This is a genomic window from Flavobacteriales bacterium (assembly GCA_016124845.1).
Lineage (GTDB): Bacteria > Bacteroidota > Bacteroidia > UBA10329 > UBA10329 > UBA10329.
Window position 1 is genome coordinate 1 of sequence record WGMW01000032.1, and the last position, 46,189, is coordinate 46,189.

Genomic DNA, 46,189 nt, shown 5'->3' on the forward strand with positions numbered 1-46,189 from the left:
GTATTTCTTCCAGTAATTGAATACACTTTTTCTGTGTATTGTATTTTCTATGTATCGCTATCAAATTCATGCTACAATCCTTTATTTGTAAGGGTTTCAATTATCTTGCCATCCGTTATAGGGAGACGCGCGTTTTATTTTATCAAAGATAAGTTGTGTTACTCCCAAACTAAAGTTGCGTTTTAATATTCCCCGCAAGTGTTCCAACGGATAACGTGTGTGGCTACAAAAACGGTCAGTTATTAACTGATCTCATACAAAGCATTCCATTCTAATTCTCCTTATCTCCTTATCTCTTTTCTCTTTGTCTCTGTATCTCTGTGTGAAACAGATCAGCGAGCACGCGAGCCAATTTGCACCTTGGCGCCTTTGCGAGAAACCAATCCCAGCGAGCGCAGCGAGCTCCTCCGTGCAAAAATCCATCACTCTTTTCTCTGCGTCTCCGACCCTCTGCGTGAAAAAACATGAGCGAAGCGAATCATTCTCCGTGCAAAAATCCCTTTCCCTCTTCGCGCCTTCGCGCCTTTGCGAGAAACCAATCCCAGCGAGCCAAGCGAGCTCCTCCGTGCAAAAATCCCTTACTCTTTTCTCTGCGTCTCCGCCCCTCTGCGTGAAAAAACATGAGCGAAGCGAATCATTCTCCGTGCAAAAATCCCTGATTCCCCTTCCCTACATCTACTACTCTCTGTGTGAAAAAATATAATCACGGAAAACACCCGACAAAACTGCCATATAGTCCTTTCTTCATGTCATAAAGTCCTTCTAAAGCCCCATAACCCCTTTCTAAAAGCCCATAAGTTGTTTCTAAAGGCCCATAGGCCCTTTCTAAAATAAAATACCCTGTTTATCAACATAGATAAACATTTTTCTTACTATCCATACAATAATCTGAAAACACAAAAGTTATGTTCATCAGGTAATAGCAGCAATCTGAAACGGGTAACAGCAAAAACCTAAAAGGCACATACACACAATAAAAGACCTTGCGCATGTAAATACACGGTACTTGGACAAACAGCCTGCAAAGGCATTTTATGAACAACTAAAATTTCAAAGTCATGTCAGATCCAAGACCACAGGCGTTGTATAACTGTTCGCAAAGCGAACTCTACGCCATCTGCTCCATCGGTTGGACCAGCTACAATGAGAACCAGGCCGATTTCGAAGCATTCAAAACCATTTACACCGCCACTTATGGCACAGATGCCATGGCCGAAGTAGAGGCCGCGGCCAACCTTCCCGGCTTTCAAGAACGGAACGAGGCCGCTGAGACCGCATACATTCAAATGGTCTCCGCCCATGCCGAGTGCCTCACAAAATGGAAAACCCTGCGCAGCTACATCAAAAGCTCCTTCCCTCCCGCACTTCAAAAACCCAAGATCGAATCGGCCGGGTACGATCATTACACCAAGGCCGCAAACCGAAACTGGGATCAGACCTTTGCCCTGCTCACTGCCGGTCAGCACTTCATCGACAACAACACGGCCGACCTCACCGCTGGTGGCATGCCCGCCACATTTGCAGCCGACTACGCCTTGGCCAAAGACAACTTCGGCACCCTGTACGGTCAGTTCACAGATTTCGAGCAGGATGAGGAAGAGGCAACCGATACCAAGGTCATGGCAAACAATGCCATCTACCGTAAACTCAGTGCCATGTTCGAAGATGCCCAGATCATCTACGAGCACAATGCCGCCAAGCGCAATCGCTTCGTCTTTGCACAGGTAAAGGCCATGATCACAACAAAACCCGGCCCAGATACAGTTCCCTCAGATAGCATCATCATTTTCGGAAAAGTGCTGGATGCGGCCACCTCCACCGCATTGGCAAATGCATCCGTTAACACAACACCCGATGGCAGCACGCAGACCTTCAGCGCGGTTACCGGAGAAGACGGCAAGTACGAAATGACTGTATCAGGATTGCAAACCACATCTGCAGGCACACTCATGATCAATGCCGAGGCCCTGGACCACGAACCCAAATCCCAACCCCTCAATTACGAGACGGGAAACAGATACGAATTGAGCTTCGAGCTATTGGAGTTCACCCCACCTCCAGAACCAGCTCCCTGACTCCAGCAGGCAGTACAGCCTGAATGGAGTATTCACCTGATACAGACCGAGGCGGCCCTGGCCGCCTCGGTTCGCTTATAGAATCTACCCTCCATATCTCAGCCCCTCCCATCTCAGTATGAAACAAAATCCCAACGAGTGTAGCAAATCCCTTTCTCTCTTTGCACCTTGGCACCTTTGCGAGAAAACAATCCAATCGAGCGTAGCGAGCCCCTCCGTGCATCTCCCCAACTCCAATACCCTCCGTGCAAAAACCCCTCACTGTTTTCTCTGCGTCTCTGCCCCTCTGCGTGAAAAAACATGAGCGAAGCGAGTCATTCTCCGTGCAATAATCCCTTTCCCTCTTTGCGCCTTAGCGCCTTTGCGAGAACCAACCCCAGCGAGCCAAGCGAGCCTCTCCGTGCATCTCTCTCACTCAATCATTCTCTGTGCAAAAATCACTTATCTCTTTTCTCTGCATCTCCGCCCCTCTGCGTGAAAGAACATGAGCGAAGCGAATCATTCTCCATGCAACAATCCCTTTCCCTCTTCGCGTCTTAGCGCCCTTGCGAGAAACCAATTCCAGCGAGCGTAGCGAGCACCTCCGTGCAACTCTCCTACTCAATAAACCTCTGTGAAAGAATCTAACCGCAGTCTCTCCAGATTAACCTCACTCAACCTCCTTGCTCAAGAACAACAACAGATCATCCCGAAGCCTCATCTCTTTGAAATCCTTCTTCGACATCGGTACCGAGGTCCATTCCTTATTGGTCACCAGCACACGCTTCTGCCCCTCCGAAGGCGTTTCATAGATCAACGGCATTCGGAAACCTTCCGCATCCGCTTTCCAACGTAGTTCAAGGTTCTTCTTGTCCCAGCGGTATTCCAACACCGGAACATCCGAAAACTTCAGATACTGTTCGAACAGAGGCATGTAATTGTACTTCGCGCGGCCGTTGATGTAATTCACGATCTCCTCGCCATCCACCGTTCGGTACGCGAACTCCTGCGCAATGCCTTTCAGAATACTTCGGAAAAGCGAATCGTTGTTCAACACATTTCGGAACGTATGGATCATCCAAGCGCCCTTGTAATACATATCGCCACTGTTGCCCTCGTGGTTCAATCCGTAAACCCCATAAATGGGCGTACGGTTGTTGATCATGTATTTCTGATTCTTAAGATATTCCAACATGCTATCATAACCATACCTGCACTCCACATACACCGATTCAGAATACGTGCAGAAACTCTCGTGGATCCACATATCGGCCGCATCCTTCATGCTCACGCTGTTGCCCCACCATTCGTGTCCCGTTTCGTGGATGATGATGTAGTCGAAATCCATGTCTTTCGGATAGCGCCCCCAATAGCCCTTCATATACTTGTTTCCGTAGGCAATGGCCCCCTGATGTTCCATGCCTGCATAAGGCGTTTCCACCAAGGCATAGCCATCATTGTAGAAAGGATAAGGGCCGAATGCCTCTTCAAAGCAATCCATCATCTTTGGCACCTGCTTGAACTGCTCTTTCGCCTTGTCCAAGTTCTCCTTCAGCACGTAATAGTCCAATTTCAGTGAATCGCCCTGCGCGTTCGCATAAACACCACCAAAATGCGCGTAATCGGCAATGTTCAAGGTCACATTGTAGTTGTTGATGGGATAGCTGATCTTCCAAACCCATTCCATTCCATCCGACTGCAAATTCCTCGACTCCAACTCTCCGTTCGAAACACACATCAGCCCGTTCGGAACCGTGCATCTCACCCGCATGCTGTCCGGTTCATCCGAAAGATGGTCCTTGTTCGGCCACCAAAGACTTGCTCCGGTTCCTTCGCATGCCACTCCGACCCATGGTTTACCAGACCCGTCCTTTGTCCACACAAAACCACCATCCCAAGGCGCGCGTTTGGCTATGGTCGGTTGCCCGTGATAGTAAACGGAAACAACCCCATCTTCCCCCGCCTTCATCGTCTCTGGGAAACGCACAAAAAACGCATCGAACAAACGCGAAAAACCCAATTGCTTCCCATGGTAGAGAACGCTGTCAATGGTCATGTTCGCGAACAGATCCAATTGCAGACTGTCAAAATCCGTCATGGTCTGAAAATGAATCTCATTCACACCCGAAATAGACTTCCCTTCAATGTCAACCTTCAATTGAAGGTCATAATACGTTACATCGAAACACGCACGTATCGGAGAAAGCGTTCCGCGCAGCGTATCCGCCAACGTAAATTCCTGGGCATTTGCCGCAAACGGAAGAATCAGAACAAGTAGTAAGAGATTTCTCATGGTCTCAAAGAAAGTAAATCATCAGCCTCAGAATATTGAATAGTTTTTCACTCTTCCGCTCCCAAAAAAAACGTCCTGAAAATGAAGGTTGCAGAACAGATGCCGACCCTCATGTAAACCTCAAAAGGACACTCTTTGGCTACAGAAACACAGATTTCACAGAGGTCTTAAAATCTCTCTGTGAAATCTGTGAAAATCTGTGTCTCTGTGGCTATTTCATGTGGAGCATAAAAAACAAAAACGCTGCCACCAGAATCATACTGATGGCAGCGTTTGAATAGCTTAAAATCTGTTTTTACAAGAAGCCTTTCTCCTTTGCATTCTTCAATGCAGCCTCAATGCCATTTTTGTTGATGGTTCTCAACCCGTTGGCAGAAACCTTCAATGTTACAGTCTCACCTGTCGATGGAACGAAGAACTTCTTCTTGAAAAGGTTTGGAAGGAATTTCCGCTTCGTTTTCGCATTCGAGTGAGAAACATTGTTCCCAACCATCACTTTCTTTCCTGTTATCTGACAAACCTTAGACATGGCTTCTGTGCTTAATAGTTCAAAATTTCGGGCTGCAAATGTAGAAGTATTTTATCAGAACACAAACACTATTTATTTGTCAATCCTTCACACATCGACAGGAAAATCCGCTTTGCTTGTAAATGTATGTGCGGAAAGCATCTTCACTATTGTAAGTGAGTGTAAGGAAGTACGCCAACGATTCGCTTTCTCTTCTGGCAGACCAGAACAACCCGTTCCTTCCTTCTTGATCGAACTGTCCTTCGCGATAACGCATGCCACCGGGCAATCCTGTCCAGCCACTGGTGTTGGAACCGCCCGTGTTCGGGTCTTCCCAATGGGTTGTTCCGTCTTCTTTCAAACGGCCTCCAGCCACACCATCTGAAGCACCCAAGTAATCGACCAAGGTTTTGAACTCGCTGTCCTGCGGCACGTGCCATCCATCTGGACAAATTCCACTACTATCATTGATCGCATACCAGTTGTAGAGCTTTCCATAAGTAGCCTCAAAGGAATTATCGTTCTTATAGAAGCAATAGGCTCCAGTCTGCAGATATTTCCATTGGGTACTGTCAGAAACCTCTGCAATGGCACTTCCATCGCGGTAATGAGAAGTCTTCAAGTTCTCGCCCATCCAGCATTGCGTGCCAATGGTAACAACCGAGTAAACGTTTCCGTCAATATCCGTGACCGTGGTCAGATCACCGCAACCACCATCTGGAACCGTCACTACGATATAACCGGTTTTCGTCTCGGTAGACTTTCCCGCATCGGTGGTAATGGTCAGCGTTACATCGTAGGTCCCTGCTTCGGTATAAAGAATCCCATCAGGGTCTTTGACCGATGCCGTGCTTGGTGTTCCTCCATCAAATGACCATTCCCAAGCCGTTACTGCTCCAATGGAATTGTCTTCGAAATTCACGGCCTGACCAACGCCAATATTGGTCATGCTCGCTTCAAAATCAGCGGCATAGTTCTTCGTTTCCTGCTTACAGCCCGAAGCAAATGCCATAATTGTCACTATAAAAGCAACACTTGTAAACTGTCTGATCATCTAATTGGTTTTAGGGTTGAACCCAAATGTAGAAATGTTATGCAATAGTTAACCGATTTCAGATCAACTGTTTGCGCAACATGTTCAGAGCCGTGTTCGCGCTCATCTCAATATTCCGCTCGCGGTTATGCCCAAAAAGATATTTCTTGGCAATGGTCTCCGATGGAGTTGCAACTGCAAGCCAAACGGTTCCAACAGGTTTTTCGGCCGTTCCGCCATCTGGGCCTGCAATTCCTGAAGTTGCAATACTGTAATCGGTTTTCATCTTTTCGCGCACACCTTCCGCCATTTGGCGCACCACTTCCTCGCTCACCGCCCCGAAGTTTTTCAGGTTTTCCTCCGAAACCCCCAATTCATCCATTTTCACCTCATTGGCATACGAAACCACCGATCCCAAATAATAATCGGACGAACCTGATACAGACGTGATCTTATGAGCAATGAGACCTCCCGTACAGCTCTCAGCGGTGCTCACGGTCTTTCCAAGTTTCCGCAAATGATCCCCAACCACCGACTCAATGGTGTCATCATCAAAACCATAAACAAGTTCTGGGATCAGCGTCAGCAGCTTCAATACTTCTGCTTCAAGTGTCTCAGAAACCGAATGTTCGTCATTTCCAATAGCGGTAAGTCGCAACCTTACCCTTCCGGGTGAAGGCAGATACGCAAGTTTGATTCCTTTCGGCAAAGCATCTTCCCAATTGGCAATGCGCTCTGAAAGCCAGCTTTCACCCATTCCCATCGTTAGTACCGTTCGGTGCAGAATGGTCGGCATGCTGTATTTTTCCTTCAACCGAGGCAACACATGCTCGCGCATGATGCCTTTCATTTCGTAAGGAACGCCAGGCATGCTTACGAACACCGTTCGGTCTTTCCCAAACCACATTCCAGGAGCCGTTCCTTGATTGTTCTGCAAGGGTTCGCATGCCGTTGGAAGCTCTGCCTGCAATCGGTTCAACTCGCTCATTTCCCTCCCGAACCGTGCAAACAATTCTGCTATGTGGTCAGCTATTTCTGGATAAAATGTGAATCCGCAGTTGAAATACTTCGCCAAAGCTTTCTTGGTCACATCATCTTTTGTCGGCCCCAAACCTCCGGTTATCAGCACCACATCGGCTCGGTCCTGCGCATCTTTCAATGCGTCCAGAATATCATCCAATCCATCCGAAATGGTGGTGATGCGCTCCACTTTCGCACCAATGTCATTGAGCTTCTGCGCCATCCAAGCAGAGTTCGTGTCCACGATCTGACCGATCAGAATCTCATCTCCTATCGTAATTATTTCAACCCTCATTGCTCCGCAAAGAAACCACATTCCTGCAGCAATTGTTTACTTTGAGGAACATGCGGAAAGCGACCTTCATACTGCTCATATTAGGAAGTGCGCTACTGCTGTTTTTTGGCATCTGGTTCGCCAAACTGGTTTGGTTCAAACCGATCAATATCGACCACTTTTTTGAACGTGTTTACATCGAATTCCTTTGGGATGACCCCGAAGCGCTTACTCAAACAGGCGTTCTGAAACCATTTTGGATAAGCGGCTACAAAAGCGAGCTGACCGATATTTCGCCAAAGGCCACGGAACGCTTGGCCGAGGTTGGACGAAAGAACCTCAACCTGTTAGAGGAATATGACCGTTCTAAACTCAACGAAAGTCAAAAAGTGTCTTACGATGTGCTGCATTGGTTTCTGAAAACGGGCGTGGCTGCCGAGCCATTTCTGTTTCATGATTACCCGATCACACACATTTCCGGGGCGCATATCGAAGTGCCGCAGTTCATGAACAGTCTTCCACTTCAATCACGAAATGATATTGAAAATTACCTGAGTCGACTGGAAAAGATCGATGAGAAATTCGGTTCGGTGATCGATGCGTTGGAAGAACGCAAGAAGCGAGGAATCGTTCCTCCCACCCATATTCTAAAGGAGGCCATCCTTTTCTGTGACCATTTCTACCAAACGCCAGTTGAGGAAAATGTACTGTTCACCTCCTTCCAAAAGAAACTGAATGCCATTGGGTTGCTGGAACCGACCAAACGCGACCGCTACATTGCGCAATGCCGCGAAACCATTCAAGGAGAGGTCATTCCTGCCTACCGCAGACTTTCCCAGTATTTGCTTCAACTGGAACGTAGCTCGCTGAACATAGCGGGTGTTTGGCAATTGCCCAATGGCGATGCCTATTACCGAAGTTGCCTCCTGCAACAGACCACGCTGAAACTCGACCCTGATAGTCTTTATGAATGGGGAAAGACCGAGATGGAACGGTTGAATGCCGAACTCTCCAAACTTCAGGTTTTCACAAAAGGTGCTGTGGTTGACAGCTTTCGCACTGACTCTTTGGGCAGATTGCAGACCATTCAATATTTCAGTGAAGTTTCGGATGCGATGAAACCGTTGCTTCCCTCCTATTTCAATCGGCTGCCATCAACCGAATTGGAAATCTTGGAATTGCCAGCGTATAGAGCAAACAACAGCACGTTTGCGTTTTACATTCCACCACGTGGCGAACCAAGACGCAACGGAAAGGTGTATGTGAACACGTGGAAAGCGGAGCAATTCCCAAAGTATCTGGCCAAAACGTTCGCGTATCACGAAGGGATTCCTGGTCATCATATCCAAAAGGGAATTCAGGCCGATCTGACGGAATTGCCCACGTTTCGAAGATTCATTCCTTTTTCTGCTTACACCGAAGGCTGGGGCATGTATGCCGAACAACTTGGTCATGAAATGACAGGAACGTTGGACGCTTTTGACCAGATGGGACAGGTACAGTCGGAACTTTTCCGAACGGCACGAATGATGGCCGACATTGGCATTCACCACAAAAAATGGCTGCGCGAACAGGCCATTACATTCATGATGGAAAATGCGAGCCTTTCGGAATCAGAAGCTGCGGATGAAGTGGACCGCTACATCGTTTGGCCTGGACAAGGTTGTGCGTATAAGGTCGGTTTGATGAAATTCCGAGAGCTGCGCCAACGTGCGGAATCACAAATTTCTGATTTTGACATCAAAGAATTCCACGGAGTATTATTGAATGAAGGCGCAATGCCTTTAGAGATCTTGGAGCAACGGGTGGATGCTTACATCAGTTCAAAGCAGGACAAATCAAAACCATCCGCGTCACCCTGAACTTGTTTCAGGGTCTAAACTGTAGATTCCGAAACAAGTTCGGAATGACCTCAACCACGCAGCTTGTCAAGAATCGAGTTCAGGGTTGCCGCTTCCTCTTCGGTGATGGTCACCACTTTCTTGTTGAAGTTCTCCATCTGCACATCAATGGCCTCCAGCAACTTCAAGCCTGCTTTGGTAATAAACACATCCACCAAACGCTTGTCTACCGAACACGTTTTGCGGCTTACCAGACCTTTCTGCACCAATCTGTCCACAATACGCGAAGCGTCTGACATCTTGTCCAACATTCGTCCGCGGATGCATGACGTACTCAGCGGCTTCGGTGTACTTCCGCGCAGAATACGAAGCACATTATATTGCTGATTGGTGAGCTTGTGCGGTTTCAGCAGGTCATTCAACATGCTTCGGATCCAACTGTCGGTAAACATGATATTCACCACGGCTTTATGACGCTCGCTCGAAAAGCCTTTCTCCTGCTTTATTTCCTCTTCTAATTTCATGGACTCCAATGCCTGCATCGTATCACAGACAACCCAAATATAAGATCAATGTTCAAACGTTGAGTTCGCCACCCGCTCAACAACTTATTTATTGAGTGGGACCTGCAGAATATACGGGTTGAAAACCTGTGAGATATAAAGATTCCCGTTATAGATCAGTCCAGTGGAAGCTGCGCTGAGAATGGTTCCCGCGTCCACGTAAAGGGTGTCGATGGCTTCGGTTTCAAGATTTACCGTATAAACCGCGCAGGGCGAAGGTTTATCGGCATGCTTCACGTGCTTCATGAATTTCAGGAAATCCAAGTGTGCGGTGGTCACGATCTCATTTCCGTGAAACGTAATGTTGTCGTTGCCTTTCAAACACGGGATTTCCTTCTTATCCGAATACGAACCATCTGCATTGATCGCATACGAGATGATGTTTTTCTCTTGCGTTCCTGTGATGTACAATCGTCCATCCTTCACGCCAACTCCGTTCGCATATTTCAGTTTATCGCCTACGGCAGACCAAGAATTTCCATCATAATGAATTACGAAGCTGCGCTTGAGTTCGAAGAGTTTTTCCCAGATGCCGTTGCGCTTGCCGCTATCGTTGCTCACGTAAATGCCACCTTGGTGATCCGTGCAGACATCATTCGGTGAAATGATGAGTTCGGAGGTCAACTGCTGTTTGAAAACCACCTTGTCATCCAGCAATTCAAAAACCAGAATGCTCTGTCTTCCTGTCGGAGGAAAATCAGCCTCGTTCTTCTCGTGGTTTACGCTGTAAATGAGTTTTTCTCCGTTCACCACGCCAATATCAATACCATGCGGACGGAACGCAATCGATTCTGGCAGGCCTTCCATTGGCAGTTTCACCAGTTTCCCTGAGGAGATGTTGTAATCGTAAAATCCATTCTTGGAATAATCTTCAGAGCGTCTTTCCGAACATGAAATGATCAACCGTTCGTTGCCACCCATGGTATCTAAGGCAATATCCTCTGGCCCTCGACCGACCTCGATACGTGTGTAATCTCCTGTGAATGTTGGGTACTTCCCGCATGAAACAAGGAGAACCGAAAAAAGAAAAAAGAAAAAACGGATCAGATATGAATTCACAGTATCAAGGTTAAATCAAAGCGTTCTACTTCAGGTCATGCTGAACTTGTTTCAGCATCTATCAACAGACCCTGAAACAAGTTCAGGGTAACTGACACATCAACCCTCTTCCAACATCTCAAACAATTGATCGATGGCCTGCTTGATGTTGTCTCGGATGTCCGAGATAGAAGCTTCCATCATGTAGCATGGCGCGGTGATGATGCGGTTCTCCGTGTCCACGGAAATCTCGTGTACCGTCTTCATTTCGGCCACGGCACCCGTCTTCACCATTCCTGCGCTGATGGCACCGATCTCATAAGGCGAAGCTTCTTGGGTTGTTCCAACCGTGAGATGCTCATTTAATCCTGCTCCTTCCAATGCTTTGGCGATAACGGTCGGCCCCATGCAAAGCCCAACGATCGGTTTATTGGCATTCACCATTTCATTGATGATGCGTTTCACTTCTTCATTAATCTCGCCATCTGGACCGTTGAACGCCCACGTGGTAAGGTTCTTGGCTGCTCCAAAACCGCCTGGAATGACCAACGCATCCATATCGGCTGAACTCATATCGGCCAGATCGGAAATGGCTCCACGGGCAATGCGGGCGGCTTCCACCATGACGTTGCGCTTCTCCTGCATCTCATCTCCAGAAATGTGGTTGATCACGTGATACTGATCCACATTTGGAGCCATGCAGATAGCCTCGCCCCTGTTCTCATCGATGGCCAAAAGCGTGAACACGCTCTCGTGAATTTCCGACCCGTCATACACTCCATTGCCAGAAAGCAACACTCCTATTTTATAACTCATTGTTCTCTGTTTGCCGTGAAATTAGTGATTCGAAAAGTGTACCTGAAAAACCGATGTTTCAAACGGTTGCAAAATCAGATGATCTCTGAGTTTCAACAACAATTTTCAGTTTGAATCGGATTTCACAATGCTTGTAACCTCCGAAGTTGTAGTTGCAATGCCGATGTTCTCATGCTTACCGATCTCATCGAGCAAAGCCGTGTAAATGCGGTCCTTGGTACTTCTTCTGCTCTTGTAATCCACAATATACCGCAAGGTGAAGGTGATCCAATTCTCATCAAAACGAAGCGTGACCGTAGGAAGCACCCGCGCTTCCTCCACTCTGAACTTGTTGGCCAATCGTTTCCAATCCTTCTGACTTTTGAGCGCATAATCCTGGCACACGTCATTCACCACATCGGTAAATATCTTGCGCGCCAGCGCATGGTCGCTTTCCGTCCGAACGGGAACTTGTATCTCATCCCACAGAAAAGGAAATTCTGCAGAGTAGTTGCTTACCAACTGCTTGAAAACGTAGCTGTTTGCCATGGTAATGATGCGCCCGTTGTAGAGGTCGCCATCCACCCAATCTCCGATCTCCATGATGGTGGTTTTCATCACACCAATGTCAATGATGTCGCCTTTCGCCTCACCGATCTTCACGCGCTGTCCTACGCTTGGCGTTCCTGAAAGGATGATGTTCAGCCAACCTGCAAAACTGACGATCACTTCCTGTAGCGCGAAGGTGATCCCTGCGCCTGCCAACCCCAAGGCCACACCCAAATTCCCCAGTTTATCGGCATACACAACCAATGTGATGAGAACGATCAGCAGATAGCCGATAAAGTTCACCGCCTTTCGCACGCGATAGCGATGATCCGTGTTGGTGATGTTGGTATTGACGATCCGCTTGAGAAATGCCGTGAGAATGATGACGACCACAATTCCCAATCCCACATACACCAATCGGTTGAAAGCCGCGTTGTGCAACCAAGTGTCAAGCGTATCGAGGAAACTGTTCATTCGGTGAGATGCATGACGAAGTTACAACCGAAACCCGTCTTTCAAACCAACCGTTTTTCGATATAATCGGAATTGAGCAGTCCGAGCGCGCCCATGTATTTGAGACGGAAAGAGACAATGTCACCCACTTTGTATTCCTTCTCGCTGTTGCTGATATCGATGACCAGCATGTCCGAACTGGCACCGACAACCTCAATATGCTCATCCTCAGGAATGAGGAAATCGGTCGAAATATCCAGCAGACCAATATCAAGAATGGCGCGGTGCATATTCTCACCGAAGTCATTTTCATCCACTTTAAACACTTCGCCCGAAGGGTTCTCCGCCAAATAACCGATCGGCACTTTGGGCTTTTCGGTTATCTCAATGATCTCCGTAAAAAGTTTGATCACATCGGGTTTCATGCCGTCAATGGTTTCCTCGGTAAGCAGGTTATTGCCGAAATAGAGTGTTTCGCCCACGCGGAAATGATTGACGCCATCGGGTACCTGATGCTGCAACAGCAACGGAATAATAACCGAAGTACCGCCCGTTACCCAAGGAATATCGCGATTGAATTTGAACTCAACCAACTGCTGATACAAGCTCAATTGAATGAGTTTATCCTGCGATGGCAGCACTCCATTGAGGCAGTTGAGATTGGTGCCGATACCCGAAATTTCAATGTTCGGTAGTTTGAAGATGCTGTCGTAAAAGTCGATGAGGTGATCGCCCATGATACCTTCGCGCAGGTCTCCCAACTCGATCATGATGATGACCTTGTGCGTCTTGTTCTGCTTCACAGCCTCCTCCGACAGCATTTTGATGGTCGCGAATTCCGTATTGAAACTCACATCGGCATACTTCACCACCTTGTCTATGCTTCGCTTGGCGGGCGGTTTGATGTACACCGTCTGCACACTCGGATCAATTTCCTTCACCACTTTCAGGTTGCTGATGCGCGAATCGCACAGTTCTGTTGCTCCGAGTTTGATGATCTCTTGGATGTACGTTCGGTTGCCGCAAAGCATTTTGGTCACCACCGCCCATTCCTTTCCATACTCCTTGAAGAGTTCATCGAGGAAATGATAGTTGTTTGCCAGTCGGTCTTTGTAAAGTTCAATGTAAGCCATGGTTCATGGGGTTATGATGCGCGGAATGTCGTGCGGCAACCGCGTGAGTAGTTCGTAATTGAGCTGGGCGCTGAGTTCACCGAAGGATGAAACGCTGATGCCCATATCACCCTGTCTGCCTATCAGCACCACTTCATCGCCAATGCTGGTTTCGGGAACGTTGGAAACATCAGCAATAAGCATGTTCATGTTCACCACGCCTATCACGCTTACGCGAGCACCTCTGATAAGAATGCGGCCCGTGTTGCTGAGCGAGCGGCTGTAGCCTTGTGCATAACCGACAGGCACCACGGCCACTTTCATATCCTGTTCGGCCATGTAACTGGTGCCGTAACCGACAAACTCGCCCGCATGCACCAAGTGTGTGGTCATCACACGGCTCTTCCAAGTTATTACCTGCTTTAGCGGATCTTCTTTTTCGCGCTTGCCGCCAATGAAATTGATGTGCGTCTCGCGACTTGGCCAATAGCCGTACTGCATGATGCCGATACGCGCCATGTCCATGCGTGTTTTCGGGTACGAAATGGCAGCTGCAGAACATGCCGTATGCAGGCGTATCGGCTCAATTCCCTTCTCTGAAAGCCATCGTTTGTACTTATTAAAAAGTTTGTATTGCTGACTGACGCGCACGTGGTTGGCAATACTTTCCGCGCCTGCATAGTGCGTGCAAAGACCTTCGACAATGAAGTACTTTGCGTGCTTGGTCAGAAACTCGACAACCGTTCGCAGTTGCTTTTTGGTGTAACCAGTTCGGTTCAGGCCTGTGTCCAATTCAATGTGGATACGAGCAGGGATCTTGATCCGTTTGGCCACTTCCAAGGCGTTTTCCAAACGAGTAATGTCGAACACAAAAAAGGAAATATGGTTGCGGACGGCCCATTCAATGTCAGCCTTATCGATCATTCCCATGATCATCACCTCGCTGTTGCTGCTTAGCACTTCCTTTGCCTGAAATGCTTCCTGTGCGCTGAAAACCGAGAAATGCCGCACTCCGCATTCTTCTGCCAGCGGCACAAACTGACCGATGCCGTGGCCGTAGGCATTTCCCTTCACCACCGAAGAGAGTTCGCAGCCATCGCCAAGCAGATCTTTGATAAAACCAACGTTCGCTTTCAATGCGCTTTGGCTGATCTCTATGGTGGAAGTATGAACCATCTTATTTGCTCAAGATCAGATCGACAATTGTGCTGAACATCTTCACACCCGTTGGTGTGATCTCATCGGGGAAATCGTAATCGGGATTGTGCAGCGCAGGTGTTTTTTCGCCAGCTCCAATACCGAACATGGCTCCCTTGAACTGCTCGGTGAAGAGTCCGAAATCCTCGCCCCAGCGGAAGGGTTCCTGCTTCTCTTCAAATTCGAACCCGTTTGTTTTGGCCGCTTCGCGAACGACCTCCACCATCTCAGCTCCGTTCTGGTTGGCCGAGAAGAACTGCGTCCAGTCGATCTCTACTTTCAGTTTGTATTTCTTACCGATCTTCTGCGCCAGCTTTTCGCAATCAGCCGCAAGTTCTTCCATGGTCTCACTGTCCCACGTGCGGATGGTGAGTTTCACCTCGCCATAACCTGCCGAAATGCCGTAGGCTTCTTCTCCCATTTCTATCTGAATGGGCGTTACCTGCTTAAAACCTTTCTCCTCCTTCGGGACCTGCAACTTGTTCGTTTTCTGAAGAATTTCGGCTATCGCGAGGGCAGGATTTATTCCAAGATCGGGTTCGCCTGCGTGCGAGGTCTTTCCATGTAATTTAATGATGATGCTTTGAACCGAAGCGGTGAAACTACCAGCACAGCAGACGATCTTGTGCATCGGGTAGCCAGGAAGATTATGCAGCGCGAAAACGTAATCGGGTCTGATCTCGTCAAACTTCGGGTCTTCCAGCACCGCTTTGGCACCTTCGCCATTTTCCTCGGCAGGCTGAAAAAGCAACACCACCTTGCCCACCTTCGGACGGTTCTTGCTGAAGTGAACTGCCAACCCCGCCAGAATGCTCATGTGGCCGTCATGTCCGCATTTGTGCGAAACATGTTCATCTTCCGAGCGATGCTCGAACGTGTTGATCTCTTCAATGGGCAGCGCGTCCAACTCGCAACGGATAAGCACCGTTGGCCCCGAACCGAAATACGAGTAAACGGCCGCAACACCATTGCCGCCAATGCCATCAATGAGCTTGGTCGGTTTGTAGGAACTCAGAAAACCAGAAATGCGCTTGGCCGTTTCCGTCTCCTGTCCAGACAGCTCTGGATAACGGTGCAACAGCTTACGCAGCTTGATCAATAGTTTCGTTGGTACATGTGTTTTTGTGGCCATCTATAAGGTGGTTTTAGTTCGGTCTGAAGAGAAGAATTGAACAAGGACGAAACTGGCGGCAGAAACCGAAATCCCGAAGAAATTCTCGTCCAATCCGAATGGAAGCTCCAAATCGGATACGATGAGTACAAGGGTAGTCATTCCTCCCGAGACCATGGCAACAAGTGCCGCCAATGATGATGGCCTCTTCAGCATCAACATGCCCAGAACAGGCACAAAAAGCCCCGAAACCATGAACGCGTACGAGTACAGCATCAAATCCAGCACGTTCTGCATCATGGTGGCAAGAAGAATGGCAATGACACCAATGGCCAGCGTGGTCAGTTGCGACCAACGCAAACTGGTGTTGCTGCCGTGTTTCACCTTGCCGAGAACATCTGTAAGGAAGTTGCCTGATGCTGCCATCAAACAACTGTCTGCCGTGGACATGATGGCCGAGAAATAGGCCGACATCATCAACCCCATCAAACCGATAGGTAGAATATTGCTCAGCAACAGCGGCAGACCGAGTTCGGCATCCAAATGACCTGTTGCGGGATAACCGACCGCTTCGAACATCCCTTGTTCAAACGCCACGCGACCGAAAAGCCCAAGTATCACACCCATAAAGGCCATCACGGGCCATTCGAAAAGTCCTGCCACGCGCCACGCTTTCTTGGCCGTTTGCTCATCGCGGCACGCATATATGCGTTGGTAGAGCGTCATTCCCACAAACCATATCGGTACAATGGTTATCGCCCAATTGAAGAATTGCATGAACGAAAGATTGGAGAGTTGCAGCATTTCGGGTTCCGCAATGGAACTGATCGCTTCCCAGCCGCCCACTTTCACGTAACCGATGGGAATACCGATAAAAACCAGTCCGCACATGAGAATGATCCATTGAATTGTGTCGGTGTAGATGACCGCTTTGATGCCACCAATGACCGTGTATGCCACGGCAATTATGCCCATCATCAGCACCGCTTGCGGAATGGAAATGCTGGGAAAAGTGGCCGCAGCCAACTTCGCGCCAGCCAACACCTGCGAACTTGTAAACCCGACATAACCGATCAGCGAGATGATGCCTGCGATGAACGCCACTTTCGAATCGTAGAAATGTTCCAGCATTTCTGGAAAGCTGAGCAGGTTCTTTTTTCGAGCGATGGGATAAACCTTTGGAATGAGGAAAACCGCGCTGAGCCAAGCACCCAGCAATCCTGTAAAGAGCATCCAACTGCCCGAGATGCCCATCATGAAACCAAGGCCTCCCAACCCGATGGAAAACCCACCACCGACATCGGTGGCAACCACAGAAAGCCCCACATGGCCCGCGCCCATGGTTCTGCCGCCCACATAGTAGTCTTCTTCCGAAGTGTTCTTGTTGAGGAAGTAAACACCCACCCCAAGCATGGCCAGGAGATAGGTGATGAATATGGTCAGATCAACCCAATGTATGCCCATATCGGATCATCGCTTTAGGCGCATCTCCAGATACGGGTTGGTAAAACCGAACTTCTCGTAAAGTTTCTTTGCAGGATTGTTGTGCTCCACATGCAAGGCAATATCGCCTTTGGCGAAACTCAGTGTCTCCTCCATCAGCTTCTTGCCAATGCCCTGCCCTCGGTAGTCTTGATGCGTGGCGATGTAAACCAAAATGTTCTCTGGAATGTAGCCACCCATGCCTGTTCGGTTCACAATCACGGCACCTGTGACCTTGTCCTTATCGTACGAGACAATGACAAACCCACCGAATGATGTGGTTTCCTTCACCGCGAAGTTGAGGCACCTTAGAATCTGCTCCTTCGGGTCTCCGTATTCCTGAAGATGTTCGTGAAGAAAATCAACTATTTCGCGCTTCTGAAGTTCAGACGGACGCTCCAGCGCATCGAACACCCGTGTTTCTATAGAATTTGAAATGATCATCCGCCCATTGTAACATCATTAAGCGGAATTCCAAATTTTCAGGGTTATTTCTTTGATCCATCAAACGGAAACCAGATCGGTTTTGCTTAAATCGGAGAGCATCGCTACCCGACATTTCAAACATTTCCATAATTTCAATGTTTAAACATTGAATGAAACGGAAATCCTTCATAAAAGCGCTGTCCGCAGCTCCAATCGCACTCTCAATGAATCCACTCAATAGTCTTAGATCGTTTACAGCAACCTTTTCTTCTACTGAGAAAATGCCCGTGCTTTTTCTGGGTCATGGAAGCCCAATGAACGCCATTGAGGAAAACGACTTCGTACAGAATTTCCGAAAACTTGGAAGGGAATTGCCGCAACCGAATGCCATTCTGTGTATTTCCGCGCATTGGTACACCAAAGGAACCATGGTCACGGCCATGGAACAACCAAGAACAATTCACGATTTTGGAGGGTTCCTACAAACGTTGTTCGATGTGCAATATCCAGCTCCAGGTTCACCAGAATTGGCCGTTCAAACACAACGTTTATTGGGTAAACATGTCGGGCTCGACCAAGACTGGGGCTTGGATCACGGTACTTGGTCTGTGGTAAAGCATCTTTATCCGAATGCGGATGTACCAGTAATTCAACTCAGCATCGATTATACTAAACCGCCAGAATATCATTTCCAGTTGGCTTCAAAGCTTCAATCGCTACGCGAAAAGGGCGTTCTGATAATTGGCAGCGGAAATATTGTTCACAATCTGCGCATGGTAGATTGGCCGAACATCAACAAGGAAAACCACGGATACGATTGGGCCATGGAAGCGCGCACCAGCATCAATTCTCACATACTGGATGACGATTTCAAACCACTATTGGATTACCGAGATCAAGGAAAAGCCTATCAATTGGCCATTCCAACTCCTGATCACTTTCTTCCGCTTATCTACACACTCGGACTGAAAGGAAAATCTGAAGATCTGGAACTCTTCAACGATAAACTGATGGCAGGCTCGCTGAGCATGACCTCGGTGAAGATCGGTTAGCTTTTATCCACCCGATAGACCTTGTCGCCATACCCTAAGCGGTAGCGGTCGCGGAGTTCATCGCCTACCTCTTCTGCCATATCGATGCGCTGCGCGTTGAAGCCGACCACTTCCAATTTTGAGGGATAGTCCATTCCGTACAGACGCACATGGTCTTTCTGCCAATAGTATTTCACTCGATCTTCCTCAGAAGTGATATTTGGGTCTTCCAGCGTGGTTTCATTCGTATAATCGATCGGAACTTGGAAAATGCCGAATCCGCCTGGTTTCATCACGCGGTAGAGCTCGCTCATGGCTTTGTGGTCATCATCCACATGCTCCAAAACATGGTTACAGAAAATGACATCGAAGGTGTTGTCCTCAAACGGCATGTCCTGAATATCGCACTTCACATCCGCCAAAGGCGAAAAGAGATCGGCCGTGGTCAGATCCAAATGTTTCATCTTCCTAAAACGACCTAAAAAGGGTTGCTCGGGCGCGATGTGCAACATCTTTCGAGGCTTGGTAAAGAAGTCCGTTCGTTCTTTGAGATAAAGCCAAAGCACACGGTGTCTTTCAAGCGTTAAGCACTTAGGGCAAAGCACGTTCTCACGTTTGGCAGCACCATCATAACCATACGGTAAAAACTTACGGAAATGGCCTTCGCAAACGGGACATTCGTACTTGTTCCCACCATAAAAAACAGGCGAAAAGAAACTGAAGATGTAGCTCAGTCTAATGAGGATTGGGCGCGGGATGGTTCTGAGCAGGAAATGAAACAACCTTCGGAATTATTAATTGATAATTATGAGTGAAATTCGTTTGGTCACGGATGCGCAGATTGCCACAGATTTTCACGGAGAGAACTTAAATCATCACTGAAATCAGAGCAAATCTGTGCATCTGTGGCTATTTCATGTTCATCATTTCTCTACTGGAGTTTGATAAAACGATTGTCTGTCTTTGAACGGATCTTCCAAACCAAGTGCATCATACACGTACTTGAACGTGGAAAGAATCTCAGGTTTTCCACCAACGATGGCCACATCATGCTCGAAGTGTGCGGAAGGTTTTCCATCCAATGTAACGATGGTCCAGCCATCTTCCAATTGTGCAACATCGGCTGTTCCAAGATTGATCATCGGCTCAATGGCCAACACCAGACCTTCCTTCATCTTTTTACCATCTCCTCGCTTTCCATAGTTCGGAAGTTCGGGATCTTCGTGCATGCTCTTGCCCAGACCATGACCTACCAATTCCCTCACAACTCCGTAACCATGTTTTTCGGCATGATGCTGCACCGCGTAGCCCACATCTCCAATTCGATTTCCAGATCGGATCTGCTCAATTCCGAGGTAAAGACTTTCTTCTGTCACTTTCAGAAGCTTCTTCACTTCATCCTTGATCTCACCAACGGCAAATGTGAACGCATGATCGCCATAGTAACCGTTCAGAATCGCGCCACAGTCAACAGAAATGATGTCGCCTTCTTCCAGCGCTTTATCGGAAGGAATTCCATGGACCACCTGCTCGTTTACAGAAGTACAAAGCGTATTCGGGAAACCACCGTAACCTAAAAACCCTGGCACGGCACCTTGGTCGCGGATGTATTCTTCGGCCACTTTATCCAATTCCAATGGCGTAACGCCTGGTCTGATGAGTTTGGCCACTTCGCCCAACGTGCGCGAAACCACCAAGGCGCTCTCCCGCATCAATTCAATCTGCTCTTTCGTCTTCAGTACTGCCATTATCCTCCAAACAATTTTCCGAACATTCCTTTACTCTTCTGCTTCGGCTGATGCATCTGTTCGCCAGCCGCTTCTGGATGAATGATTCTGAATATCTCGCCCCAACCGATAAATCCACCTACGTTCCGATCATCAATGAACAGATCGCAATCAATTTTGCGGCTGGCTTCATTCGAATCAAACTGCTCTTCGGGAAAACTTCTGTTCACCGCATAGAACTCAATTCCGTTCTGACGGCAGTATTCCACGGCTTCATCCAAGGTTTTTCCATGGCGGAACGTCCATAGAATTAATCTGTGACCGCGTTTCTGAAGTTCCTTCAGCGTAGCAAACGCAAAGGGCATTTCTTTGCCAATAGCAGGGTATTTGTGCTCCACCACGGTTCCGTCAAAATCGACCGCAATGACCAGCGATTTGCCCATCATCATATCCATGCCGCGAAGTTAGGTATTGTGTTCCTCACGCAAAGGCGCAAAGACGCTAAGTGTACAATTGCTTTGAAAACATGAATTCGCCACGGATGCACAGATTTTCTCGGATTTCTCTGACTCATCTCTGTGAAAATCTGTGGTAATCTGTGCATCAGTGGCTAAATAATGTCTTAGATGTAATCTGTCCGAATTACGTTCAGATCCTTATCGAACTCGTACAGCTTCGGTTTACCTGTTGGCACTTCCGTTTTCAGGATTTCCTCTGGAGACAGTTTTTCGAGATACATGATCAATGCACGAAGGCTGTTTCCATGAGCCGCAATGATAATGGTCTTGCCTGCTTTCAGTTCTGGTTCAATCACCTCTTTGAAATAAGGCAGTACGCGGTCGGCCGTTCCTTTCAGACTTTCACCTCCCGGAGGTGGTGTATCGAAACTTCTTCTCCAAATATGAACCTGCTCTGCACCGAACTGTGCCCGTGCCTCGTCCTTGTTCATGCCTTGCAGGTCGCCATACATGCGCTCGTTCAGGGCTTCATTCTCAACTACTTCAAGATCAGGTTGACCAATCACTTCCAAAATATTCTTCAGCGTATTCTGAGCACGCACCAAGGCTGAGGTGAAACCCTTGTCGAATTTGTAACCTTTCAGTTTCTCGCCAGCTTCCTTTGCTTCCGCAACTCCTTTCGGAGCAAGGTCAACGTTGACCCAACCCGTAAAGCGGTTCTCTGCGTTCCATTGCGATTGTCCGTGGCGGACGATGACCAGTTTTGCGTATGGTTTCATTTAGTATTCAGTTGATTAGTTGACCAGTTAATTAGTTTGTATGGGTAGCGAATAACGAATAAGTACGAATATGCGAATACGTCAAAACCAACAGAATTGCTATTGAATTCAACTTTATAAACTCCGTCAACTCTGTAAACTTATCTCTTGTCACTCGTCCCACTCCAAAGAGTATTTCGTTTCAATTTTGCGTTCCGCGATGCGCTTCAAGTGTCCTTTTACTGAACGCTGCCGATGCGTGTTCAATCGATCGATGAGCGTGATTCCGTTCAGTTGATCGATACCCTGCTGCACCAAACGGGCCGCAAGGTCGGAAAACGTTGCCGTTTGTTCCTTCAGATCCCCATCAAAAAAACAGACCTCTATTTGTTTTGGCCGTTCGATGGAAACCGACAGCCTCGGAAGACTAATATCTTCTTCCAATCCTGAAACCAACGGAGCTTTACTCGAAATCAGCTTCGGATTGATGAAAACAGCCTCAAAATCTTCAGGTTTTGGACGTGCATAATTGAGGTTGATGATAAATGCCTGCAAATTCAGTCCAACGTGCTTGGCCGAAACCAACGGACAGGCCAATTGCTTCTGTAGATTTTGCATTTCAAGAATCAGTTCAGCAGCATTCGTTGCATCACCGATAGGCAAAGCCACCGAACGATAGATCGCGTTTCCGTACGCCTGCACGTTCGCCATTAGGCGTAATTGTTCTTGATGAAATGGTACAACAATCGCACGCCCGTTCCCGTGCCGCCCTTCAACCGATAATCCTTGGTGCTGTCCATGAACGCGGGTCCCGCAATATCCAAGTGGATCCAAGGATAATCCGTGAAATGATGGAGGAATGTTGCAGCCGTGATATTACCACCTGCTGCACCTCCAATATTCTTAATATCAGCCACTTCCGACTTTATCGCATCGTGGAACTCCTTCCACATCGGGAACTCCATCAAACGCTCGTAGACGGTTTCGCCACTCGCTTTCAATTGTTCCTTTTGAGGTGCTTTATCGGCACACATGGAAATTCCGTGATAATCGGTTATTCGAGCCGCAGCGCCTGTCAAGGTCGCCAGGTCGATAACCAGTTCAGGCTTGTATTGCTTGGCGTAATGCAGCGCATCGGCCAGAATCAAACGGCCTTCCGCATCGGTGTTCAAAACCTCCACGGTCGAACCGCTCATCATGGTAATGACATCATCGGCCACCAGCGCTTTTCCATCAATGCGATTGTCCGTTGCGGGAATAAGACCGATCACGTGAACAGGCAACTTATTGGCCGAAATGGCTGCCATCGTTCCGCACACGGCCGCGCCACCGCCCATATCGCATTTCATATTGGCCATCTGAACGGTCTTTACGTTGTAACCACCTGTGTCATAAACAACGCCTTTACCTACCAGAACGATCGGCTTCTTGTTCTTGGCATTCTTCGGTTTCCATTCGAGGATGTTGAAGGTCGGTGGCTCCACCGAACCTTTGTTCACACCCAAAAGACCGCCCATTTTCAGCTTCTCGATCTTCTTCTTGTCGAAGGTGGTTGTGGTAAAACCTGTGGCTTTCCCGAGTTCACCTATGCGTTTGCTCCATTCGGTCGCAGTAAGCGTAATGACGGGTTCATTCACAAAATCGCGCGCAGCGAAAACGGCCGAAAGCAATCCTGAAAGTTCATCCAATTCCTTTTGAGACAGATCGGAAACCACACTCAGTTTCTGAAGCGTGTTCGGTTTCTTTCCATCGCCTGTTTTGTAGGTAAGAAACTGATAGTTTGAAAGTGCAATTCCTTCCAAAACCGCCAACAGCTCATCTTTCTCAAGACCCAAATTCACGATACTGGCCGATTTCGATCTCTCGCGATTGAGAAGCGTCTTCAGCTTGGTTCCGAGCACACGCGCATGCTGCAAACGATAGCTGTTCTCCGCGTCCTTCTTCGGTTTGGCAACTGCCATTCCATCCTGAGATGAAGGAACAAAAAACACCAGTTCATCATCTCCAACCCGTTCTTCCACTTTGGTTTTCAGGTCTCCAAGTGCATCTATCTTTCCAAGATCATCTTTGGACGAAACCAAATAAATGACCGCACCACTTGGCTTGGATGCTTTCTTCAATTCAATCAATCCACTACTCTTCATTCGCTGATTTTTAGGGCGCGCAAGGTAACCAATTGCAACCAAGCCGTTACCAATACCTTACCTATTGTTAAAGTCGTTGCCAATTTGGCTTCTGAAACTGGTTTCATCGCCACAATTTTAGACAAGGCTAAAAATAATATTAGATAAATAAAATTACCTTTGTGTTCCAAATGGCCAATTCATTCACGGAGGAAAATTACCTCAAGCAGATATACAAGCTCTCGAAGAAATCCGACAAGGGTGTGAGCACCAATGCGCTGGCAGAGCGATTGGACACGAAAGCTTCATCGGTTACGGATATGCTTCAGAAATTGGCAGCTAAAAAATTTGTCAACTACCAGAAATATCAGGGCGTTACTCTCACGAAAAAGGGACAGAAGATCGCGGTGAACATCATCCGAAAGCATCGCCTTTGGGAAGTTTTTCTTGTGGATAATCTTGGTTTTGGCTGGGATGAAGTGCATGACGTTGCCGAAGAGTTGGAGCACATCAATTCAGATGTTCTGGTGGAACGGCTGGATAGATTTTTAGGCTTCCCGAAATATGACCCGCATGGCGGACCGATTCCTGACAGCGAAGGGAATTTCCCCGCTCCAGCACGTGTAAAATTGGATGAATTTGAGGTTGGAAAGCAATCGAAAGTGATGGGAATAACGGAGCACTCTGAAAGCTTTCTGGCATACATGAAGAAGATCGGACTGGACCTTGGCGTGGAGTTCAAACTCACAGAACGCCACGACTTCGACCGATCGGTAGAAATTGAACTGAACGGGAAAATCGTTCAACTCAGCCACGAAGTGGCGAAAAACATATTTGTTGCTTATTGAAATGAAGCATACACACGCAGGAAAGTCATTGGAAGAGGTTCATCAGTCGGTGAACACTATGGAGAAAAAAGGCTTTTTCAAGAAGCTTTTGGCCTTTATGGGACCTGCTTACCTGATCAGTGTCGGCTACATGGATCCAGGCAATTGGGCCACAGACATCGCGGGTGGAAGCCAATACGGTTACACACTCATTTGGGTGCTACTGATGTCGAACATCATGGCCCTGCTACTCCAAAGTCTTTCAGCCCGACTTGGCATTGTAAGTGGCCGCGACCTGGCACAGGCATCCAAGGAAACTTACCTGCCGTTTGTCAACTTCATGCTTTACATTCTGGCCGAAGTGGCCATTGCCGCCTGCGATCTGGCCGAAGTGCTGGGAATGGCCATCGGACTTCAATTACTGTTCGGACTGCCATTGATCTGGGGCGTTTGCCTGACGGTGCTGGATACATTCATACTCCTCTTCCTGATCAATAATGGGATGAGACGCATGGAAGCTTTCATATTGGCGTTAGTTGCCATTATCGGTGCGGCCTTTTTGGTGGAAATGGTGCTTGCACAACCATCTTTGGGCGAAATCGCAACGGGGTTTGCCCCTTCCATCCCCGACAATGCAGCCCTTTACATTGCCATCGGGATCATCGGTGCCACGGTAATGCCGCACAATCTTTATCTGCACTCATCTCTTGTTCAAACAAGAAAATATGAGCGAACGGAACGTGGCATGAAAAAAGCCATCCGCTTCAACCTAATTGACACTACCATTGCGCTGAACCTGGCCTTTTTCGTCAATGCCGCCATCCTGATACTTGCGGCCGCCACCTTCTTTAAAAATGGCATGTTCGATGTGGCCGAAATTCAGGACGCACACCAGTTCTTAGAACCCATTCTCGGTTCAAAATTGGCACCGATACTTTTTGCTGTTGCATTAATCGCAGCTGGACAGAGTTCCACACTTACGGGCACTCTTGCGGGGCAAATAGTTATGGAAGGTTATTTGAATCTGCGGATTCAACCATGGATCAGGCGGATCATTACACGTTTGCTCGCCATCATTCCTGCTTTGGTGGCCATCATCCTTTTTGGCGAAAGTTCAACCAACGACCTCCTGATCCTGAGTCAAGTTGTACTCAGCCTTCAACTTGGTTTCGCCATCATTCCACTTATTCATTTTGTGAGCGATAAGAAACGGATGGGGCCGTTCACGATCGGTCGTTTGACACAATTCGGAGCGTGGGTGTGCGCGGTCATTATCGTTGGTCTGAATGTGAAATTGGTATATGAGGAAATTGCCAGTTGGATGGCAAACTCGCAGGACAGCCTGATTCTTTGGTTGACCGTGGTCCCCATCGCCATTGGATTCGGCCTATTGCTGGTCTGGGTGGCGTTCCGACCTTTGATCATCAAATACTTGAACCGACCGATCAAACTACCGCACGGTGTGGCAAAGGAAATGGAACCACGGACACGCCCCGAATACAAGAAGATCGCGCTTGCCATCGACTTTAGCGATACCGATGAGGTCATCCTCGGCCACGCGCTTCCGTTGGGAAATGAAAACACGGAATTCCTACTTCTTCACGTAGTTGAAACCGCAGGAGCACTCTACTTGGGAAGTGAGATCAAGGATTTTGAAACATCAGAGGATACCGAAAATCTGGAACGGTACGCACAACGCCTCCGATCGGAAGGTTATCAAGTAACCACCAAACTCGGTTATGGAAACCCAAAGAAGAGTATTCCCGAATTAGTGAAGGCTTTCGATGCCGACCTTTTGGTCATGGGTGCTCATGGCCACCGCATATTGAAAGACCTGTTGTTCGGAACAACCATTGATGCCGTTCGCCATGAAGTGGGTATTCCCGTGTTGGTAGTTCAGGCGTAATTGCGCTCAATCCACCTGCTCATACTTTTCGCGGCAAGGCTCAATGCACGGATAGTTGAGAATAAGAAACTGCCCCTCCATCTGATAGGTCATCGGATAGGGCAGCTGATTGCCGCAGCCATCAACGGTGATCGTACTGTCGGTAGTATTGTAAGTTCCAGTAGAACCGCTGCCAACTTCGGTGTTCATGGTACAAAGTGAACCGTTTGATGAAACCGTTCCATCGTTGAAAAACTGAATGGTCTTTTCGCTGTCCACAGGTTGAAACGTGCCACTTCCATCACCAGGATCTGCAAGCTGCTCGATCAAATGCCACTTGTTCAGCAGGTCAACCTCATCTTTATGCTTACACGCGGCAAACAAAAACATCATCCCAATCGCTGCATACTTCAATCTCATAACGTCAACGTTTACTTACAAATGTAGCCAATAGAATACCTTAGCAAAATGAAGAAGCTCGCTTACCTCCTCCTTGGCCTTGGTCTGATCTACTGGCTCATCACGCTGATCGTTCCAGGAATTGTCGATGATAAATTCAACACGGTCATAGATAAAGGGCCGTATGTAGTTTCAAAAGAGGCGCAAACCCTGTACAACAGTCTTGATTTTGTGGGCGACCTGCATTGCGATGCGCTGCTTTGGGATAGAAACCTGTTGAAACGAAACGATCACGGACAGGTGGATATTCCACGGATGTTGGAAGGAAACGTGGCGTTGCAGGCGTTTACCATTGTGACCAAATCGCCCAAAGGGCAGAACATGCAGGAGAACACGGGCGAAACAGACAACATCACTACGCTGGTCATTGCCCAAGGTCGGGGCATTGATAGTTGGTTCAGTCTGTACGAACGCGCCATCGATCAATGTGAAGCTTTACACAGGTTTGCCAGGAAATCGGATGGAAAATTCCGTGTGATCCATGACAGAAATGAACTTGAAGGATTCCTGAAGGACAGAAGCAAAGACCGACAATTGGCTTCGGGCTATCTGGGCGTTGAAGGTGCGCATTGCCTGGAAGGAAAACTGGAAAATGTGGATGGTCTTTGGAACGCTGGCGTGCGCATGATGGGGCCTACTCACTTTTTCGATAACGAACTTGGTGGTTCGGCACATGGTGTTTCCAATGCGGGATTGACCGACTTCGGGAAGCAGGTGATCAAACGCATGAACGAGCTTGGGATGATCATCGATGTGGCACATTCGTCACCAGCAATTATTGATGATGTATTGGCCATGACCACCAGACCGATCCTCACTTCACATACGGGCGTAAGAGGCATGGTCGATTCGCAACGCAATCTCTCAGACGCGCACCTGAAAGGAATTGCAGCCACAGGCGGCCTCATCGGCATTGCCTTCTTTCCAGAGGCTATCGGTGATCCATCGGCAAAGAATATTGTGAAGACCATGAAGTACGTGAAAGACCTTGTCGGTTACCAGTATGTTGCTTTGGGCTCCGATTTCGATGGCTCGGTGAAAACACAGTTCGACTGCACGGGATTTCCGCTTTTGGTGGAAGAAATGCTGAAACAAGGATTCACAGAAGAAGAGATTCGGGGAATTATGGGTGAGAACCTGAAGCGATTTTTGCTTGAAAATCTGCCTTGAGTTTTTGCACAGAGAATTTGTTGAGGAGAAGAGACGCACCGAGAAAAAGTGAAATCCCTGATTCGCTCATTCTCAAATCTCCGCGAAACTCAAACCCTCCAATTTTTTCTGTGTAATACCTTCGCATTGTGGCGAAGAAGTCTGCAAAACCATATAGTCGTGACAACCGCTCTCCGAAACCGCTGAACGAAACGGTGAGCAAATACATGCGCTCCAACAAGAGCAAGAACACCAAGCCAGAGATCCTTTTCAGAAAAGCACTTTGGGAAGCAGGCATCCGTGGTTACCGCCTCCATTGGAAGAAAGCGCCAGGCAAACCTGATATTGCTTTTCCTGGAAGAAAGATCGCCATCTTTTTGAACGGCTGTTTCTGGCATCGCTGTCCCAAATGCCATCTCGGAATGCCCAAACACAATTCTGAATTCTGGGAGGCGAAATTCGCCCGCAATGTTCAGCGCGATAAAGAAAAACTGGCAGCTTTGAAGAATGAAGGTTGGACGGTTCTCGTAATTTGGGAATGTGAAATGAAAGAAGACCTGAAGGCCCAAATTGAACGTGTCCGTCAATTATTGATTTCCATAAGATGAATTATCCATCCAAAATATTGGTGGCGTGGGCCGAAGCCATTGGTGGTAATAAGAAGATTCGCGATTGGCTGCTCGCCAACGGCTACAGGGAATTGGGACTTTTTGTGTTTGCGCTGTACCATAACGAAGAAGCCAGAAAGTGGCTGATGGACAATGGTTTTCAAGCATTGATGGCCACTATCCGTGGTGCCGAAGGAGACCCGAAAGCAGTAGCTTGGTTACTGGCGAATGGTTTTGAACCGCTTGCAAAAGTGGCTTTGGTGGGAGATGGTGACGAAGCGGCTTTCGCATGGTTGAAAGCCAACGGACACATGGAACTATCGCTCATTGCCAAACGGATAGAGGCGGTGAAGGACGAAATAGAGCGCGACAATACCGACCACCATTCCATCAACAAATACAGCTAATCCAATTTCAACTTCTGTTGAACGAACATCATCGTCTTTCTAAGACCTGCCAGTTGAGGATGATCGGACATTTCCTTTGCCGAAGCAAATACATGCGTTTCTTTGATATAGACGCCACTTTCAACATGGCTTGAAAGAATTCCCAGCTTCTTTAAGCTGTTGTTCGCAACCGAATTCTGATGAAGCACATGATGCCGAAATCGCTTGATCCCTAACTCGCTCGCAAGCAGATTCATTACCGAAAAGGCGACCTTGGAAAGTCCTTGCCCCTGATAACTATCGATAACGGTAATGGCCACTTCCGCCACTTCTGGGTCGTCCTTCAATCTGATGAACCGCATGGCACAAACGCCTCGATGAGGAGAAAAGGTGGTGTCCAAAATGGCCCAGGCCACATGATTCACTCCGTCTGGATGGGTAAGATATTCCAGTTGATAATCGCTTAGGCGACTTGCCGACTGAAAGAAGCGCATGTACTTGGATTGTGGCGAGAGCTCCTTGAAGGCCAAATCAAGAATCGGTCGGTCTTCAGGAACAATTGGCCTGACCAAGAATCTTCCCTGCTCATTCGGGTATCGAAAACCGTGATGCATTCTGCAATATCTGAAAGTTCGGAATTGGTAGAACACACCGACCTTCTATTTTTGAGGACTCGAAACCACCACAGATGTCCGAAAACAAGATCAACGGTTCGGCAAGCCGAAAATACCTTCCAACGCTGAGTGAACTTATTGACCGATTGAGCATCGTTCAGCTCAAAGAGGTTTTCATCGCTGAAAACAAGGAAGCATACGCCAAGGAGATTGCCGATATCGTACACGACATCGACCTTCTTCTGAAGGAAAATCAGGACAAGATCAATGGTGAAAGCATCCGAGCAATGGTCGTTCTATCTCAAATGAACCTTCACATTTGGCACAACGAAAGTGAGGTGAGAAAAGATGGGGGCGATGGCAAACTCGAACTCACGCATGGACTGAACGGTATTCGAAATACAGCGAAAAACAAGATCGAGGAGACCTTCGGTGGCCGAAAGGACTACAAAACGGATTGCCTCGCGGCTGAGTTCAAAGATTGGGAAGTTTCTTGGTGATCAGAGAACGAATTTCAACGCCTTCTGACCGTTTCCGCAACTGATCTTCGCTACATAAACTCCTGCTGCGAGTTCGGGCAGAGAATGGACTCCTGCGCGAAGATTTCGGCTCAGAACCGTTTTCCCATCCAAACTTTGCAGTTCAAATTGAAGCAAGCGGTTCTGAGAATCTATGATGTGCAGGTTTCTATCATAACCGACCCAGAAGCTCACCTCGGTAAGCATCTCGCGGATTCCCGAAGCAACTTCTACGCAACCGCCATCAGTACCCGAAACCACCGTATAATTTGGCGTATTCGTTACGTCATCTAAAATGATTCCTGGTCGAGCATCCGAATCTTGCCACGTGAAGCAGACATTGCTCAACTGTAGGCTGTCCACGTGGCGGACATACAGGCCAAACGATGGAAGCGTCTGTCCGAAAATATCGTTATCGGGTTTGGCATCCTCATTCTCAGGCACAACGAATGCCGAACCAGGATCACTTGCCCCGCCAGGGAAATTGACCGAAATATTCTCCAACGAAATGTTGGAAGCGTAATGGTCAGGAATTCCTGTGATGGAAGAAGTGACATTGCTTTCCACCGTGGCCTGCACATTTCGAACAACCACATTACGAAGAGAACCTACAGAAGGCGTTGGCAGCCCATCTTCCCAAACATGGCCGCGATCTCCGAGACGGATCAGCATGGCGGTCTCAATGCCTTCCATCGTCACATTCTCAACAATCACATTTTCCATGAAACCACCATCCACAATGGCCAAGTTGATGCCGCAACTGCCCACTCCCACAAATGGTGGGAATGCCAATGAACTCCACTCCACCGTGATGTCGTGGATGTGAACGTTCCGAAAACCAGCATGCGTTTCCGTCCCGATCTTAATGGCACGGGCCCATGTTGCAACCGTACAATTTCGAATCTCAATATCTTCACAATCGGCTGGGCCTGTTGTTTTCAAAACCAAAGGGTCATCGTTACAGTCCACCGTACAGTTTTCAATCAGAACGTTCCTGCATCCATCAATGCTCAATCCATCGTTGTTGCTGTTTCCTTGGTTGTAAATGTCCACGTTTCGGATAATGACCGAATCGCAATTGAAGTTGTGCATCATCCAAAACCCTGAGTTGCGAAGACTGACGTCCTCCACCAGCACATTGGAGCAAGACACGAAACGAAATCCGAACGGACGCTCGTTCTGTCCTAAAAACGAACTTCCCTGGCCATCAAGTCTTCCTTCGCCAACAATCCCGAAATTCTCCTCGCCTTCTGCGTAGATCAACGTCTTCTTCGTGTAGTTATTCACGTAGGTCGGCAACTGCGGCATCGTGTCGGGATAATCGGAAATGGACGTGCTGCCAAGGATCTTTGCCCCGTTTTGAATGTTCAGCAGCACATTACTCTTCAGAAAAATGGTTCCTGTGACGAAATCTCCGTCCGCAAAAACCACCTCTCCGCCACCATTCGCATGGCAAGAATCGATGGCTGACTGAATGGCTACAGTATTGACCGTGGAACCATCTCCAACCGCGCCATAGTCCGTTACGCTGTAGGTCTGCGCCATTAGGTTGAAGGAGAAAAAAGAACAGATGACGAGTAAGTAGAGGTTTTTCATGGGCGCAAGTTCAAACTCATTTGTAAACTGAAAATGAAGATTTCCTTGAGATGAGAAAGTTATACATCATTCATTGAATCCTGTAAAACCGTAGTTTCAAGGAATCGCCAATTTTGAACAAACCAAAATCCATCATGAAAAACGTTTGCCGCCTACTTTTCTCTGTCCTGCTCATCGGTACACTTGGCCTGAGCGCTGAAGCACAGGTCATCAACACCAGTTTGTTTGAACAGTCTTACATGACCGTAAGTCCAACGCTGGTCGGTTGCCAATTGGAGAACGGTTCTTCCACACAATGCTATCAGTTGAGTTTCATCAGCAATCCCGTTGCGTATGGGCCGTTCTGCCCAGAGACCACTTCGCAAACTGGTGGGCTTGGCGTTTATGATGGCACCACCAATCCTGGGCTGCGCGTGATGAACAACAGCCTTTGGACCGACATGGAGAATGACGGTTATGATATTGTGGACAATCAGGGAAATGTGCGCATCAATGATCCAGGGAGCGGTCAGATGCCGAACATGCAGCTGAGTTACTGTTTGGAGGCAACGCCTGATGATCAACTGCAGTTGACATTTTTGATTCCAGCAACGCCTGAAAACCTAAGTTCTGTGAATCAGATAGATGCGGTAGAACTTATTGGTGTGTCGTTGGATGGGATTCCGATGAACGGTGATCCACCATCTGCTACTTCAGGTGGTCCTGGACCAGGCCCTGGCAGCAATAACGCATTGATCCCCGCCATCGATCCGTGTGGCGGCCACCAAGACCCAGCAGGTTATTATCACTGGCATTTTATTGCAGAGGCCATGAACAGCGTTCTGGCAGCTGAAGGAATCACAGAAGTTTCCTGCACCAATATGGGACAAGACCTGTCCGCCATTGTCGGATTTGCCAAAGATGGCTATCCGATCTACGGACCGTATCACAATGGCTCTTTGCCAAATGACCTTGACCAATGTAGCGGCCACACGAGTTCAACCACGGAATATCCGAGCGGAGTTTATCACTACCACGCGGTTGACCAAAGCGTAACGAACATGCCGCCATGTCTGAAAGGCGCAGCTGCGGTCAATTCGTTTACCTACGGATTTTATGCCGTTGGCGTGGATAATGCTCCTGCTTCGAAGGATGTGAATGTCTATCCCAATCCAGCAAACAATGACGTCATTGTGATTGAGAACGTGGGGCAGTTCGTCCGCATGTTCGATCCACTGGGGCGTGAAGTGTTTCTACCGAACATGAAGGCCAACGCAAACCGAATGGTACGACTGGATGTTTCTTCGCTGCCCGCTGGCATGTATATCATTCATGCGACTGAAGGACCGAACGTGAAGGTTAAACGTGTGATCATCAACTGATGCCACGGTTTATTACTACCGTTCTGTGCGTGATTGTGTTGGTTCAGAGCGGTTTTTCTCACGACCCGAATCTTGCCACGTTCACCATCAGTCAAAAGAAAGGTGTTTGGATCTTGGAAATGAGTTGTGCGCAAGAAGGTTTGGACAGAGCGATGCGAAAATTCAAACCAGAGGTTGCCAAACTTGGGTTTTCAGACCGATCTTACAAGGAAGCCGTAGTCGAATACCTCAAATCAACCATTTTCATTCAGGCAGATGATTTTGCTGAAGTAACGTTGGGGCAAGGCGCCATCAAACTCGGTGCCCACCAATCGAACGTGAAGTTTGAACTTTCGGGCATGCCCGATTCACCCAAAAGGTTGAAACTCCGCTTGGCGAGCATGAGTGAGAATCCAGAGCATGTGAGTTTGGTCAAAGTGTTTCTACCAACCGAATTGAAAAGATTTTTGCTGGACAAGAACAATCACTTCGAGGTGGCGTTTGAGATGGATCGGAAGGATGCAACCGCTGACTGAGTTGGTTGTGTGACTTAGGTCACATTAATCAATGGGCGGTTTGCATATTTGCCGATCATCTACTTTGATGGATTTTATCAGCGAACCGTGGCCGTGGTATGTGAGTGGCCCCCTGTTGGGGTTGATGGTTCCCGTTTTGTATTGGCTGGGCAGCAGTTTTGGTATTTCGAGCAATATCGATTCTATCTGTGGCATTATCGGTGGCGGCAAACTCTCCGAATATTTCCAATTCGATCTTAAAGAACGAACGCCTGGACTTCTCTTTGTAGTAGGTGCGATTTTGGGAGGATTTCTTGCTGCAAATTTCCTCACTGCCGACAACTACCATGTGGCCATCTCGGATGCTACCATCCAATCCATCAACAAACTTGGTATCGATTACACGAGCGGACTTCTCCCCAAAGGACTTTTCAGTTGGCAATCGCTGCTTACGCTGAAAGGATTTGTCTCCATCGTTGTGGGAGGTTTCCTCGTTGGCTTTGGAACGCGTTATGCTGGCGGCTGCACTTCGGGTCATTCCATTACGGGCATCTGCAACTTGCAAATTCCATCAATGGTTGCAACCGTGTTTTTCTTCGTTGGAGGACTGATAACCACGTTTCTAATTCTACCCATTCTGTTCCATTCATGAGAAACCTTCTTTACATCATTGTTGGTATTCTCTTCGGAATCATCATGGTAAAATCCGAAGCGGTTTCATGGTTCCGTATTCAGGAAATGTTCCGATTTCAGAGCTTTCACATGTACGGCATCATCTGTTCGGCCATTGTTGTCGGTGTCATTTCCATGCAGCTGATCAAACGGTTCAATACGCGTTCCATCGACAATACCCCGATCTCACCCAAAGCGCATTTGGGGCTTTATCGCTCGCGCATTATCGGTGGACTCCTCTTCGGACTTGGCTGGGCACTTACAGGAGCTTGTCCTGGGCCGTTGTTCGTAAATCTTGGAGCTGGTTACACGGTGATGATAGCCGCCATTGGGGCAGCGGTTCTTGGCGCATTGGTCCATGGATTGCTTCGGAAGAAACTGCCGCTCTGATACGGATCATTCGTCCTGCTCGGGCAGGTATTCATCCTCCGAAAGTTCACCGATTATCTCAAACTCTGTTCTGCGGTTCAACGCTCTTCCTTCGGGATTGTCCGAACCGTCTTCGTGCTCATTTGGAGCCACAGGGCGCGTTTCGCCATACCCTTTGGCAACCAATCGCTTAGCAGGAATTCCCTTGGAGATCATGTAATCGACCACGCTTTTGGCGCGTCTATCCGACAGTTTCAGGTTGTACTCATCCGAACCTTTGCTATCGGTGTGTGATGAGAGTTCGATGATGATCTGCGGATTTTCGGTCATGATGGGGTACAAACCGGTATCCAAACTTTCCTTCGCTGCGGGAGTGAGGTCGGCACTGTCATAACCGTAATTGATCCCATTGAGAACGATCGGTGTCTTCGGGATCTTTTTCAGCACCAATTTCTTGTTGAGCGTATCTGCCGGTGTGAGGTTTTTGGTGCTGATGTCCAACACATCATTGAAGTAACCCACCTTCTTGGCCTCGATGGTGTATTCTCTATCGGGTTCGAGCATGAAGAAGAACCTGCAAGGATTTCCCTTCAGCTCCTCCGCAAGGTATTTTTCTCCGGTAACGGGATCTTTCATGTACAAAAAGATGTCCACCTCGCTCAAACATGTGGAATCAATCACCTTTCCGTTCAGCGGTATGTTTACGTATTCCACAAACTCGAACGCGTAAATGTCATCGCAACAGGTGGCATTGAGCAAGGCAACTCCACCTTCTCGGTTTGAGACCAGAAAACCCGTCTGCCGGTCCTTGTTCAACACGAAATCGAAATCATCCGCAGGCGAATTGATGGCCTTGCCCATGTGCATGACCGAGTCCTTCTGCCACTTCGATTTCTCGCCTTCCACCTTGTACACATCCAAACCGCCCAGACCACCTTTTCCGTCTGTGCTGTAATAAAGCGTGTGAGTGGCAAGGTCGTAGTATGGCGTGAATTCGGTTCCAGGCGTATTGATTACGGCTCCCGCATTTTTCGGAGTGCGGAAACGTTTGGTGCGCGCATGAAATTCGGTATACCAAATATCGAGTCCACCCTTTCCTTCGGGTCTATCGGAAACGAAGTAGATCACCTCTTGATTTCTTTTGGATTCTCTACCGATGGCGGGTTGCGTGGTGGTGTAGTTGGGCAGATTGATGTCGCTGCCCATCTCCACGGGCTCGCCCCACTTGCCATTTTCCTTGGTGGAATAGAATAGGTGGCAGATTATCTTTCCTTGAAAATTCTCCTGACACTTGGTAAAATAGAACCGTTCGCCATCTGGCGAGAGCGCACCGTTTCCGATCTGCTCATTCACCGTACCTGTTGGTTCGGTGTATTCTCCCTTCGAACTCCACTTTCCATTTTCCTTTTTGGCCAGATAGAATTTCCGTTTGGGCAAGGCCGTACTGTCCACTTCGTCCATATCGTAAAACTCCACGCCATCGCTTACCAACGAACCATAGATTATTGTGGAGGAATCGACAGGAATTGGCGAAAACTCGATATGCGCCTTATTGATGCTTTCATCCAAATGCTCCACCTCGGCCGTGTTCACCGAATCTTTCATGGAAATGGCCATTTCGCACCCTTCTATTTTGGAAAGGGTCATTTTCTTGAACCACGGGTCTTTCATGTCGCTTGCAAAACGCTTGAATTTGAGCAGGTTCTTTCTCGCATCCTCATACTTGCCGCATTGCATGTCCATGTCGCCCGCATAGAACAATGCCATCGGGTATTTATCGCCTCCTCCACTTTTCAATTTCAGCACCTTCCAATATGCCTCCGAAGCATGGGCGTAATCTCTGGCTCCTCTGTAAAGATCTGCCAACTGATACATGACCGCATCGTTCTCTGGCTTCCGCTTCGCCCATTCCTTGTAGTATATCAGCGCTGAATAGGTGTCTCCCAAGCGAAGTGCGTTTGTCGCATACCCGCGTATTTTCCGCATGCTCAATTTTTCAGTTTCAGGCAAAGCCTGCTGCCCGATGGCACGCATGCCGAACAGGGAAAGCACAAGGACAAGGGCCGAAAAACTCAGAGTCTGTCGCAAGGGATGGCGAGGTTTTTAGGAATGAAGAGCGGTGCCGTGTAGATCAGCGATATTTCGAAAGTCGTTTTCTGGCTGCTTTGCGCACTCAGTTTCGAAACATTGATGTCGTAGTTGAATCCCACATCGAAGTTCTTGATGTGAAAACCGACCACAGGTGCCACGGCATCGCTGTTCCGCCCAAAACCTCCACGGTAAAGGACTCCAAGGTAAACATTCTTGACCATGGCGTTTTTGATGTGGTACTTGATATTGGTGCCGATGACCATATCCTGCACCTTGGTGGTCCACATGTAAAGCAGTTTCGGCTCTGCCGAGAAGGAGCTGTTTATCGGCACATCCACCATTATCTGAACCGACTGCCGTGTTCTTAGGCGTTCTACAGCAGAGCTGAAATATGTGTCCTTGGGTCTGTTCACATGGAAAATGGAAAACCCGACCGTTGGTTTGAACTTCTTGAACTGATGGCTCCACGCAAAGCCCAAGTTCATATCAAAGTAGCCTTGGGTCGCATTGAGGTTATCCTCCCCGTTGTAAACACTCGGATCGAATGTGCCTGTTTGATAGACCCATTGGTCGGGGAATGTCTGCGAACTGAGATCGGTGCTTTTGATCACGCCACCAAGTTGAATACCGGCCCGTATCTCATGTCCTTTTATCACTTTTTTGTAAGCAGCGGTAAGGTAAATACGGAATGAATTGAGACTGAAACCTGAGTAGTTGTCATTTGCGATCAATATCCCAGCATCAATTTCATCCTTAAAAAAGAAGAACTTCTTATCGAACCCCACCAGCCCCGTGGTAATGGCCTTGTTGATCTGCGGCCATTGATGGCGATAATTTCCAACGGCACGGTACGCACCGTCATACATTCCGACCATTCCTGGGTTCAGATTCTGTTGATTGGTGTAAAACTGCGACAGATGTATATCCTGACCATTCACCGAAAGGCCGAAACAAACGAATACTATGAGGAGAATATGTACTCTCATCACCACATGGTCTGGCCATTAGGGGTCAGGTTATTCGTATAGGTATTTGCCATATGCCAATATTGCTCGTACGAAAAGTGACAGGCGCAATCGTAGTAAGACATGATATTGCCGATGTCGGGGTCGTACCAATCTCCGTTCGGATCTTGAAGTTGAGCGGTGAAGATGCAGTTGGTTTCGTATTGGCTTGAAGGATTGAATTGAACGTATGGATCGGCCGGTGTGTCGCAGAAGCCGTCTCCTGCTGTTTGACAATTGCTACCATCTACCAGTTCAACACCATTTCCGGTCTCGAATGTATGGGGCAGTCCCCAATAATGTCCCATTTCGTGCGTGAGCGCACCTCCGGGTTTTACAATGCAGATTCCTCCTCCTTGCGTGTTGGTAATGCCTCCGAGGTCGGCAAAGCCGGCCACTCCTGGCGGATTGATGATGTGTTGCACATAAAACACATTTATACGGTATTCCTGATGATATGCGGTGAGCATCTGGTTCCATTCCACGCCTCCGACCGCATCAAGCGTGTCCCATTGAAAATTGTCGATGTAATTGAACTCACATATCTCGAACGAAACGCATATGTTGCTCCAAAGGGCATTTGCCGCATCTACTTCCGCCTGAATGGCGGACTCGGTCACATTGGCCTGCCCCAAACTATCGCGCACAATATGGACCACTACCGCAAAGCGCTTATCCAAACATGGAAGTTCCTGCCGTGGAGAAAACCCAGTGGACAACATGCCGAAGGAAGCAAAGATCAGAATGAGAATAAGGTTTGTCCGCCTGGTTGTATGCATATCGTCAAATTTGAACAAGGTGGCGCCTAAATTACATTAATAGGCCTACATGTTTTACTTTAGCCCCATTCAATGTTAGTGCTTCCGCAGATATTGGCACGCAAAGAAAATCTATCCGAATCAGTTGATGAGACACCTCTTTCTATTCCTTGGCCTGTTCCTTATCGGAAGTGCATTTCAGGAAACGAATGGACAGACGGCCAACATGAGTCAAGGATGTGCACCGCTCACGGTCAGTTTCACCGCTCCCAGCGGTAGTGGGCCAACCCATTTTTGGGATTTTGGGGATGGTGCCACGGCAACCCTTCAGAACCCTCAGAACACATTCACCGATCCGGGAACATATACCGTTGAGTATCATGCTACGGCCAGCGGGCCAATTATAGGTACCGTAACGATCAATGTGTATGAACAACCGACCCCGGAATTCACTGCGGATCCCGAAACGGGCTGCCCGCCTCTGAATGTGTCATTTCAGGATGCGACCCAATTAGCCTCCGGAATCACGATCAGTTCCTATAATTGGGTTTTTGGAGATGGTGGAAGTGCCAACGGAGCTTCGCCCAATCATGTTTTCACCAATTCCGGATCTTTTTACGTGTCGTTGCAGATAACCACCAACATGCCCTCATGCAATGTGACGCAACTGTATGATGATGCGATCGTGGTCACCAACGGACCCACGGTAAATTTCTCAACAGATCCGAACCCGGCCGTTTCCTGCGACCCACCGTTGACCGTCAGTTTCACGAACAACAGCAGTTCTCCCAACACACTTTCATACCAATGGGATTTCGGCAATGGCAACACCTCCTCGGTTGAAGACCCAGCGGCACAGACGTATTCGCAGAACGGGAACTACATCGTTACACTTACTGCCACAGATCCTTCCGGATGTGCCAGCACCTATCAGCGGCCGGTGAATGTGGGTTCGCCCACAACCGACTTTGTCATTCCCGACACGGTCTGCCTTGGGCAAAGCATACAGATGGACAACCAGTCTTCACCCGGATCATACCAATGGGTTTTCGCGGCCGGCACCACACCTCCTTCCAGCAGCCAAATGGAACCTCTGGTCACGTTCAACACCGCTGGATTGCAAGATGTGACGTTGACCACTTATTCCGGGCAATGTTCAAGCAGTCTTACGGTGCAAATTTTTGTGGAGGAAGCCTCGGCAGCATTCACATCAACTCCTGAATATGCGTGTTCCCAACCAATGGATGTGCAGTTTACGCCCAACAACACGGGATATTCAGAGTATCATTGGCTCTTTGGCGATTCGACCACCAGCAACCTCGTAAGCCCCGATCACACTTATTTCTTTCCCGACACACAGCAGTATTCGTGGAACGGCCTCGATACGCTGGTCACGCAGCTTATCGTGGTTTCATCTGCTGGATGTCGGGACACGGTCACCGTACGCGACACCCTTTGGCGGCCGAACGCAGTGTTCTTCCCCGATGTGGCCGAAGGGTGTGTTCCACTCACCGTCACCTTCTCAGACTCCAGCACCAGCAACGAGGATATTGTTGCATGGGAGTGGCATCTGGGAGACGGAACCGTGGTCAATGCATCCAACGGAAACCCGCAAACGGTAACATTTACGCAGGTGGGGCATTTTGCAAGCTACCTCATCATTACCAATGCGGCAGGATGCAGAGATACCTCGTACAAGGTCATTACGATTGTGGGCGACCAGTTGACTCCCGATTTTTCGGTGGATGTGACAGAGGTCTGTCCGGGAGACCCCGTGCAGTTCACCAACCAAACGGCCATGTCAGACAGTATTGATGCATGGCACTACTATTCTGAAGGAAACAGGCAGTTCCACTGCTATGACGACCCCAACCCGACCTGGACCTATACGGATGAAACAGGAATGATGGACGTGACGCTGATGGTGGGTTGGAACGGTTGCTATTCCAGTACTACCGTAAATGACCTCATCAATGTAAAAGGCCCTATTGCAGAAATTCTGTTGAACTGCGAGTGCGATGCGCCCTATGATGTCGACTTCAGCAATGTGAGCCATGATTTCACAACCATTTCGTGGGATTTTGGAGATGGAAGTACAAGTACGGACAGCACGCTGACGCACACCTATGCCGCCACGGGCGACTATACCGTGGTGCTGACCGCAAATAACAGCATAACCGGTTGTCCGACCTCTTACGACACCGCAATTGTCAAGATCCGCGATATTCAGGCATCGTTCAGTTCAGATTCGATCATCTGCCAAGGCCAGCCCTCGCCATTCAACGCAGGAGCTTCGCAAGATGTGTTCTCCGATTGCTGGGGCGGGTACACCTATCAGTTCGATGACCCCACAAAACGACCGATCACAACTCCGAACGCCAACCAGCCCATCGGTTTCGATAACGTTGGAGATGTGGGCGTGACCTTGATCGTGAGAGATGTGAACGGTTGCCGCGATACGGCCCATGCCAACGTTTACATCACAGGTATCGATGCGGCATTCAGTCTCTCTGACACGTATATATGTACTCCATACGATGTGAGTTTCACCGACCTTAGCACATCCGATACCACCATTACCGATTGGTTCTGGAGCTTCGGTGACTTTGGCACCAGTACCGATCAGAACCCCACACATACCTACACCAATAGCCAAGACAGCGTTACGGTGAATTTTGTCGTTACCACAGCTGCCGGATGTGTGGCTTCCTTGGACACGCTCATTACCATGTACTCGCCTTTCAGCAATATAGGTTCCACTCCTTCCTTTACAAACATCTGCGTAGGACAGACCGTCAGCTTTTCGGCCACGGATTATACCGCAGGAGGCTCCAACCTCTCTTTCGATTGGGACTTTATGGATGGAGGTTCGAGCCAACTTCAGAACCCATCACACCAATTCGATCAGGCAGGCACCTTTACCGTTACCTTGAATTTTACGGAGAATGCTACCGGCTGTACCGGAAGTTCTATAAAGACGGTGAACGTTCAACCATACCCCGTGGCAGGTTTTTCCACTCCTGATGCCGATTCCTTAGGAGTGCTGTGCGCGCCCTCAAATGCCACATTTACAGACACAAGCGTGGTCAGCGGTACTCATTCCACCTTCTGGGACTTCGGCAACGGTTCCACATCATTCCAGAACCCCGGTAGTAGCGCCTACATCAGTGGCGACTATGAGGTGACCATGATCGTGAATTCATCTTTCGGCTGCTCAGATACGGCCCATCTGGACATCCATGCCATCAACCCGGAAGGCTCGTTCACCATCGATAAGAATACCATCTGCCGAGGCGAAACAATTACGTTTACACTGGAAGACACCAGTCAGGTCTATGATTACTTCTGGGATTTTGGAGACGGTAATTCCGCTTCGAATGTGAATCCGGTATCACATACCTACACGTTCGTGCCGCCATCTGGGCAAACGGTGGGCAAGTTGGTGGTTTCCGGTCTTTTCGGTGCCTGTCCCGATCAGTCCACTATTCCAATCAACATCCACGAAGTGGTGGCCAATTTCATACGTAATGATGGAATAGATACTGCGCTGTGCTTTCAGCCGTTCCCGATCACAAATACATCGCTCAATTCGGATGTGTTCTACTGGGATTTCGGCTTTGGCCAACCGACAACGATCGAAAATCCCGGTGTGGTGGATTTCCCCGGTCCGGGAGATTATGATGTGACGCTCGGTGTGCTCAATACGTTATTGGGCTGTAACGATACCATTGTCAAAACCGTCAGGCTGTTTCAAATTCCCACGGTTGAAGGATTGGGAGATACCATCTGCGAAGGAAACGTGGGAGACCTGCAAGTAGTGAACATTGAGCCGACCTCATCTTATGTTTGGCGGTCGACCGTGGAGGTGACCGACTCGACCGCAGCCATCACCACATCGGCCCCTTTGCTTACGGCAGATTATGAGGTGATGGTTGTTGATACCAATGGCTGTTCGGATGTGGACACAGCCACCATTTTCGTGATCAATCCATTGGCGCTATCGGACTGGGACACCACCATTGTGATCGGTGATTCCGTCTGTCTGCCCATGAGTGCAGAGGCCGGCCTCTACATATTTACCTGGACCCCACCGGACGGATTGGACTGCGATACCTGCGGAAGCCCCTGTCTGCAACCGATGGAAAAGGTTACTTATTCGGTTTCTGTGAGTGACATTCTCGGCTGTTTTACGGCCCATGCCGATTACACCGTGGACATATATCCCGAAACATTCCTTGCCATGCCTACCACCTTCACGCCCAACGGAGACGGCCACAACGATGTGGTATCTGTTGAAGGTTGGGGCATCAAAGAACTGGTGGAGTTCAGGATCTTTAACCGATGGGGCGAGGAGGTGTTCTCAACCACCGACAAGCATCAGGGATGGGACGGACGCTTTAAAGGTGTGCTTCAGAACAATGATGTTTATGCCTACAGGATAAAAGCAACCACCTGGCGTGACGAATTGAAGACACTTGAAGGATACATCAACCTGTTAAGGTAATTCAGGTTAAATCGTCTTTCATAATTTGGCAGCTATGAAAGAAGGCAAAGCCAGTTTCAGCGCAGAGATCATTGCCGCCATGCGGGCATTGGAATCCCGAAGACCCGAACACCTCCGTATCTGCTATGACCCGTATGCACGCGAACTCATCCGTTCACGGTTTCGGTTTGTGGCGCAGAGCAAATTGGTCACCAAGCTCATATTGCGTTATCTCGAAAAGAAAGCCCCTGGCCTACAGGCCGGCATTGCGGCCCGAACACGTTACATTGATGATATTGTGAAGAAGGACGTGGCCGGAGCACAGCAGGTGGTCATCCTTGGTGCGGGGCTTGATATGCGTGCTTACCGGTTGGAAGAATTGAAACACATTCCTGTATTTGAAGTGGATTTTCCGGCCACACAACAGCTGAAACGTTCCAAACTCAAACATTTGAAGCTGCCGCAACGCGATAAGTTGACCTACGTGCCCATCGATTTCAACAAGCAACGATTGAAAGATGCCTTGGATGCAGCAGGCTATGATCCCACGCTCAAAACACTCTTTCTGTGGGAAGGCGTGACCATGTATCTTGATGCAAATTCCATCGACATCACGTTGGCCTCCATCCGCGAAGATTCTCCTGCTGGAAGCACCCTCTTCTTCGATTACCTCTACAAAAAAGTATTGGACGGACTGAGCGGCCTCACCGAAGCAAAAGGTGTCTATCGGTCGCAGTCGTTTGCAGGACGCGGCACCGAACGATACACCTTTGGAATTGCCAAAGAGGACGTTCCGGAATTCTTGAAAGAGCGAGGGTTTGAACTGATGGAGCACATGAGTGGCGACTCGCTGAAAGAACGCTATTTCCATGGCGAAAATGCCAAGCGTTACGTGTTCCGCGTCTGTGGTTTCGTACATGCCAGAACAATCGACTGACAGCCACTATTCCCAAACCTAACCGTTATCAGTTCGGATGAAAGTTCGACCTGATACATTCGCACCGGATCAACGAAAAGAAGATGAGAAGCATAGTGATAATGATATTGTTTGTTTCAGGTTTTTACCTGAACGGATTGGCGCAACAGACGGTGAGCGTAGATATTTTCCGCGAACTGATAGGCAAACAGAAGTCGGTTCAGTTGCTTGATGTGCGCACCCCGCAGGAATTTGCTGGAGGGCACTTGTCCAACGCCACCAATGCCGATGTGCGTAGTGACGCCTTTGTCGGCCAAACAGATAAATTGAAGAAAGACGAACCCGTTTTCGTGTACTGCCTTTCGGGCGGAAGAAGTGCCGGTGCTGCCAAGAAACTGGCAGGTCTTGGCTTTAAGGAGGTCTATGACATGAAAGGCGGCATTATGGCGTGGAAGAATGCTGGCCTTCCGATTGAAGCAGCTACCAATGCTCCGGACAGAAAAGGCATGAGCAAAGCAGATTACGACCATGCGATCTCGTCAGACATTCCTGTACTTGTAGATTTTTACGCCCCTTGGTGCGCCCCATGCAAAAAGATGTCGCCCATGTTGGATGAGATGACCTCAACGTACGGCAACGACTTTAAACTACTGAAGTTGAATGCCGATGAGAACGACATTCTGATGAAAGAACTTTCCATTACTCAGATACCGACATTTCTGATCTATAAGAATGGAAAAATGACATGGAAACATGTTGGAGCTACCGAAAAGGAAACGCTGGTTACGGAACTTGGCCTGAAGTAATGGCCTACGCCAGTTTCATGACCGAAACATCGATTTCACTTACCCTATAGAGAATACACTTCTTCTACGGTCCGATAACCTATACTTTAGGCTCGATAGCTCCTGCTTAATTGAGTCTGTTCAATAAACTGTGTCAGATGTCAGATAGATAGATTTGATAACCGATAGACACAGAAAAGATGGAAGAACAGAAGAAAGACAGATTTGACTATGCCAACTTTGAGCGGGATGCGATAGAGGCCCTAAAGAACGGCAAAGAGCTTGGAGGCAAGGACGGAGTTCTGGCCCCCATGCTGAAGCGACTGCTTGAAGCAGCGATGGAGGGCGAGATGGACGCCCATCTGAAGGAGACGGACACCCCCAACAGGCGCAACGGCAGGATGGGCAAGAAGGTGAAGACCGGCTTCGGCAGTATCGAAGTGAACACGCCCAGAGACCGTAACAGCAGCTTTGAGCCGGAGATACTTCCCAAGCGGCAGACCACCTTGGGCGCATCGTTGGACCACAAGGTGATAAGCCTGTACGGCATAGGCATGAGCTACGCGGACATCTGCGCTCACTTGGAGGAACTCTACGGGGTTACCACCTCACCGGCCACATTGAGTGCCATCACCGACCGCGTGATAGACGAGGTGAAGGCCTGGCAGGGACGGCCATTGGAGAGCGTCTACCCGTTCGTATGGCTGGACGCGATACACTACAAGGTGAAGGAGAACGGAGGCATCCGCAGCAAGGCGGTGTACTGCATGCTGGGGGTGAACCGCGAAGGCATCAAGGAACTGCTGGGCATGTATGTGGGCGAGAACGAAGGCGCAAGGTTCTGGCTCAGCGTCATCAGCGACCTTCAGAACCGTGGTGTGAAGGACATCATCATTGCCAGTGTCGATAACCTCAAAGGCCTGTCCAACGCCATCAAAAGCGTGTTCCCCCATACCGAGGTGCAGCTCTGCATCGTACATCAGATACGCAACTCCATGAAGAATGTACCCTATAAGCAAAGACCACAGGTCGTTGAGGCCCTCAAGGCCATATACACCGCCCCATCAAAGGATCAGGCAGAGGTGGCCCTTGCCAAGTTGGAAGAGAACTGGGGCGGGCAATATCCGGCCATGGTCAGAAGCTGGCTCAATAACTGGGAAGAGCTCAGCAACCACTTCAAGTACCCAGATGCCATCCGCAAGCGGATATACACCACCAACCCCATAAAGAGCTTCCACAGCCAGCTCAGAAAGGTCACCAAGACCAAGCGTGTGTTCCCTTCGGACATGGCACTGATGAAGCTACTGTACCTCGTGCAGGAAAACCTGTCTAAGAAGTGGAACACACCCGTCTTGGATTGGAAACAGA

General features: G+C 48.6%; 41 protein-coding genes and 1 pseudogene. 17 read left to right on the plus strand and 25 right to left on the minus strand.

Annotated elements, in window-relative coordinates; translation table 11 throughout:
- The first annotated feature begins 1,058 nt into the window (after positions 1 to 1,058).
- A complete protein-coding gene (locus tag GC178_12225) occupies positions 1,059 to 2,075 on the plus strand; it encodes a hypothetical protein (protein MBI1288330.1) in 1,017 nt (338 codons plus the stop codon).
- Between the two features lie 649 nt (positions 2,076 to 2,724).
- On the opposite strand, the gene GC178_12230 is transcribed toward GC178_12225, so the two are convergent.
- The 4 genes from GC178_12230 to GC178_12245 form a co-directional block, all read right to left on the minus strand.
- Positions 2,725 to 4,347, minus strand: a complete 1,623-nt coding sequence (locus GC178_12230) for a M1 family peptidase (protein MBI1288331.1) — start codon at positions 4,345 to 4,347, stop codon at positions 2,725 to 2,727.
- 295 nt (positions 4,348 to 4,642) lie between these two features.
- Positions 4,643 to 4,876: a 50S ribosomal protein L28 gene (locus tag GC178_12235; protein MBI1288332.1), complete on the minus strand. Its 234-nt coding sequence runs from the start codon at positions 4,874 to 4,876 to the stop codon at positions 4,643 to 4,645.
- 79 nt (positions 4,877 to 4,955) lie between these two features.
- A complete protein-coding gene (locus GC178_12240; protein MBI1288333.1) occupies positions 4,956 to 5,909 on the minus strand; it encodes a PKD domain-containing protein in 954 nt (317 codons plus the stop codon).
- A gap of 58 nt (positions 5,910 to 5,967) precedes the next feature.
- Positions 5,968 to 7,203, minus strand: a complete 1,236-nt coding sequence (locus tag GC178_12245) for a competence/damage-inducible protein A (GenBank protein MBI1288334.1) — start codon at positions 7,201 to 7,203, stop codon at positions 5,968 to 5,970.
- Positions 7,204 to 7,253: 50 nt separating this feature from the next.
- Between GC178_12245 and GC178_12250 the strand changes: the two genes are divergently transcribed.
- Positions 7,254 to 9,044 carry a DUF885 family protein gene (locus GC178_12250; protein MBI1288335.1) on the plus strand — a complete coding sequence of 597 codons (1,791 nt, stop codon included), beginning with the start codon at positions 7,254 to 7,256 and terminating at the stop codon, positions 9,042 to 9,044.
- Between the two features lie 50 nt (positions 9,045 to 9,094).
- Here GC178_12250 and GC178_12255 read toward each other — a convergent pair whose 3' ends face one another.
- From GC178_12255 to GC178_12295, 9 genes are all read right to left on the minus strand, one after another.
- Entirely contained in the window at positions 9,095 to 9,547 is a 453-nt protein-coding gene (locus tag GC178_12255; protein MBI1288336.1) for a MarR family transcriptional regulator, read from the minus strand.
- Positions 9,548 to 9,631: 84 nt separating this feature from the next.
- Complete coding sequence (locus GC178_12260) at positions 9,632 to 10,645, minus strand: hypothetical protein (protein ID MBI1288337.1); 1,014 nt, start codon at positions 10,643 to 10,645, stop codon at positions 9,632 to 9,634.
- 99 nt (positions 10,646 to 10,744) lie between these two features.
- Complete coding sequence (gene elbB, locus GC178_12265) at positions 10,745 to 11,440, minus strand: isoprenoid biosynthesis glyoxalase ElbB (GenBank protein MBI1288338.1); 696 nt, start codon at positions 11,438 to 11,440, stop codon at positions 10,745 to 10,747.
- Positions 11,441 to 11,545: 105 nt separating this feature from the next.
- Positions 11,546 to 12,442: a mechanosensitive ion channel gene (locus tag GC178_12270; GenBank protein MBI1288339.1), complete on the minus strand. Its 897-nt coding sequence runs from the start codon at positions 12,440 to 12,442 to the stop codon at positions 11,546 to 11,548.
- 41 nt (positions 12,443 to 12,483) lie between these two features.
- Positions 12,484 to 13,554: an alanine/ornithine racemase family PLP-dependent enzyme gene (locus tag GC178_12275; GenBank protein MBI1288340.1), complete on the minus strand. Its 1,071-nt coding sequence runs from the start codon at positions 13,552 to 13,554 to the stop codon at positions 12,484 to 12,486.
- Between the two features lie 3 nt (positions 13,555 to 13,557).
- A complete protein-coding gene (gene alr, locus GC178_12280; protein MBI1288341.1) occupies positions 13,558 to 14,709 on the minus strand; it encodes an alanine racemase in 1,152 nt (383 codons plus the stop codon).
- A 1-nt stretch (position 14,710) separates the two neighbouring features.
- Positions 14,711 to 15,862 carry an amidohydrolase gene (locus tag GC178_12285; protein ID MBI1288342.1) on the minus strand — a complete coding sequence of 384 codons (1,152 nt, stop codon included), beginning with the start codon at positions 15,860 to 15,862 and terminating at the stop codon, positions 14,711 to 14,713.
- Positions 15,863 to 17,299, minus strand: a complete 1,437-nt coding sequence (locus GC178_12290; protein MBI1288343.1) for a sodium:solute symporter family protein — start codon at positions 17,297 to 17,299, stop codon at positions 15,863 to 15,865. It lies immediately after the preceding gene.
- A 12-nt stretch (positions 17,300 to 17,311) separates the two neighbouring features.
- Positions 17,312 to 17,767, minus strand: a complete 456-nt coding sequence (locus GC178_12295) for a GNAT family N-acetyltransferase (protein ID MBI1288344.1) — start codon at positions 17,765 to 17,767, stop codon at positions 17,312 to 17,314.
- Positions 17,768 to 17,973: 206 nt separating this feature from the next.
- On the opposite strand from GC178_12295, the gene ygiD reads away from it, so the two are divergent.
- Positions 17,974 to 18,801, plus strand: coding sequence for a 4,5-DOPA dioxygenase extradiol (ygiD, locus tag GC178_12300; protein MBI1288345.1), 828 nt, complete (start codon positions 17,974 to 17,976; stop codon positions 18,799 to 18,801).
- On the opposite strand, the gene GC178_12305 is transcribed toward ygiD, so the two are convergent.
- The 6 genes from GC178_12305 to GC178_12330 form a co-directional block, all read right to left on the minus strand.
- Positions 18,798 to 19,562 (minus strand): methyltransferase domain-containing protein, encoded by a 765-nt coding sequence (locus tag GC178_12305; GenBank protein ID MBI1288346.1) that lies wholly within the window; start codon positions 19,560 to 19,562, stop codon positions 18,798 to 18,800. The genes ygiD and GC178_12305 overlap by 4 nt on opposite strands.
- 141 nt (positions 19,563 to 19,703) lie before the next feature.
- Complete coding sequence (gene map, locus GC178_12310) at positions 19,704 to 20,528, minus strand: type I methionyl aminopeptidase (GenBank protein ID MBI1288347.1); 825 nt, start codon at positions 20,526 to 20,528, stop codon at positions 19,704 to 19,706.
- Complete coding sequence (locus GC178_12315; GenBank protein MBI1288348.1) at positions 20,528 to 20,938, minus strand: hydrolase; 411 nt, start codon at positions 20,936 to 20,938, stop codon at positions 20,528 to 20,530. Before GC178_12315 ends, map begins: the two co-directional genes overlap by 1 nt.
- Positions 20,939 to 21,129: 191 nt before the next feature.
- Positions 21,130 to 21,744 carry a 2,3-bisphosphoglycerate-dependent phosphoglycerate mutase gene (locus GC178_12320; GenBank protein MBI1288349.1) on the minus strand — a complete coding sequence of 205 codons (615 nt, stop codon included), beginning with the start codon at positions 21,742 to 21,744 and terminating at the stop codon, positions 21,130 to 21,132.
- A gap of 150 nt (positions 21,745 to 21,894) precedes the next feature.
- Entirely contained in the window at positions 21,895 to 22,434 is a 540-nt protein-coding gene (locus GC178_12325; GenBank protein MBI1288350.1) for a hypothetical protein, read from the minus strand.
- Positions 22,434 to 23,867 (minus strand): peptidase M17, encoded by a 1,434-nt coding sequence (locus tag GC178_12330; GenBank protein ID MBI1288351.1) that lies wholly within the window; start codon positions 23,865 to 23,867, stop codon positions 22,434 to 22,436. The genes GC178_12325 and GC178_12330 overlap by 1 nt, the downstream gene beginning before the upstream one ends.
- A gap of 170 nt (positions 23,868 to 24,037) precedes the next feature.
- Between GC178_12330 and GC178_12335 the strand changes: the two genes are divergently transcribed.
- The gene (locus GC178_12335) at positions 24,038 to 24,694 is read left to right on the plus strand and encodes a metal-dependent transcriptional regulator (GenBank protein ID MBI1288352.1); all 657 of its coding nucleotides are present in this window, start codon (positions 24,038 to 24,040) and stop codon (positions 24,692 to 24,694) included.
- Between the two features lies 1 nt (position 24,695).
- The gene (gene mntH, locus GC178_12340; protein ID MBI1288353.1) at positions 24,696 to 26,579 is read left to right on the plus strand and encodes an Mn(2+) uptake NRAMP transporter MntH; all 1,884 of its coding nucleotides are present in this window, start codon (positions 24,696 to 24,698) and stop codon (positions 26,577 to 26,579) included.
- Positions 26,580 to 26,585: 6 nt separating this feature from the next.
- On the opposite strand, the gene GC178_12345 is transcribed toward mntH, so the two are convergent.
- Entirely contained in the window at positions 26,586 to 26,978 is a 393-nt protein-coding gene (locus GC178_12345) for a hypothetical protein (GenBank protein ID MBI1288354.1), read from the minus strand.
- A gap of 48 nt (positions 26,979 to 27,026) precedes the next feature.
- Between GC178_12345 and GC178_12350 the strand changes: the two genes are divergently transcribed.
- The 3 genes from GC178_12350 to GC178_12360 all read left to right on the plus strand — a co-directional run bounded on the left by GC178_12350 (position 27,027) and on the right by GC178_12360 (position 29,181).
- The gene (locus GC178_12350) at positions 27,027 to 28,187 is read left to right on the plus strand and encodes a peptidase M19 (protein ID MBI1288355.1); all 1,161 of its coding nucleotides are present in this window, start codon (positions 27,027 to 27,029) and stop codon (positions 28,185 to 28,187) included.
- A 206-nt stretch (positions 28,188 to 28,393) separates the two neighbouring features.
- Entirely contained in the window at positions 28,394 to 28,774 is a 381-nt protein-coding gene (gene vsr / locus GC178_12355; protein MBI1288356.1) for a DNA mismatch endonuclease Vsr, read from the plus strand.
- Positions 28,771 to 29,181 (plus strand): hypothetical protein, encoded by a 411-nt coding sequence (locus GC178_12360; protein MBI1288357.1) that lies wholly within the window; start codon positions 28,771 to 28,773, stop codon positions 29,179 to 29,181. The genes vsr and GC178_12360 overlap by 4 nt, the downstream gene beginning before the upstream one ends.
- Here GC178_12360 and GC178_12365 read toward each other — a convergent pair.
- Positions 29,178 to 29,774: a GNAT family N-acetyltransferase gene (locus GC178_12365; protein ID MBI1288358.1), complete on the minus strand. Its 597-nt coding sequence runs from the start codon at positions 29,772 to 29,774 to the stop codon at positions 29,178 to 29,180. The genes GC178_12360 and GC178_12365 overlap by 4 nt on opposite strands.
- 74 nt (positions 29,775 to 29,848) lie before the next feature.
- Between GC178_12365 and GC178_12370 the strand changes: the two genes are divergently transcribed.
- Complete coding sequence (locus GC178_12370; protein MBI1288359.1) at positions 29,849 to 30,274, plus strand: hypothetical protein; 426 nt, start codon at positions 29,849 to 29,851, stop codon at positions 30,272 to 30,274.
- Here the strand turns inward: GC178_12370 and GC178_12375 are convergent, their stop codons facing one another.
- The gene (locus GC178_12375) at positions 30,275 to 31,888 is read right to left on the minus strand and encodes a glycoside hydrolase (protein ID MBI1288360.1); all 1,614 of its coding nucleotides are present in this window, start codon (positions 31,886 to 31,888) and stop codon (positions 30,275 to 30,277) included.
- 134 nt (positions 31,889 to 32,022) lie between these two features.
- Between GC178_12375 and GC178_12380 the strand changes: the two are divergent.
- From GC178_12380 to GC178_12395, 4 genes and pseudogenes are all read left to right on the plus strand, one after another.
- Positions 32,023 to 32,976 (plus strand): annotated as a pseudogene (locus GC178_12380) (YHYH protein).
- A 272-nt stretch (positions 32,977 to 33,248) separates the two neighbouring features.
- The gene (locus GC178_12385; protein MBI1288361.1) at positions 33,249 to 33,764 is read left to right on the plus strand and encodes a hypothetical protein; all 516 of its coding nucleotides are present in this window, start codon (positions 33,249 to 33,251) and stop codon (positions 33,762 to 33,764) included.
- Positions 33,765 to 33,831: 67 nt separating this feature from the next.
- A complete protein-coding gene (locus GC178_12390; GenBank protein ID MBI1288362.1) occupies positions 33,832 to 34,395 on the plus strand; it encodes a YeeE/YedE family protein in 564 nt (187 codons plus the stop codon).
- Positions 34,392 to 34,805: a YeeE/YedE family protein gene (locus tag GC178_12395; GenBank protein MBI1288363.1), complete on the plus strand. Its 414-nt coding sequence runs from the start codon at positions 34,392 to 34,394 to the stop codon at positions 34,803 to 34,805. Before GC178_12390 ends, GC178_12395 begins: the two co-directional genes overlap by 4 nt.
- 6 nt (positions 34,806 to 34,811) lie before the next feature.
- Here the strand turns inward: GC178_12395 and GC178_12400 are convergent, their stop codons facing one another.
- Genes GC178_12400 through GC178_12410 form a run of 3 tightly spaced genes read right to left on the minus strand, consistent with a single transcriptional unit; the run spans position 34,812 to position 38,658 of the window.
- Entirely contained in the window at positions 34,812 to 36,872 is a 2,061-nt protein-coding gene (locus tag GC178_12400; protein ID MBI1288364.1) for an OmpA family protein, read from the minus strand.
- On the minus strand, positions 36,857 to 37,861 hold the full coding sequence (locus GC178_12405) for a type IX secretion system membrane protein PorP/SprF (GenBank protein MBI1288365.1): 1,005 nt from the start codon (positions 37,859 to 37,861) through the stop codon (positions 36,857 to 36,859). The genes GC178_12400 and GC178_12405 overlap by 16 nt, the downstream gene beginning before the upstream one ends.
- Positions 37,861 to 38,658, minus strand: coding sequence for a hypothetical protein (locus tag GC178_12410; GenBank protein ID MBI1288366.1), 798 nt, complete (start codon positions 38,656 to 38,658; stop codon positions 37,861 to 37,863). Before GC178_12410 ends, GC178_12405 begins: the two co-directional genes overlap by 1 nt.
- Before the next feature lie 127 nt (positions 38,659 to 38,785).
- On the opposite strand from GC178_12410, the gene GC178_12415 reads away from it, so the two are divergent.
- The 4 genes from GC178_12415 to GC178_12430 form a co-directional block, all read left to right on the plus strand.
- Positions 38,786 to 43,141, plus strand: coding sequence for a PKD domain-containing protein (locus tag GC178_12415; GenBank protein MBI1288367.1), 4,356 nt, complete (start codon positions 38,786 to 38,788; stop codon positions 43,139 to 43,141).
- Between the two features lie 34 nt (positions 43,142 to 43,175).
- Positions 43,176 to 44,057, plus strand: a complete 882-nt coding sequence (locus tag GC178_12420; protein MBI1288368.1) for an SAM-dependent methyltransferase — start codon at positions 43,176 to 43,178, stop codon at positions 44,055 to 44,057.
- A gap of 83 nt (positions 44,058 to 44,140) precedes the next feature.
- The gene (locus tag GC178_12425; protein MBI1288369.1) at positions 44,141 to 44,842 is read left to right on the plus strand and encodes a thioredoxin; all 702 of its coding nucleotides are present in this window, start codon (positions 44,141 to 44,143) and stop codon (positions 44,840 to 44,842) included.
- A gap of 233 nt (positions 44,843 to 45,075) precedes the next feature.
- A partial coding sequence (locus GC178_12430; GenBank protein MBI1288370.1) for an IS256 family transposase occupies positions 45,076 to 46,189 on the plus strand: 1,114 nt, incomplete at its 3' end.

Bases quoted from the DNA above. Each gene is read 5' to 3' on its own strand.
- GC178_12225 (MBI1288330.1), top strand. From the start codon at position 1,059: ATGTCAGATCCAAGACCACAGGCGTTGTATAACTGTTCGCAAAGCGAA.
- GC178_12230 (MBI1288331.1), bottom strand. From the start codon at position 4,347: ATGAGAAATCTCTTACTACTTGTTCTGATTCTTCCGTTTGCGGCAAAT.
- GC178_12235 (MBI1288332.1), bottom strand. From the start codon at position 4,876: ATGTCTAAGGTTTGTCAGATAACAGGAAAGAAAGTGATGGTTGGGAAC.
- GC178_12240 (MBI1288333.1), bottom strand. From the start codon at position 5,909: ATGATCAGACAGTTTACAAGTGTTGCTTTTATAGTGACAATTATGGCA.
- GC178_12245 (MBI1288334.1), bottom strand. From the start codon at position 7,203: ATGAGGGTTGAAATAATTACGATAGGAGATGAGATTCTGATCGGTCAG.
- GC178_12250 (MBI1288335.1), top strand. From the start codon at position 7,254: ATGCGGAAAGCGACCTTCATACTGCTCATATTAGGAAGTGCGCTACTG.
- GC178_12255 (MBI1288336.1), bottom strand. From the start codon at position 9,547: ATGAAATTAGAAGAGGAAATAAAGCAGGAGAAAGGCTTTTCGAGCGAG.
- elbB (MBI1288338.1), bottom strand. From the start codon at position 11,440: ATGAGTTATAAAATAGGAGTGTTGCTTTCTGGCAATGGAGTGTATGAC.
- GC178_12270 (MBI1288339.1), bottom strand. From the start codon at position 12,442: ATGAACAGTTTCCTCGATACGCTTGACACTTGGTTGCACAACGCGGCT.
- GC178_12275 (MBI1288340.1), bottom strand. From the start codon at position 13,554: ATGGCTTACATTGAACTTTACAAAGACCGACTGGCAAACAACTATCAT.
- alr (MBI1288341.1), bottom strand. From the start codon at position 14,709: ATGGTTCATACTTCCACCATAGAGATCAGCCAAAGCGCATTGAAAGCG.
- GC178_12285 (MBI1288342.1), bottom strand. From the start codon at position 15,862: ATGGCCACAAAAACACATGTACCAACGAAACTATTGATCAAGCTGCGT.
- GC178_12295 (MBI1288344.1), bottom strand. From the start codon at position 17,767: ATGATCATTTCAAATTCTATAGAAACACGGGTGTTCGATGCGCTGGAG.
- ygiD (MBI1288345.1), top strand. From the start codon at position 17,974: ATGAATCCACTCAATAGTCTTAGATCGTTTACAGCAACCTTTTCTTCT.
- map (MBI1288347.1), bottom strand. From the start codon at position 20,528: ATGGCAGTACTGAAGACGAAAGAGCAGATTGAATTGATGCGGGAGAGC.
- GC178_12320 (MBI1288349.1), bottom strand. From the start codon at position 21,744: ATGAAACCATACGCAAAACTGGTCATCGTCCGCCACGGACAATCGCAA.
- GC178_12325 (MBI1288350.1), bottom strand. From the start codon at position 22,434: ATGGCGAACGTGCAGGCGTACGGAAACGCGATCTATCGTTCGGTGGCT.
- GC178_12330 (MBI1288351.1), bottom strand. From the start codon at position 23,867: ATGAAGAGTAGTGGATTGATTGAATTGAAGAAAGCATCCAAGCCAAGT.
- GC178_12335 (MBI1288352.1), top strand. From the start codon at position 24,038: ATGGCCAATTCATTCACGGAGGAAAATTACCTCAAGCAGATATACAAG.
- mntH (MBI1288353.1), top strand. From the start codon at position 24,696: ATGAAGCATACACACGCAGGAAAGTCATTGGAAGAGGTTCATCAGTCG.
- GC178_12345 (MBI1288354.1), bottom strand. From the start codon at position 26,978: ATGAGATTGAAGTATGCAGCGATTGGGATGATGTTTTTGTTTGCCGCG.
- GC178_12350 (MBI1288355.1), top strand. From the start codon at position 27,027: ATGAAGAAGCTCGCTTACCTCCTCCTTGGCCTTGGTCTGATCTACTGG.
- vsr (MBI1288356.1), top strand. From the start codon at position 28,394: ATGCGCTCCAACAAGAGCAAGAACACCAAGCCAGAGATCCTTTTCAGA.
- GC178_12360 (MBI1288357.1), top strand. From the start codon at position 28,771: ATGAATTATCCATCCAAAATATTGGTGGCGTGGGCCGAAGCCATTGGT.
- GC178_12365 (MBI1288358.1), bottom strand. From the start codon at position 29,774: ATGCATCACGGTTTTCGATACCCGAATGAGCAGGGAAGATTCTTGGTC.
- GC178_12370 (MBI1288359.1), top strand. From the start codon at position 29,849: ATGTCCGAAAACAAGATCAACGGTTCGGCAAGCCGAAAATACCTTCCA.
- GC178_12375 (MBI1288360.1), bottom strand. From the start codon at position 31,888: ATGAAAAACCTCTACTTACTCGTCATCTGTTCTTTTTTCTCCTTCAAC.
- GC178_12385 (MBI1288361.1), top strand. From the start codon at position 33,249: ATGCCACGGTTTATTACTACCGTTCTGTGCGTGATTGTGTTGGTTCAG.
- GC178_12390 (MBI1288362.1), top strand. From the start codon at position 33,832: ATGGATTTTATCAGCGAACCGTGGCCGTGGTATGTGAGTGGCCCCCTG.
- GC178_12395 (MBI1288363.1), top strand. From the start codon at position 34,392: ATGAGAAACCTTCTTTACATCATTGTTGGTATTCTCTTCGGAATCATC.
- GC178_12405 (MBI1288365.1), bottom strand. From the start codon at position 37,861: ATGAGAGTACATATTCTCCTCATAGTATTCGTTTGTTTCGGCCTTTCG.
- GC178_12410 (MBI1288366.1), bottom strand. From the start codon at position 38,658: ATGCATACAACCAGGCGGACAAACCTTATTCTCATTCTGATCTTTGCT.
- GC178_12415 (MBI1288367.1), top strand. From the start codon at position 38,786: ATGAGACACCTCTTTCTATTCCTTGGCCTGTTCCTTATCGGAAGTGCA.
- GC178_12420 (MBI1288368.1), top strand. From the start codon at position 43,176: ATGAAAGAAGGCAAAGCCAGTTTCAGCGCAGAGATCATTGCCGCCATG.
- GC178_12425 (MBI1288369.1), top strand. From the start codon at position 44,141: ATGAGAAGCATAGTGATAATGATATTGTTTGTTTCAGGTTTTTACCTG.